64 protein-coding genes and 2 tRNA genes (2 of these 66 running past the window's edge) are annotated in these 55,731 nt (G+C 70.7%); 36 read left to right on the forward strand and 30 right to left on the reverse strand.

The window, feature by feature from the left end:
• Together CLV40_RS10300 and CLV40_RS10305 are read left to right on the forward strand one after the other, a co-directional pair.
• A protein-coding gene (locus CLV40_RS10300) for a nitronate monooxygenase (protein WP_281261652.1) crosses the window boundary here: on the forward strand, positions 1–52 show its 3' portion. It extends 1,001 nt beyond the left edge of the window; only the last 52 of its 1,053 coding nucleotides appear in the window; its start codon lies off the left edge, out of view; it ends in the stop codon at positions 50–52.
• A gap of 229 nt (positions 53–281) precedes the next feature.
• Positions 282–1,277 (forward strand): alpha/beta fold hydrolase, encoded by a 996-nt coding sequence (locus tag CLV40_RS10305; RefSeq protein WP_374065620.1) that lies wholly within the window; start codon positions 282–284, stop codon positions 1,275–1,277.
• Here the strand turns inward: CLV40_RS10305 and CLV40_RS10310 are convergent.
• From CLV40_RS10310 to CLV40_RS10320, 3 genes are read right to left on the reverse strand one after another with little or no spacing between them, the layout of a single operon-like run.
• On the reverse strand, positions 1,268–1,549 hold the full coding sequence (locus CLV40_RS10310) for a barstar family protein (protein ID WP_104478619.1): 282 nt from the start codon (positions 1,547–1,549) through the stop codon (positions 1,268–1,270). The two genes, CLV40_RS10305 and CLV40_RS10310, sit on opposite strands and share 10 nt — an antisense overlap.
• Positions 1,546–1,680 carry a hypothetical protein gene (locus CLV40_RS40235; RefSeq protein WP_281261653.1) on the reverse strand — a complete coding sequence of 45 codons (135 nt, stop codon included), beginning with the start codon at positions 1,678–1,680 and terminating at the stop codon, positions 1,546–1,548. Before CLV40_RS40235 ends, CLV40_RS10310 begins: the two co-directional genes overlap by 4 nt.
• Entirely contained in the window at positions 1,680–1,883 is a 204-nt protein-coding gene (locus CLV40_RS10320; protein ID WP_245931197.1) for a hypothetical protein, read from the reverse strand. Before CLV40_RS10320 ends, CLV40_RS40235 begins: the two co-directional genes overlap by 1 nt.
• A 91-nt stretch (positions 1,884–1,974) precedes the next feature.
• On the opposite strand from CLV40_RS10320, the gene CLV40_RS10325 reads away from it, so the two are divergent.
• Positions 1,975–2,940 carry a zinc-binding dehydrogenase gene (locus tag CLV40_RS10325; protein WP_104478621.1) on the forward strand — a complete coding sequence of 322 codons (966 nt, stop codon included), beginning with the start codon at positions 1,975–1,977 and terminating at the stop codon, positions 2,938–2,940.
• Here CLV40_RS10325 and CLV40_RS10330 read toward each other — a convergent pair.
• Entirely contained in the window at positions 2,930–3,145 is a 216-nt protein-coding gene (locus tag CLV40_RS10330; protein ID WP_104478622.1) for a helix-turn-helix transcriptional regulator, read from the reverse strand. The genes CLV40_RS10325 and CLV40_RS10330 overlap by 11 nt on opposite strands.
• Before the next feature lie 13 nt (positions 3,146–3,158).
• Positions 3,159–3,563: a hypothetical protein gene (locus CLV40_RS10335; protein WP_104478623.1), complete on the reverse strand. Its 405-nt coding sequence runs from the start codon at positions 3,561–3,563 to the stop codon at positions 3,159–3,161.
• A 76-nt stretch (positions 3,564–3,639) separates the two neighbouring features.
• On the opposite strand from CLV40_RS10335, the gene CLV40_RS10340 reads away from it, so the two are divergent.
• Positions 3,640–4,803: an alpha/beta hydrolase family protein gene (locus CLV40_RS10340; protein WP_146107984.1), complete on the forward strand. Its 1,164-nt coding sequence runs from the start codon at positions 3,640–3,642 to the stop codon at positions 4,801–4,803.
• Position 4,804: 1 nt separating this feature from the next.
• Here the strand turns inward: CLV40_RS10340 and CLV40_RS10345 are convergent, their stop codons facing one another.
• From CLV40_RS10345 to CLV40_RS40730, 13 genes are all read right to left on the reverse strand, one after another.
• The gene (locus CLV40_RS10345; RefSeq protein WP_104478624.1) at positions 4,805–5,581 is read right to left on the reverse strand and encodes an enoyl-CoA hydratase-related protein; all 777 of its coding nucleotides are present in this window, start codon (positions 5,579–5,581) and stop codon (positions 4,805–4,807) included.
• Between the two features lie 22 nt (positions 5,582–5,603).
• A complete protein-coding gene (locus CLV40_RS10350; protein WP_104478625.1) occupies positions 5,604–6,158 on the reverse strand; it encodes a DUF4396 domain-containing protein in 555 nt (184 codons plus the stop codon).
• A 78-nt stretch (positions 6,159–6,236) separates the two neighbouring features.
• Entirely contained in the window at positions 6,237–6,860 is a 624-nt protein-coding gene (locus CLV40_RS10355; protein ID WP_104478626.1) for a cyclase, read from the reverse strand.
• Positions 6,861–7,135: 275 nt separating this feature from the next.
• A complete protein-coding gene (locus tag CLV40_RS10360; RefSeq protein ID WP_104478627.1) occupies positions 7,136–7,861 on the reverse strand; it encodes a sirohydrochlorin chelatase in 726 nt (241 codons plus the stop codon).
• On the reverse strand, positions 7,862–8,800 hold the full coding sequence (locus CLV40_RS10365; protein WP_104478628.1) for an ABC transporter permease: 939 nt from the start codon (positions 8,798–8,800) through the stop codon (positions 7,862–7,864). It lies immediately after the preceding gene.
• Positions 8,790–9,566, reverse strand: a complete 777-nt coding sequence (locus tag CLV40_RS10370) for an ABC transporter ATP-binding protein (protein WP_104478629.1) — start codon at positions 9,564–9,566, stop codon at positions 8,790–8,792. Before CLV40_RS10370 ends, CLV40_RS10365 begins: the two co-directional genes overlap by 11 nt.
• Before the next feature lie 32 nt (positions 9,567–9,598).
• Positions 9,599–10,678, reverse strand: coding sequence for an ABC transporter substrate-binding protein (locus tag CLV40_RS10375; protein WP_104478630.1), 1,080 nt, complete (start codon positions 10,676–10,678; stop codon positions 9,599–9,601).
• A 38-nt stretch (positions 10,679–10,716) separates the two neighbouring features.
• Positions 10,717–12,054: a sulfate adenylyltransferase subunit 1 gene (locus tag CLV40_RS10380; RefSeq protein WP_104478631.1), complete on the reverse strand. Its 1,338-nt coding sequence runs from the start codon at positions 12,052–12,054 to the stop codon at positions 10,717–10,719.
• Positions 12,054–13,001: a sulfate adenylyltransferase subunit CysD gene (cysD, locus tag CLV40_RS10385; RefSeq protein WP_245931198.1), complete on the reverse strand. Its 948-nt coding sequence runs from the start codon at positions 12,999–13,001 to the stop codon at positions 12,054–12,056. Before cysD ends, CLV40_RS10380 begins: the two co-directional genes overlap by 1 nt.
• Positions 13,002–13,011: 10 nt before the next feature.
• Entirely contained in the window at positions 13,012–13,698 is a 687-nt protein-coding gene (locus CLV40_RS10390) for a phosphoadenylyl-sulfate reductase (protein ID WP_104478633.1), read from the reverse strand.
• On the reverse strand, positions 13,695–13,853 hold the full coding sequence (locus tag CLV40_RS10395; protein ID WP_104478634.1) for an Insertion element protein: 159 nt from the start codon (positions 13,851–13,853) through the stop codon (positions 13,695–13,697). Before CLV40_RS10395 ends, CLV40_RS10390 begins: the two co-directional genes overlap by 4 nt.
• Positions 13,854–13,890: 37 nt before the next feature.
• Positions 13,891–15,579 carry a nitrite/sulfite reductase gene (locus CLV40_RS10400; RefSeq protein ID WP_104478635.1) on the reverse strand — a complete coding sequence of 563 codons (1,689 nt, stop codon included), beginning with the start codon at positions 15,577–15,579 and terminating at the stop codon, positions 13,891–13,893.
• Between the two features lie 117 nt (positions 15,580–15,696).
• A complete protein-coding gene (locus CLV40_RS40730; protein WP_374066459.1) occupies positions 15,697–15,783 on the reverse strand; it encodes a putative leader peptide in 87 nt (28 codons plus the stop codon).
• Positions 15,784–15,925: 142 nt separating this feature from the next.
• Here CLV40_RS40730 and hemW point away from each other — a divergent pair, with 142 nt between their 5' ends.
• Positions 15,926–17,140 (forward strand): radical SAM family heme chaperone HemW, encoded by a 1,215-nt coding sequence (gene hemW, locus CLV40_RS10405; RefSeq protein ID WP_104478636.1) that lies wholly within the window; start codon positions 15,926–15,928, stop codon positions 17,138–17,140.
• A gap of 603 nt (positions 17,141–17,743) precedes the next feature.
• On the forward strand, positions 17,744–17,947 hold the full coding sequence (locus CLV40_RS40735) for a hypothetical protein (protein WP_374066461.1): 204 nt from the start codon (positions 17,744–17,746) through the stop codon (positions 17,945–17,947).
• 79 nt (positions 17,948–18,026) lie between these two features.
• Here CLV40_RS40735 and CLV40_RS10415 read toward each other — a convergent pair whose 3' ends face one another.
• Positions 18,027–18,650 (reverse strand): TetR/AcrR family transcriptional regulator, encoded by a 624-nt coding sequence (locus CLV40_RS10415; protein ID WP_104478637.1) that lies wholly within the window; start codon positions 18,648–18,650, stop codon positions 18,027–18,029.
• Between the two features lie 75 nt (positions 18,651–18,725).
• On the opposite strand from CLV40_RS10415, the gene CLV40_RS10420 reads away from it, so the two are divergent.
• The 6 genes from CLV40_RS10420 to CLV40_RS10445 all read left to right on the forward strand — a co-directional run bounded on the left by CLV40_RS10420 (position 18,726) and on the right by CLV40_RS10445 (position 24,226).
• Complete coding sequence (locus CLV40_RS10420; RefSeq protein ID WP_104478638.1) at positions 18,726–19,934, forward strand: cytochrome P450; 1,209 nt, start codon at positions 18,726–18,728, stop codon at positions 19,932–19,934.
• Positions 19,935–20,252: 318 nt separating this feature from the next.
• Positions 20,253–20,795, forward strand: coding sequence for a nucleotidyltransferase domain-containing protein (locus CLV40_RS10425; RefSeq protein WP_219823941.1), 543 nt, complete (start codon positions 20,253–20,255; stop codon positions 20,793–20,795).
• Positions 20,796–20,877: 82 nt separating this feature from the next.
• Positions 20,878–21,150 carry a HEAT repeat domain-containing protein gene (locus CLV40_RS10430; RefSeq protein WP_146107985.1) on the forward strand — a complete coding sequence of 91 codons (273 nt, stop codon included), beginning with the start codon at positions 20,878–20,880 and terminating at the stop codon, positions 21,148–21,150.
• A gap of 104 nt (positions 21,151–21,254) precedes the next feature.
• Entirely contained in the window at positions 21,255–22,277 is a 1,023-nt protein-coding gene (hrcA, locus tag CLV40_RS10435) for a heat-inducible transcriptional repressor HrcA (protein WP_104478641.1), read from the forward strand.
• A 63-nt stretch (positions 22,278–22,340) separates the two neighbouring features.
• Positions 22,341–23,495, forward strand: a complete 1,155-nt coding sequence (gene dnaJ / locus CLV40_RS10440; protein ID WP_104478642.1) for a molecular chaperone DnaJ — start codon at positions 22,341–22,343, stop codon at positions 23,493–23,495.
• On the forward strand, positions 23,492–24,226 hold the full coding sequence (locus CLV40_RS10445; protein WP_104478643.1) for a 16S rRNA (uracil(1498)-N(3))-methyltransferase: 735 nt from the start codon (positions 23,492–23,494) through the stop codon (positions 24,224–24,226). The genes dnaJ and CLV40_RS10445 overlap by 4 nt, the downstream gene beginning before the upstream one ends.
• A 364-nt stretch (positions 24,227–24,590) precedes the next feature.
• Here the strand turns inward: CLV40_RS10445 and CLV40_RS10450 are convergent, their stop codons facing one another.
• On the reverse strand, positions 24,591–24,932 hold the full coding sequence (locus CLV40_RS10450) for a histidine triad nucleotide-binding protein (RefSeq protein ID WP_104478644.1): 342 nt from the start codon (positions 24,930–24,932) through the stop codon (positions 24,591–24,593).
• A 122-nt stretch (positions 24,933–25,054) separates the two neighbouring features.
• Here CLV40_RS10450 and CLV40_RS10455 point away from each other — a divergent pair, with 122 nt between their 5' ends.
• From CLV40_RS10455 to CLV40_RS10505, 11 genes are all read left to right on the forward strand, one after another.
• Positions 25,055–26,110, forward strand: coding sequence for a PhoH family protein (locus CLV40_RS10455; protein WP_104478645.1), 1,056 nt, complete (start codon positions 25,055–25,057; stop codon positions 26,108–26,110).
• A 46-nt stretch (positions 26,111–26,156) separates the two neighbouring features.
• Positions 26,157–26,696 (forward strand): rRNA maturation RNase YbeY, encoded by a 540-nt coding sequence (gene ybeY / locus CLV40_RS10460; protein ID WP_104478771.1) that lies wholly within the window; start codon positions 26,157–26,159, stop codon positions 26,694–26,696.
• 6 nt (positions 26,697–26,702) lie between these two features.
• Positions 26,703–28,049 carry a hemolysin family protein gene (locus CLV40_RS10465; RefSeq protein WP_245931199.1) on the forward strand — a complete coding sequence of 449 codons (1,347 nt, stop codon included), beginning with the start codon at positions 26,703–26,705 and terminating at the stop codon, positions 28,047–28,049.
• Complete coding sequence (locus tag CLV40_RS10470) at positions 28,042–28,377, forward strand: cytidine deaminase (RefSeq protein ID WP_104478772.1); 336 nt, start codon at positions 28,042–28,044, stop codon at positions 28,375–28,377. The genes CLV40_RS10465 and CLV40_RS10470 overlap by 8 nt, the downstream gene beginning before the upstream one ends.
• Positions 28,374–28,715, forward strand: a complete 342-nt coding sequence (locus CLV40_RS10475; protein WP_104478646.1) for a hypothetical protein — start codon at positions 28,374–28,376, stop codon at positions 28,713–28,715. Before CLV40_RS10470 ends, CLV40_RS10475 begins: the two co-directional genes overlap by 4 nt.
• Before the next feature lie 4 nt (positions 28,716–28,719).
• Complete coding sequence (era, locus tag CLV40_RS10480; protein WP_104478647.1) at positions 28,720–29,628, forward strand: GTPase Era; 909 nt, start codon at positions 28,720–28,722, stop codon at positions 29,626–29,628.
• A gap of 27 nt (positions 29,629–29,655) precedes the next feature.
• Positions 29,656–30,423: a DNA repair protein RecO gene (gene recO, locus CLV40_RS10485; protein ID WP_104478648.1), complete on the forward strand. Its 768-nt coding sequence runs from the start codon at positions 29,656–29,658 to the stop codon at positions 30,421–30,423.
• 97 nt (positions 30,424–30,520) lie between these two features.
• The gene (locus CLV40_RS10490) at positions 30,521–31,372 is read left to right on the forward strand and encodes an isoprenyl transferase (protein ID WP_104478649.1); all 852 of its coding nucleotides are present in this window, start codon (positions 30,521–30,523) and stop codon (positions 31,370–31,372) included.
• Entirely contained in the window at positions 31,369–31,779 is a 411-nt protein-coding gene (locus CLV40_RS10495) for a hypothetical protein (RefSeq protein ID WP_104478650.1), read from the forward strand. Before CLV40_RS10490 ends, CLV40_RS10495 begins: the two co-directional genes overlap by 4 nt.
• Positions 31,780–32,967: 1,188 nt before the next feature.
• Complete coding sequence (locus tag CLV40_RS10500) at positions 32,968–33,993, forward strand: permease (protein WP_104478651.1); 1,026 nt, start codon at positions 32,968–32,970, stop codon at positions 33,991–33,993.
• Positions 33,990–34,766, forward strand: coding sequence for a TIGR03943 family putative permease subunit (locus CLV40_RS10505; protein WP_104478652.1), 777 nt, complete (start codon positions 33,990–33,992; stop codon positions 34,764–34,766). The genes CLV40_RS10500 and CLV40_RS10505 overlap by 4 nt, the downstream gene beginning before the upstream one ends.
• A gap of 22 nt (positions 34,767–34,788) precedes the next feature.
• On the opposite strand, the gene CLV40_RS10510 is transcribed toward CLV40_RS10505, so the two are convergent.
• The 3 genes from CLV40_RS10510 to CLV40_RS10520 form a co-directional block, all read right to left on the reverse strand.
• Entirely contained in the window at positions 34,789–35,199 is a 411-nt protein-coding gene (locus CLV40_RS10510) for a Fur family transcriptional regulator (RefSeq protein ID WP_104478653.1), read from the reverse strand.
• Positions 35,196–35,555, reverse strand: coding sequence for an ArsR/SmtB family transcription factor (locus CLV40_RS10515; protein ID WP_374066463.1), 360 nt, complete (start codon positions 35,553–35,555; stop codon positions 35,196–35,198). Before CLV40_RS10515 ends, CLV40_RS10510 begins: the two co-directional genes overlap by 4 nt.
• A gap of 991 nt (positions 35,556–36,546) precedes the next feature.
• Positions 36,547–36,801, reverse strand: coding sequence for a hypothetical protein (locus CLV40_RS10520; protein WP_104478655.1), 255 nt, complete (start codon positions 36,799–36,801; stop codon positions 36,547–36,549).
• Between the two features lie 136 nt (positions 36,802–36,937).
• Between CLV40_RS10520 and CLV40_RS10525 the strand changes: the two genes are divergently transcribed.
• Together CLV40_RS10525 and CLV40_RS10530 are read left to right on the forward strand one after the other, a co-directional pair.
• Positions 36,938–37,330 carry an antibiotic biosynthesis monooxygenase gene (locus CLV40_RS10525; RefSeq protein WP_104478656.1) on the forward strand — a complete coding sequence of 131 codons (393 nt, stop codon included), beginning with the start codon at positions 36,938–36,940 and terminating at the stop codon, positions 37,328–37,330.
• 174 nt (positions 37,331–37,504) lie between these two features.
• Complete coding sequence (locus CLV40_RS10530) at positions 37,505–38,890, forward strand: glycine--tRNA ligase (RefSeq protein ID WP_104478657.1); 1,386 nt, start codon at positions 37,505–37,507, stop codon at positions 38,888–38,890.
• 226 nt (positions 38,891–39,116) lie between these two features.
• Here CLV40_RS10530 and CLV40_RS10535 read toward each other — a convergent pair whose 3' ends face one another.
• A complete protein-coding gene (locus tag CLV40_RS10535; RefSeq protein WP_104478658.1) occupies positions 39,117–39,917 on the reverse strand; it encodes a hypothetical protein in 801 nt (266 codons plus the stop codon).
• A gap of 339 nt (positions 39,918–40,256) precedes the next feature.
• On the opposite strand from CLV40_RS10535, the gene CLV40_RS10540 reads away from it, so the two are divergent.
• The 4 genes from CLV40_RS10540 (at position 40,257) to CLV40_RS10555 (ending at position 44,416) form a co-directional block, all read left to right on the forward strand.
• Positions 40,257–40,841 carry a YdcF family protein gene (locus tag CLV40_RS10540; protein ID WP_104478773.1) on the forward strand — a complete coding sequence of 195 codons (585 nt, stop codon included), beginning with the start codon at positions 40,257–40,259 and terminating at the stop codon, positions 40,839–40,841.
• 18 nt (positions 40,842–40,859) lie between these two features.
• Positions 40,860–42,125, forward strand: coding sequence for a deoxyguanosinetriphosphate triphosphohydrolase (locus CLV40_RS10545; protein WP_104478659.1), 1,266 nt, complete (start codon positions 40,860–40,862; stop codon positions 42,123–42,125).
• A 74-nt stretch (positions 42,126–42,199) separates the two neighbouring features.
• Complete coding sequence (locus tag CLV40_RS10550) at positions 42,200–43,279, forward strand: serpin family protein (RefSeq protein WP_245931200.1); 1,080 nt, start codon at positions 42,200–42,202, stop codon at positions 43,277–43,279.
• Positions 43,280–43,843: 564 nt separating this feature from the next.
• Positions 43,844–44,416 carry a carboxymuconolactone decarboxylase family protein gene (locus tag CLV40_RS10555; RefSeq protein ID WP_104478661.1) on the forward strand — a complete coding sequence of 191 codons (573 nt, stop codon included), beginning with the start codon at positions 43,844–43,846 and terminating at the stop codon, positions 44,414–44,416.
• A gap of 621 nt (positions 44,417–45,037) precedes the next feature.
• On the opposite strand, the gene CLV40_RS10565 is transcribed toward CLV40_RS10555, so the two are convergent.
• Complete coding sequence (locus CLV40_RS10565) at positions 45,038–45,970, reverse strand: sigma-70 family RNA polymerase sigma factor (RefSeq protein WP_104478663.1); 933 nt, start codon at positions 45,968–45,970, stop codon at positions 45,038–45,040.
• Between the two features lie 95 nt (positions 45,971–46,065).
• Between CLV40_RS10565 and dnaG the strand changes: the two genes are divergently transcribed.
• From dnaG to CLV40_RS10585, 4 genes are all read left to right on the forward strand, one after another.
• Positions 46,066–47,979: a DNA primase gene (gene dnaG, locus CLV40_RS10570; protein WP_104478774.1), complete on the forward strand. Its 1,914-nt coding sequence runs from the start codon at positions 46,066–46,068 to the stop codon at positions 47,977–47,979.
• Between the two features lie 64 nt (positions 47,980–48,043).
• A complete protein-coding gene (locus CLV40_RS10575) occupies positions 48,044–48,571 on the forward strand; it encodes a hypothetical protein (RefSeq protein ID WP_104478664.1) in 528 nt (175 codons plus the stop codon).
• A gap of 51 nt (positions 48,572–48,622) precedes the next feature.
• Complete coding sequence (locus CLV40_RS10580) at positions 48,623–49,387, forward strand: trans-aconitate 2-methyltransferase (RefSeq protein ID WP_104478665.1); 765 nt, start codon at positions 48,623–48,625, stop codon at positions 49,385–49,387.
• Position 49,388: 1 nt separating this feature from the next.
• On the forward strand, positions 49,389–50,054 hold the full coding sequence (locus tag CLV40_RS10585; RefSeq protein WP_104478666.1) for an MOSC domain-containing protein: 666 nt from the start codon (positions 49,389–49,391) through the stop codon (positions 50,052–50,054).
• A gap of 8 nt (positions 50,055–50,062) precedes the next feature.
• Here CLV40_RS10585 and CLV40_RS37870 read toward each other — a convergent pair whose 3' ends face one another.
• Positions 50,063–50,227 (reverse strand): hypothetical protein, encoded by a 165-nt coding sequence (locus CLV40_RS37870; RefSeq protein ID WP_181043421.1) that lies wholly within the window; start codon positions 50,225–50,227, stop codon positions 50,063–50,065.
• Positions 50,228–50,382: 155 nt separating this feature from the next.
• On the opposite strand from CLV40_RS37870, the gene CLV40_RS10590 reads away from it, so the two are divergent.
• Both CLV40_RS10590 and CLV40_RS10595 read left to right on the forward strand, forming a co-directional pair.
• Positions 50,383–50,455: transfer RNA gene (locus tag CLV40_RS10590), tRNA-Asn, on the forward strand.
• 179 nt (positions 50,456–50,634) lie between these two features.
• Positions 50,635–50,708 (forward strand) — tRNA-Ile (locus CLV40_RS10595).
• Between the two features lie 370 nt (positions 50,709–51,078).
• On the opposite strand, the gene CLV40_RS10600 is transcribed toward CLV40_RS10595, so the two are convergent.
• The 4 genes from CLV40_RS10600 to CLV40_RS10615 form a co-directional block, all read right to left on the reverse strand.
• The gene (locus CLV40_RS10600; protein WP_104478667.1) at positions 51,079–51,666 is read right to left on the reverse strand and encodes a dihydrofolate reductase family protein; all 588 of its coding nucleotides are present in this window, start codon (positions 51,664–51,666) and stop codon (positions 51,079–51,081) included.
• Positions 51,667–51,686: 20 nt separating this feature from the next.
• Positions 51,687–52,484: a metalloregulator ArsR/SmtB family transcription factor gene (locus CLV40_RS10605; protein ID WP_104478668.1), complete on the reverse strand. Its 798-nt coding sequence runs from the start codon at positions 52,482–52,484 to the stop codon at positions 51,687–51,689.
• Positions 52,485–52,926: 442 nt separating this feature from the next.
• Positions 52,927–53,337: a VOC family protein gene (locus CLV40_RS10610; protein ID WP_104478669.1), complete on the reverse strand. Its 411-nt coding sequence runs from the start codon at positions 53,335–53,337 to the stop codon at positions 52,927–52,929.
• A gap of 50 nt (positions 53,338–53,387) precedes the next feature.
• A complete protein-coding gene (locus tag CLV40_RS10615; RefSeq protein ID WP_104478670.1) occupies positions 53,388–54,122 on the reverse strand; it encodes a tyrosine-protein phosphatase in 735 nt (244 codons plus the stop codon).
• A gap of 316 nt (positions 54,123–54,438) precedes the next feature.
• Here CLV40_RS10615 and CLV40_RS10620 point away from each other — a divergent pair, with 316 nt between their 5' ends.
• On the forward strand, positions 54,439–55,731 hold the 5' portion of the coding sequence (locus CLV40_RS10620) for a glycosyl hydrolase family 18 protein (protein WP_245931201.1). The gene runs 789 nt beyond the window's last position; the window shows 1,293 of its 2,082 coding nt (coding positions 1–1,293); it begins with the start codon at positions 54,439–54,441; the stop codon falls past the right edge of the window.

Raw genomic sequence — 55,731 nt, forward strand, 5'->3', positions numbered from 1 at the left:
GGCCCAGGCCCGCACCGCCGCCGCTGCCCTGACGGGTCGCTTGGGCATCTAGCGCTCGCCTCGTCTCGGACATCGCCTCCCGCGCCAAAGCCGCCTGATTCATCGTCGATGAGTTTGCGTGTGCCCGACCTGGGTGACGCCTGGGAGTCGTCGAGGGTGGGAGGGTGGGTTGTGCCCTCGGCCACAGGGTGGGTGGGGGCGGGGTGGGGTTACTTTACTTTGGAGTAGGTAGGGAGGTCGCGGTGGCGGGGTGGGCGGGGGTGCGTGGGGCGGTGGCCAACGTGGCTGAGCGGGTGTTGGTGGGCGGGTTGGCCGATCACCGGCCCATGCCCCGGACGGTCATCGCCGAGGGGCGGACCCGGGCTGTCTACCGCTACCACTCCGACCTGGCCGGTGCGGCGCCGGTGTTGCTCGTGCCGCCGCTGGCTGTGGGTGGGGCGTGTTTCGATCTTCGCCGGGGGTGCAGCCTGGTCGAGCACCTGGTGAACGGTGGGCGTTCGGTCTATTCGGTGGAGTACGGCGAGGTCGGCTTCGACGAGCGGCGGCTCGGGCTGGAGCACTGGATCGACAACGTCATCCCCGCGGCCGTCGACGCCGTGCACCGGGACGCGGACCGTCGCCCCGTCCACCTGGTGGGGTGGTGTCTGGGCGGGATTCTGGCGGCGTTGACCATCGCGCGCGACCGGGGGCTCCCGGTCGCGTCCCTGACGGTGATCGCGAGTCCGTTCGATTTCCGGGCCATACCGCTGATCGCGCCACTACGACCCCTCGACACCCTCACCGGCAACCGACTCTTCCCCGCCTTCTACCGGACCCTCGGCGCCATCCCCGCCCCGGTCGTCAAGCGCGTCTTCCAGGTGTCGGCGCTCGACAAGCACCTCACCAAACCCTTTGCCATCGCCCGGAATCTCGGTGATCGGGACTACCTCGCCCAGGTCGAGGCCGTCGACCGGTTCGCCGCAGGCATGCTCGCGTACCCCGGTCGCGCGGTCGGCCAGATCTACCACAAGTTCTACCGCGCCAACGCCCTCGCCGAAGGCGTCGTCACCGTGGCGGGTAGGCGGATCGAGCTGGCCCGCGTCGACCGGCCCGTCCTCGTGGTCGCCGGGCGCGACGACACCATCGCGCCACCCAAGGCGGTGCGCAAGCTCGTCGACCACGTGGCGGATGCCAGGTTCGCGGTCGCCGGGGGTGGGCACCTGGGCGTCTTGACCGGGCGCGGGGCGCGCCACGAGACCTGGCAGATGATCGACGCGTTCCACCGCGCTCAGGCGTAGGTCACCGAGAACCGGCCGGAGCCCGCCGCCGCGTCCGCCAGCACCTGGCGCACCGCGTCGTGGGCGTCCGCGTCGGTCTCCGCCAAGACCTCGGGGTGGCGCCACTCCAGCACGACGTCCCCGGCGGGCAGCCACGACAGGTCGATGAGGCAGTCGTGGAGCGCGTCCAGGTTGTGGCCGAACCAATCCGGGAAGGACAGGGCGTTCGCGATGGCGGCCAGCGCGTCGTCCCGGGTGCGGACCCGGGTGCCGTCGACGGAGTAGGTGCTCATCGGACCTGGACCAGGGCGGGCGCGGACCGGGGGCCGGGCGGGTCGTCGTCGGAGCCGCGCAGGAGCCAGCCCACCAGGACCAGGATGACCAGGCCGACCAGGGCGACGGTGATGCGTCCGCGCGAGCCCATCAGGACTCGGTCTCCGGGCGCGAACCCAGCGGTGTCTCGTCGCGGGACGTGCCGAAGCGGGCCGACGCGTAGTCCACCACCCGGTCGATCGCCCACGCCACCACCACGCACAGCGGCAGCAGGATCGCCATCACCAGGGTGAACTGCAGCGGGAACGAGAGCTGGATCAGCCACAGCTCCACGTCGTTCCACCACTCGGACACACCACCGAGCCTAGCCCGCCGCGCCCGCCCCGGCCGCAACCTGGGTCACCTTTGTGGGGCGGGACGCGACCCGCGTCACTATGTTCGACCCATGTTCGCCGTCTACGCCTCCGCGCCCAGCCCCGAAGACCCCCTGGCGTCGCTGATCGTCGGCGAACGCCCGGAACCCGAGGTGCCGGATGGCTTCGTCGCGGTGTCCGTGCGCGCGGCCAGCCTCAACATGCACGACCTGTGGACGTTGCGCGGGGTCGGCATCAAGGCCGAGCAGTTCCCCATGACCCTCGGCTGCGACGGCGCGGGCGTGCTGGCCGACGGCACCGAGGTGGTCCTGCACTCGGTCATCGGCGACCCGGCCTGGATCGGTGACGAGACACTGGACCCCAAGCGCACCCTGCTCACCGAGAAGTACCAGGGCACCTTCGCCGACACCGTCGTCGTCCCGGCCCGCAACGCGCTGCCCAAGCCCGCCGGACTGACCTTCGCCGAGGCGGCCTGCATGGGCACGGCCTGGTTGACGGCCTACCGCATGCTGTTCGTCAAATCCGGTCTGCGCCCCGGTCAGACCATGCTGGTGCAGGGCGCGTCCGGTGGCGTCGCCACCGCGTTGATCGCCCTGGGGCGGGCCGCGGGGCTGCGGGTCTGGGTGACCGGTCGCACCGAGCGCAAGCGCGCGCTGGCACTGGAACTCGGCGCCCACGAGTCCTTCGAGTCCGGCACCCGGCTCCCCGAGCGGGTGGACGGCGTCTTCGAGACCGTCGGCGACGCCACCTGGTCGCACTCCATGCGCGCGCTCAAGCCCGGCGGCGTCATCGTCGTCTCCGGCGCCACCAGCGGCCCCAACCCCGGCGCCGACCTGCAACGCCTCTTCTTCCTCCAACTGCGCGTCGTCGGCTCCACCATGGGCACCCGCGATGAGCTGGCCGACCTGCTCCGCTTCTGCGAGACCGCCGGGATCCGCCCCCGCATCGGCGCCGAACTCCCGATGGACCAAGCGCGCGAGGGCTTCGCGCAGATACTGGCGGGTGAGACCGCGGGCAAGATCGTCTTCACCCGCTAGCCGCGCCGCCCGTCCGGTCGGGGTGGAAGATCTCCTCGATCGTCAGGCCGAAGACGTCGGCGATGGTGAACGCCAGCGGCAGGCTGGGGTCGTACCGCTCGGTCTCGATGGCGTTGATCGCCTGCCGGGAGACCTGGCACCGGTCGGCCAGGTCGGCCTGGCTCCACCGGCGGGCTGCGCGCAGTTCGCGTAGCCGGTTCTTCACGGGTGTTCGCCCTTCAGCGGTGGAAGCGGGTGCGCAGGTCCGCGATCGTCAGCCAGACCACCATGCCGCCGATCAGGATCAGCTGGGCGACCTGGCGGAGTTCGACGACGCCCGCGGCGTCGAGCATGGTAGCCACCTGCAGCGCCACCAGGACCGCGGCGAACGCGATCGCCATGCTCTCCAACTGGACCCGGCGCAGGTACTCGTCCGCGCGCCGGAACGCCCGTAACAGCACCCAGGCCACCGCCAGCGAGAACGCGGTGGTGGCCGCGATCCACCAGGCCTTCTGCGCGCTGCCCGGGTCGGGGTCGCTGCCCAGCGCCAAGGCGACCAGGCCCAGGGCGGACACGGGTATGCCATCGATCAGCACGGCGCGGCGGGCCGCGCGTGTCACCTGGTCTTGCCGCTCGTTCGCCATGCGCCGAAGGTAAGACGACCCTTCCATAAAGTCAAGCACACTTGTCTTCATGGAAAGTCTCCCTTACATTTCGATCATGTCGAGACGACTCCTGAGCCGCCGGTCGCTGCTGGCCACCGCCGCCGCGTCCGCCCTCGCCTCCGTGCCGTTGGCCGCCGTGGCGTCCGCGCAGCCGCGCCCCGACGCTCCGGCGCGCCTCACCCTGCCCGCGCCAACGGGTCCGCATCCGCTGGGCACGGTCTCGTCGCACCTGGTCGACCGGTCGCGTGTGGACCCATGGCAGGGGACCGGCTCGGTTCGGGAACTCATGGTTCAGCTCTGGTACCCGGCACTCACCACGCACGGACGCCCGACCGCGCCATGGATGTCACCCGGCACCACCGCCGTTTTCGAGCGGGAGCAAGGCATCCCGCCCGGCGCGCTGTTGTTGCCCACTACGCACGCGCACCTATCCGCGCCGGTGAACCGAGGTCGGTGCGGGAGACCGGTCGTGCTGTACTCGCCGGGTCTGCGCAGCGACCGCAGCCTCGGCACCGCGCTGATCGAAGAACTGGTCAGCCACGGCTACGTCGTAGTGGCCATCGACCACACCTATGACGCCGACGCGGTCGAGTTCCCCGGCGGCCGGGTGGAAACCTTCGCCATCACCGGCGACATCGACGACGCCCTGGTCGCCAAGGCCCTCGCCGTGCGCACCGCGGACACCCGATTCGTGCTGGACCAACTCGCCGCGCTCAACACCGGGCGCCTCGCAGGCGCGTTCGACCTGTCCCGCGTCGGCATGTTCGGCCACTCCCTCGGCGGCGCCACGGCCGCAGCGACGATCCGCGCCGACCGACGCCTACGCGCGGGCGCCAACCTGGACGGCAGCCTCCTGGCACCCGTCACCGCGGGCACCGATCGCCCGTTCCTGCTCTTCGGCAGCGATCCCGGCCCCGGCGGGGAAGACCCGAGCTGGGACCAGTTCTGGGACAGCCAGCACGGCTGGAAACGGGAGTTGGCCCTCGCCGGGTCCACCCACATCTCGTTCACCGACCTGGAAACGCTGTTCCCCCAGGCCGCGCCCATCCTCGGCCTGACGCCCGAGCAGGTGGCGCGAGCGATCGGCACACTCGAACCGCATCGCGCCATCCACGCGCAGCGGGACTACCTGCGCGCGTTCTTCGACCTCCACCTGCGCGGGGTCGACCACCGCCTGTTCCAGCGGCCCCGCTACCCGCAGGTCCGGTTCGTCCGCTGAGTCAGTCCTTGGCGGGAACCCAGTTGGGCTTGCGCTTCTGCGTGAAGGCGGTGATGCCCTCCTGCCCCTCCTCGGACGCGAAGAAGCCCGCCGACAACGACAGCATCTCGGCGAAGTCGGCGGACATGTCGTCCGGGCGGGGGCGGCGGAGCATGTCCTTGGTGGCGGCCAACGCCTTGGGGCCGCCCAAGGTCAGCATGGCGGTGTAGCGGGAGACCTCGGCGTCCAGGCTCTCGGCGGGGACGGCCGAGTTGATCAGGCCGATCTGGACCGCGCGGGCCGCGGAGAACTGCTCGCCCGTCAGGAACAACTCGTGCGCGGCGCGGGGGAGCAGGCGGGGCAGGACGGTGACCGAGATGATCGCCGGGACCACGCCGATGCGGACCTCGGTGAACGCGAACGTCGCCGTGTCCACCGCGACCGCGATGTCCGCCGCCGCGACGATGCCCACGCCGCCCGCGCGGGCCGGGCCCGCGAGCTTGGCGACGACGGGCTTGGGGCTGGTCCAGAGCTGCTCGAGGATCGCCGGGAACTCGTTGACGCCCTGGGCGGACGAGGACGCCCCGCCCGCTTCCTTCAAGTCCATGCCCGCGCAGAAAACCGTGCCGGTGTGGTCGAGGACGAGCACCCGGACGGTGTCGTCGGCGAGCGCGGTAGACAGGTGGTCGCGCAGTTCGGCGCGTAGTTGCGCGGACAGCGCGTTGCGGTTGTGCGGCGAATCCAGCGTGATCCGCGCGACCCCTGCCTCGACCGCGTAGTGCACCAGCTCGTCAGCCATGGACCTCACCCTAGTGGGAGGGTCAGTGGTGGTACTGGTGCACGACCGCGTGACCCTTGCCGCGACCGATGAGCCACTTGTTCACCGGCACGGTCAGCACGAACGCCACGGCCAGCGACAGCGCCAGCGCGACCCAGAACAGCCAGTTGCCCAGACCCGCGTCCATCGCCCCCGGCACGGTGACCATCACCGTGTTGTCCAGGATCTCCATGACCGTGATCGACACCGTGTCGGCGGCCAGCGCCACGCCCAGGGCCTGGCGGAACGGGACGCCCGCGCGCAGCACGGGGCTGATCGTGAGGCTGTAGCCGAAGACGAACGCCAGGGCGATCGACAGCACCACGGTCGGCAGGTTCGACCAGCCCAGCGCGGTACCGATGATCATGCCCAGCACCTCGCCGATGGCGCACCCGGTGAGGCAGTGCAGCGTGGCGCTCGCCGCCTGCCGCCACGGCGACCGGGCGCCGTGCCCGTGGTGGGCGTGTTCCCCGACGTCCCGGTGGGGTGCTTGGTGGGCCGAGTGGTCCTCGGCGGCGCGGGTCTCGGGGTGCGCGTGGTGGTGGGGTCCGTGTTCCATGGCGATGACTATACCCCCTGGGGGTATAAAAACCGCAGGGCGCTCGGCGGGCGCCCTGCGGTCTCGGTCACACGGGGGCTACACCACGGTCGTTGTCGTGAGGACCGGGTTCGGGTCCGGGTAGCAGGACGCGGGCACGTTCACGTCCAAGAGGATCACCCGCACCACGGCCGTCGCGGTCAGGCCGGGGTTGCCGTAGCCGGAGCCGTAGAGGGTCGTCTCGACCGTCCCCGGCGACCCGGCGGTCAGGTTCAGGGTGATGGCGGGCAGTTCGAACGACGCCCCGCCGTTGACGGGACCGGTGGCGGTGAGGGTGACGACGCCGCCCGCCTGGCTCAGCGCGGTCGCGCCCACCCCGGAGCCGCCGGAGAGCGACCCGGAGACGTAGGTCGAGTTCGCCGGGACCGGCACCTTGAACGTCAGGTTCTGCACGCGGCGCAGCGCGTAGGTGCCCACGGTGGCGGGCACGCTCGCCGCCGCCGGGTCGATCGTCACGCTGAACGCGCTGCCCGCCGACACGCTCGCGGGCGCGCTGACGTCGGCGGGCTGGGTGAGGGTGAAGTCGTACGTCGAGCCGAGTGCGGAGGCCTGGCAAGCGAAGTTGATGCCGACCGGCACGGCCGCCGCCACCGGGGCGAGGGCCAGGGCGGGCACGGCGACGAGAGCGGCGATGGTCATGGTGCGACGCGGGGTGCGCTTCATCGGGTTCACCTCGACTGGGCTGTTAGGAGAAACGGGTTCGGCCGCGCGGCGCGCCCATCGTTGCGCCGCGCGGCCGAATCCGTCAAACATTCACCCAGTGGGTCGGTGTCGCGGTGCTATTCGACCGCGACACCCCGGTTAATGGCCCGGCCCGTGTAGGCGACGGTCCGCGCCTGCTCGCCGCCGCGGCACACCCACACGGTCCAGCGGGAACCCGCGCAGCGCGACCGGACCGGCCGTGCGGGTGGTTTCGAACCGGTCCCTAACGCAGCGGCTCAGGCCGACCGCAGCGCGGCGGCCCGCACCTGGTCGTAGCGGTCCAGCACGACCTCCGCCACGGTTGTGCCGAGCGGGGCGGCCACCACCGCGGCACCGGCCAGTTTCCGCACCCGGTCCGGCAGCAGACCGGGGGCCAGGAAGTACGACGCCACCGCGATCCGCCGCGCGCCGCGCGCCCGTAGTGCGGCCACCGCGGACGGCACGTCGGGTTCCGCCGTCGACGCGAACGCCGCCCGCACCCCGCGCCACCCGAGGGTCGACGACCAGCGCTCCGCGATCTCGGCCACTACGGCGTTGGCGGGCGCGTGCGACGAGCCGGTCGCCGCGAGCACGACCCCGACCTCGCGGTCACCCGGCTCCACGCCGACTTCGGCAAGCCGCCGCAGGGCGGCCTCTTCCAGCTTCCGGTCCGGTCCCAGGACATCGGTGACCGTTGTGGACAGCCGAGGTAGCCGCGCGCGGGCCTCGTCCAAGAGCGCCGGTAGGTCTACCCGCGCGTGGTAGGCCCGTCCGAGCAAGAGGGGCGCTACTACGACTTCGCGGTGGCCTTCACGGTGCAAACCGGACAACACGTCGAACACCCGTGGCGCGGACAGGTCCAGGAAAGCGGCCCGCACGTCCAAACCGGGCCGCCGCGCACGGACAGCCGAGACCAGTTCGGCCACCGTGGCGGCCGAACGCGGGTCGCGGCTGCCGTGCGCGACAGCGACAAGGGGAACCACCTACACGGCCCCAGTCAGGCCCCGTGCGCGCAGCACGGTCCGCTCCAACGGGCGGAACACGGCCAGTTCGATGCCCACGCCCACCAGGAAGATCAGGAAGATGCCCGCCAGCACCATCGACATGTCCGACAGCTGCATGCCGTTGTGCAGGTACTGGCCGAGGCCGAAGCCGAGCTGCGGGGACGTGGCGATCAACTCGGCGGCCATCAGCGACCGCCAGGAGAACGCCCACCCCTGCTTGAGCCCGGCCAGGTACCCGGGCAGCGCGGCGGGCAACAGGATGTACCGCGCCGAGTCGAGCCTGCCCGCGCCCAGCACCTTGCCCACCCGGGGGAGGATCGGCGGGATCTGGTCGATGCCCGACACCAGGCCGCTGGCGATCGAGGGGACCGCGCCCAGCAGCACCACGGTGTAGATCGCGCCGTCGGTCAGGCCGAACCACAGCACCGCGGCGGGCACCCAGGCCACCGACGGCAGGCTCTGCAGGCCCGAGATCAGCGGACCGAACGCCGCGCGGATCAGCGGCACCTTGGCCAGCACCAGACCCAGCGGCGTGGCCACCGCGACCGAGATCAGGAACCCGATGACCGCGCGGTGCACCGAGACCCAGAGGAACTCCCAGACGTCGCCGTTGCGCACGACCTTCCAGATCTGCGCCCACACGTCCTGCGGCGCGGGCAGCTGGAACTCCGGCCACAACGCCAGCGACCACAGGACCTGCCAGAGGATCACCGTCAGGATGATGGCGACGATCGGGGAGACGACCGCGCGGACCAGGTTGCGCCGACCGCCCGAGCCGGACGGCGGCGTGTCCAGCGCGTCCAGCCCGGCCTCGACGGCTGAGGAGTCAGCCACCTGCTGGGGGTGTTCCGCGACACCGTTGCGCTCCGGGCCGTGACCCGGTGCGGCGGCACCGTCGTCGAGGACCTCACGCGGCATGGCTGCTGATCACCTCGCGGAGCCGAGCGTTGATCCGGTCCACCGCATCCAACTCGTCCGAGCCGGTGAGCCCGTCGACGTCCCACTCCTGCACGACCCGGCCCGGCTTGGACGACAGCAGCACGACCCGTTGCCCCAGCCGCACGGCCTCGCGCACGTCGTGGGTCACGAACACCACGGCCGTGCCGGTGGCCTGCCACACGCGCAGCAGCTCACCCTGGAGCACGTCGCGGGTGATCGCGTCGAGCGCGGAGAACGGCTCGTCCATCAGCAGCAGCGACGCGGCCTCGCCGCGGTTGCCGTCCAACGCGGACGCCAGCGCGCGGGCCAGCGCGACTCGTTGCCGCATGCCACCCGACAGCTCGTGCGGTCGCTTGTTGCCCACGTCGCCGAGGCGCACCAGGTCCAGCAGCTCGCGGGTGCGCGCCTCGCGCTGCGACTTGCCGACCCTGGCGAGCCGCAGCGGCAGCTCCACGTTGCGCGCGGCGGTCAGCCACGGCATCAGCGCGGCCTCTTGGAACATCACCGCCGGGCGGGTCGTGGACAGCTCGATCTCCCCCGAGGTGGGGGCGTCGAGCCCGGCGATCAGGTTGAGCACGGTGGTCTTGCCGCAGCCGGACGCGCCGAGGAGGCAGACGAACTCGCCTGGCGCGACCCTCAGATCGATCCCGTCGAGGGCGGTGACGGCGCGAGTTCCGCTGCCGAAGGTCTTCCGGACACCGTCGAGCCGCACGGCGGTCTCGGTGGCCTCAAGGGTGGCGGTCATGGGTATCGCCTGCCTTCCTCGGCTCGTCTCCGCTACTTCTTGTCCAGGCCCGCCGCGTCGACCTCGGGCTTGCCCGCGGCCTTGAGCACGGCGTTGAGGTTGGTCACGTCGACGAACCCGGCGAGGTTGGTCTCCTTGTCCGCGACCTTGGCGGTGACCGCGTCCTTGGAGAGCTGCGGGAAGGTGGCGGCCAGCGGGTCGGTGTCCAGCGAGATGGAGGTGAACGCGCGGTCGATCGTCTTCTGCGCCAGCGCCTTGCCGGTCAGCGCCTCCAGCTGCTTGTTCACCGCGGCCTTCGCGTCGGCCTCGTTGGCCTTGGCGTAGTCGTTGGCGGCCAGCAGCCCGCGCAGCAGCGCCTGCACGGTCTGCGGGTGGTCCTGGAGGAACTGGGTGCGGACCAAGAGGACGGTGGTCGGGAACTTCCCATCCTTCCACAGTTCCTTCTCGTCGAGGAAGACCTTGGCGCCCGCTTCCAGCACCAACCGCGACGACCACGGCTCGGGCAGCCACGCGGCCTGCACCTCGCCCTTCTTGAACGCGTCGAGGGTCTGCGCGTTCTCCCGGTTGGTGACCGTCACCTTGCCGAGCAGACCCTTGTCCGCCAGCCACTTCTTCAGCGACACGTCCTGGGTGTTGCCCAGCGCGGGCGTCACCACGACCTTGCCGACGAGGTCCTCGGGCTTGGTGATCTCCGCCGTGGTCACCAGCTGCGCGCCCCCGGACGTGCCACCGGCGACCAGCCGGACGGCCTCACCCTTGGACTTGGCGAAGGCGTTGATCGCCGGGCCGGAGCCGATGAAGCCCGCGTCCAGCGAACCGCCGAGGAACGCGCCCACCTCGGTCGGGCCGTCGTTGAACTTGGTCGGCACCAGCTTGGTGTTGCCCAGTTCCTTGGCGAAGAACCCCTTCTCCAGCCCGATCAGCGCCGAGGTGTGGGTGACGTTCGGGAAGTAGCCCAGGCGCAGCTCGGCGGCGGGGCCCTTGTCTGTGCTCTGCCCCGGGGCAGGCGCCGGGGTGCTGGGCTCGGCGGCGCGCGAGCAGGCCGAGGCCAGCAGGGAGACGGCGATGACGCCTGCGGCTAAGACACGGGACGTTCGGAGCGTGCGCTTCACGACAAGGGCCTTTCCTAAGGGGTTCTACTGGGGGTAGATCAAGGACCGGGGGACACGAGGTCCCCGGACTCGGCGTCGACGTCGCCGCCGAGGCTGTTCGGGTCCACTTCCAGGGCCTGCAGCCCGGCACCGACCAGACCGGCCGCGAGGGTGGCGCCATCCCCCGCGTCGATCACCAGGAAGGCACCGTTGCGCCGGTTGACGGCGTAGTCGTCCACCGGCAACGGCTCGGCCGTGCGCACCCGCACCCGGCCGATCTCGTTGAGGTCCAGGGTCTGGGGGTTGGGCACCGAGGCGAGCTTCTGCTCGTCGAAGCGGGCGCTCAGCTCGGTGACCACGGCCTGCACGGTGCGGGCACCGTGCTTGACCAGCACGCGCGCGCCGGGGCGCAGCGGCTTGTCCGAGAGCCACGCCACGGTCGCGTCGAACTCGTCGACCGGCGCGGGGGCCTCGGACACCGTGGCGATCAGGTCGCCGCGGGTGATGTCGATCTCGTCGTCGAGCAGGAGGGTGACCGAGCGGCCCGCCTCCGCCTCGGCGAGCTCGCCGTCGGGGGTGTCGATCCGGGACACCGTCGTGCGCCTGCCGGAGGGCAGCACCACGACCTCGTCGCCGGGGCGGACCGTGCCCGCCGCCACCTGGCCCGCGTAGCCGCGGTAGTCGGTGTGCTCGGCGGTGTTGGTGCGGATGACGTACTGCACCGGGAACCGGAACGGCGCGTCGTGCGGGTCGGGCTCGACCGGCACCGTCTCCAGGTGCTCCAGCAGCGTCGGGCCGACGTACCACGGGGTGCGCGCGGAACGGTCCACCACGTTGTCGCCCACGAGCGCGGAGACCGGGATGGACAGCACGGAGCCGACCGGGTAGCCCAGCGCGGTGGCGTGGTCGGTGAACTCCTTCGCGATCACCTCGAAGGTGGCCTCGTCGTAGTTCGCCAGGTCGATCTTGTTGACCGCCAGCACCAGCCGCGGCACGCCGAGCAGGGCCAGCACCGCGGCGTGGCGGCGGGTCTGCTCCAGCACGCCCTTGCGCGCGTCGACCAGCAGCACCGCCAGTTGCGCCGTGGACGCCCCGGTGACGGTGTTGCGGGTGTACTGCACGTGGCCGGGGGTGTCGGCGAGCACGAACGAGCGCTTAGGCGTGGCGAAGTAGCGGTAGGCCACATCGATGGTGATGCCCTGCTCGCGCTCGGAGCGCAGCCCGTCGACCAGCAGCGACAGATCCGGAGTGGACAGTCCCTTGTCCACGCTCGCGCGGTGGACCGCGTCGAGGGTGTCGGCGAGCACGGACTTGGTGTCGTAGAGCAGCCTGCCGACGAGCGTGGACTTGCCGTCGTCGACGCTGCCCGCTGTGGCCAGTCGCAACAAATCGGACATCAGAAGTAGCCCTCCCGCTTGCGGTCTTCCATGGCGGCCTCGGACAGCCGGTCGTCCGCGCGGGTCGCGCCGCGCTCGGTCAGCCTGCTCGCCGACACCTCGGCGATGACCTCGTCCAGATCGGCCGCTTCGGACAGCACGGCACCGGTGCACGATCCGTCCCCGACTGTCCGGTATCGGACAGTCAGTTCCTGCACCGGCTCATCCGCGCGCGGACCGAACCAGGGACCTGCCGTCAGCCACATACCGTCGCGCTGGAACACCTCACGGGTGTGCGCGAAGTAGATGGACGGCAGTTCGATCGCCTCGCGCTGGATGTAGCGCCAGACGTCCAGTTCGGTCCAGTTGGACAGCGGGAACACACGAACGTGTTCGCCGGAGCGGTGCCTGCCGTTATAGAGGTTCCACAATTCGGGACGCTGACGACGCGGCTCCCACTGACCGAAGGAATTGCGTAGGCTGAAAATTCTTTCTTTCGCGCGGGCCCGCTCCTCATCGCGGCGCCCGCCACCGAAGACGGCGTCGAACTTGTTGCCCGTGATGGAATCCAGGAGGGGGACGGTCTGAAGAGGATTTCGCGTTCCGTCCGCCCGCTCCTCCAGCCTTCCGTCATCGATGTAGTCCTGGACGCTCGCCACGACCAGGCGGAGGCCGTAGCGCTCCACCGTGCGGTCGCGGAACTCGATGACCTCGTCGAGGTTGTGCCCGGTATCGACGTGCAGTAGCGGAAATGGGACAGGTGCGGGCCAGAACGCCTTGACCGCCAAATGAAGCAGTACAGTGGAGTCCTTGCCGCCGGAGAACAGGATTACCGGTCGGTCGAACTCCCCTGCCACCTCACGGAAGATGTGGATAGCCTCGGACTCCAGGCGCGCCAACGCGTCCAGTGGTTCGGTACCCACTGGACGCGGAGTGGACTGTCGCACGGACTCGGTTGTCTCAGTCATGAATTCGTCCCTACCCGTGCAATCCGCACTCGGTCTTGGCCTGCCCGGCCCAGCGGCCGCTGCGGGCGTCCTGGCCCGGCAGCGGCTTCGCGGTGCACGGCGCGCAGCCGATCGACGGATAACCCTCCTGCACCAACGGGTTCTCCAAGATCCCGTGGTCGGCGATGTACCGGTTGAACTCGTCGTCGGACCACGCCGCGATCGGGTTGACCTTCACCAGCCCGTTGCGGTCGTCCCACTGCACGATGGGGGTGTTGGCGCGCGTGGGCGCGTCGACCCGGCGCACACCCGTGACCCACGCGTCGTAGCGCGCCAGGGTGTCCCGCAGCGGCACCACCTTGCGCAGGAAGCAGCACTTCGTCTGGTCCGTCTGGTTCAGCAGCCCGAACTCGGCCTCCTGGTCGGCCACCGACTGCGCGGCCTCCGCGTTGACGATCCGCACCTCCGGGTAGACCACGGCGACCGCGTCGCGCGTGCCGATGGTCTCCGCGAAGTGGTAGCCGGTCTCCAGGAAGAGCACGTCGATCTCGCGCCTGGCCTGGTACGCCAGGTCGATGAGCACCGCGTCCTGCATGTTCGACGCGACGATGAAGCGGTCGCCGAAGGTCTCGGCGGTCCAGGCCAGCGCCTCCGCCGCGGTGGCTTCCGCCAGCTCGTGCTCGGCTCTCGTCGCTAACTCCTGGTACGTGGTCGTCACTGTGCCGCCTCCCCGGAGAGATTCAGTCCGATGAACTTGACCGTGAAGACCCGGCGGCACGCGGTGCACAGCCAGGCCGCGTGCGGCTCCTCCTGCGGACGCAGGTCCTCGTCACCGCAGTACGGGCAGTAGAACGGGGTCGCTCGCTCGCTCATTCCGCCTCCCGCCCTGGGAAAGTTCCCACCGGCGCGCTCATCGCAGGTCGTTCTCGTCGGCGCGGAGCACCCACTGGGCGAACCGCTCGTCCGCCGCGCGCTGGGCCACGTAGTGGCGCACGACCCGCTCGACGTACTCCGGCAGCTCGTCCGCGGTGACCTTGTGGCCGCGCAGCTTGCGGCCGAAGCCCGCGTCGAGGCCGAGGCCGCCGCCGAGGTGCACCTGGAAGCCCTCGACCTGGTTGCCCGCGTCGTCGGTGACGATCTGGCCCTTGAGCCCGATGTCGGCGGTCTGGATGCGGGCGCAGGAGTTCGGGCAGCCGTTGATGTGCACGGTGATCGGCGCCGTGATGCCGTCGGTGATGTCCTTGAGCCGGGTCTCCAGCTTGTCGACCAGGTCGACCGCGCGGCCCTTGGTCTCGACGATGGCCAGCTTGCAGAACTCGATGCCGGTGCAGGCCATGACCCCGCGCCGCCACGGCGACGGCTTGCTGTGCAGACCCAGCTTCACCAGGTCGGCCTGCAGCGCGGGCACCTCGGACTCGGGCACGTCCAGCACGACGAGCTTCTGCTGCGGGGTGAACCGCACCCGGTTCGAGCCCGCGCGCTCGGCGGCCTTGGCCACCTCGACCAGCGTCGACCCGGACACCCGGCCCGCGATCGGCGCGGCGCCGACGTAGAACTTGCCGTCCCGCTGCCGGTGCGCGCCGACGTGGTCGTACGGCACGGCCGGGACCTCGGGCGCCGGGCCGTCGAGCATCGCGCGCTTGAGGTACTCGGTCTCCATGACCTCGCGGAACTTCGCCGGACCCCAGTCCTTCACCAGGAACTTGATCCGGGCGCGGTGCCGCAGGCGGCGGTAGCCGTAGTCGCGGAAGACGCTGATGACCGCCTCCCACACGTCGGCGACCTCGTCGAGCGGCACCCACGCGCCCAGCCGCTGGCCGATCATCGGGTTGGTCGACAGGCCGCCGCCGACCCACACGTCGAAGCCGGGACCGTGCTCGGGGTGGTTGACGCCGACGAACGCCACGTCGTGGATCTCGTGCGCCACGTCCGGCAGGCCCGACACCGCGGTCTTGAACTTGCGCGGCAGGTTCGAGAACGACGGGTTGCCGATGTAGCGGCGCTTGATCTCGTCGATCGCCGGGGTGCCGTCGATGACCTCGTCCACGGCGATGCCCGCCACCGGCGAACCCAGGATGACGCGCGGGCTGTCGCCGCAGGCCTCCATGGTGGTCATGCCCGCGCCCTCGAGCTTGGCCCACACGGCGGGCATGTCCTCGACCCGGATCCAGTGGTACTGGATGTTCTGCCGGTCGGTGATGTCGGCGGTGTCGCGCGCGTAGGTCTGCGACACCTCGCCGAGCACGGTGAGCTGCTCGGTCGTCACCGCGCCGCCGTCGGTGCGCACGCGGAGCATGAAGAACTCGTCGTCGAGCTCCTCCGGCTCCAGCGTCGCGGTGCGGCCGCCGTCGATCCCCGGCTTGCGCTGGGTGTAGAGGCCGTACCAGCGGAACCGGCCGCGCAGGTCACCCGGGTCGATGCTGTCGAAACCGCCATGCGCGTAGATGTTCTCGATGCGCGCGCGCACGTTGAGCGGGTTGTCGTCCTTCTTCGACCGCTCGTTCGGATTCAGCGGCTCTCGGTAGCCGAGCGCCCATTGGCCCTCGCCCTTGCGCGCGCGTGCGGCGGGACGGGCGGGTGGGGGTGTGGTGGGAGACACCGGTGGTTCCTCCGGGGCCGGGGCGCTCGCGCGCTCCGCAGGGACCCCGGGCGGCGTTGCGGGGGATCACTCAGCGGCGCGCCCGACGCCTGCTGAATGCGAATGAGGCGCGACGGGTCAGCTGGGCTGACGGCACATCGCGCTGGACACGCGCCGAAAATCCACGTGGCGGCGGGCCACCAGGAAGACTTCGGTCGCGGACATGGGCTCAGCGTGCCATGCGTCCACGGTATGGTCCACCGTCAACCGGATGCTGGGACGAGGCTCACTGAGCTTGCGTTGAGCCGCGCTTGAGTGCGCCGTTACTGGTTGTCGGGCTGTTCCGGGCACCTGGGAGGATGGGCGGGTGGCCGCAGCTTTCCCCGAGGGTGAACCCGCTCCGCCCGACGGCGCACTGCCCGCGCGGTCGCTCGCCGGAGTGGGCACGCGGCCGTTCGGCGTCTACGTGCACGTCCCGTTCTGCGCGACCCGCTGCGGGTACTGCGACTTCAACACCTACACCGCGGGCGAACTGGGCACCTCCGCCTCCCCGTCCTCCTGGCTGGAAGGTCTACGGCGCGAGCTGGACTTGGCCGCCCGGGTCCTGGGTGACCCGCCCGCGGCCGAGACGGTGTTCGTCGGCGGCGGCACCCCGTCCCTTCTGGGCGCGGACGGTCTCACCGCCGTGCTGGACTCGGTACGCGGCGTGTTCGGCCTGGCACCGGGCGCGGAGGTGACGACGGAGTCCAACCCCGAATCGACCTCCCCGGAGTTCTTCGACGGCCTCGCCGCCACCGGGTACACGCGCGTGTCGCTGGGCATGCAGTCGGCCGCGCGGCACGTGCTCGCGGTGCTCGACCGCACCCACACCCCGGGCCGCGCGGTTGCGGCGGCCCGGGAGGCGCGGGCGGCGGGACTCGCGCACGTGAACCTCGACCTCATCTACGGGACGCCGGGGGAGCGGCCCGAGGACCTGGCGGCCTCGCTCGACGCGGTGCTGGAAGCCGGGGTCGACCACGTGTCGGCGTACGCGCTGATCGTCGAGGAGGGCACGGCGCTGGCCCGGCGGGTGCGTCGGGGGGAGCTGCCCATGCCGGAGGACGACGTGCTGGCCGACCGGTACGAGCAGGTCGACGCGGCGCTGACCGCGGCCGGGCTGGACTGGTACGAGGTGTCGAACTGGGCGGCGTCGGCGGCGGCCCGGTGCAGGCACAACCTGGGGTACTGGCTGGGCGGGGACTGGTGGGGGGCGGGTCCGGGGGCGCACAGCCACGTGGGCGGGGTGCGCTGGTGGAACGTCAAACACCCGGCCCGCTACGCCGACCTGCTGGCGGAGGGACTCTCACCCGCGTTCGGTCGTGAGGTGCTGACCCCGGAGGACCAGCGGGTGGAACGGATCCTGCTGGAGCTGCGGCTGGCCGGGGGACTGCCGGTCGACGCCTTGACCGACTCCGGTCGAGCCGAGGCGGGGGCCGCCGCCGCTGACGGCCTGCTGGACGACTCGGCCCTGGCCGCGGGCCGCTGCGTGCTGACCCCGCGCGGCCGACTCCTCGCCGACGCCGTCGTCCGCCGCCTCACCTGACCTGTGGGCGCGACTCGGCGCCCACCGCCGCGCCGGTGTGGATCGTGCTCGGCGGAGTTGTCCACATGCGCCGAGGTTGCCCACCGGCCACGGCGACCACTCTTCCGCGAGCCCGAACCCCGATGGCGGCTTATTCACGACCCATGCTGACCGCCCGAAGTGAGATGGCGGCGGCCCGTTTGAGAGAGTTCAGTTGCCGCACCTAGTTCTCAAACAAACGGACCGCCTTTATGTATCAAACCGCCGATCTCGCTCGGGGTCGCATCGAGGAATTATGCTCTCTCGCTCATTGTGCGACCGGAGGGTCGGTTCGTCGGTGGCCACCAATTGTGGGGTTGTATCGCTCGGTGGTGGTGACGTTGGCGCTGCTGCCGTGCTGGTCATGGGCCTCGCGCCCGGAGTTGTCCTCGGGGAACACCGCACGACCGGGCTCAACGTCCAGGTCGTGTGCACGCTGGCGGGCGACTGAGATGGGTATCCGATCCCATGTCGGGATCTCGGAACGACATCGTCGGCCTGAAGGCCTCACGAACTCTCGACGGTCGCGACCCCAGTACCTGACTCGGCCACAAGGGCTACATCGACAGCGGCATCCTGACCCCCATCAGGAAACCTCGAAACAGGAAGCAGTCCGACCGAGAAAGAGAGTTCAACCGATACCACAACTCCATCCGAGTCGTGGTCGAACGCACTGTTGCCCAACTCAAGACCCGGCGCGTTCTCCACACCGACTATCGACGCCCTGTCGACACCTTCACCGAGACCATCTCTGCGGTCGTCAGCCTCTATTCCTATGCCGCTGAATAAGCCTCATAGGCTTGAAATTAGGGCTTCCCCTATAGCGGGGGACCCCTGCGCGGGCGTGCGGAGGGGCTTGGCGGGAGGTCTAGGTCGCCGTCTGCTCGGCGTCGCCGCGCAAGCCGGTGATCATGCGGATGAGGACGTCGCGGTACTCGGCGCGGAGGCGGGTCTGGTCGGTCGGGGCGGCCTCGGCCAGGCCGTGCCCGGCGGCGCCGATCGCGCTGAAGGCTACGTCCGCCAGGGACCTCAGCGGCATCGGCGCCAGCAGGCCGTCCGCCAGCATCTCGCCGAGGATCAGCGTGATCGTCCCGTACGCGTACTTCTGCTCCGTCTGGTGCCACCCGTGCCACCCCATCGCGATCGGTCCCTCCCGCCACACGACCCGGCTGTAGACCGGGTCGAGGCACTGGTCGAGGAACGCGTCGAGGGCGGCCATCGCGCCTGCCCAGCGGTCCGGGGCGGCGCGGTAGGCCGAGCCGATCCGCTCGGTCGACTGGCCCTCCAGCACCTCGAGCACCGCCTCGAACAAGGCCTTCTTGCTGCTGAAGTGGTGGTAGACCGCGCCGCGGGTGGCCTGGATGTCGGCGGCGACGTCCTCCAGCCCGGTCGCCGCGTAGCCGTCGGTGGCGAAGCGCCGGGTGGCCGCAGCGATCAGCGCCGCCCGGGTCGCTTCCGAGTACTGCTCCCGGCGGCTTTTCACGACTGGCACCGGGCAGACCTTACTGGCATACACTGCGTATGTAACCAACGCTGGTTATGTAAACTACGCAGAGTAGGTGACCTTGTGACGGTAGCACCGTTCAACCCGTTCGCTCCCGGCTTCACCGAGAACCCCTACCCCGAGTACGCCCGCCTGCGCGCCGAGGCCCCCGTGCACGAGCACCCGCTCGGGTTCTGGATCGTGAGCGCCTACGCCGAGGTCAACGCCCTCTTGCGCGCGGGGCTCTCGGTAGAGAACCGCCACCTCGCCCCGCACCCGGCCCGTGACGCGATCCGGGAGGCCGTGGGGGACCGCGACCTGCGCGGCGGCGGCCTGTCCATGCTCGACCGCGACGCCCCCGACCACACCCGGCTGCGCCGCCTGGTCACCAAGGTCTTCACCCCGCGCGCGGTGGCCGCGCTGGAACCGGACGTCACCGGCATCGTCGACGCCGCGCTCGACCGGCTGGCCGCGGCGGGCGGCGGCGGCGACCTGGTCGACGAACTCGCCTTCCCGCTGCCCTTCACCGTGATCAACCGGATGCTGGGCATGCCGCCGGGCGAGGCCGACCGGGTCCGCGACCTGACCGGGCTGCTGGTCCGTTCGTTGGAACCGCTGCCCGACCCGGAGCACGCCATCCGCGTCTACGCGGCCGACCAGGAACTGTCCGCCATGGTCGCCGAGGTCATCGAGCACAAGCGCGCCAACCCGGCCGACGACCTGCTGACCGCGCTGATCCGCGCCGAGGAGGACGGCGACGTGCTCAGCGACGACGAGCTGGTCTCCCAGGTCGTGCTGCTCTACGTGGCCGGGCACGAGACCACGGTCAACCTGATCTCCAACGGCGTCGTCGCCCTGCTGCGCCACCCCGACCAGCTGGCCGCCCTGCGCGCCGACCCGGCGCTGATCGGCAACGCCGTCGAGGAACTGCTGCGCTACGACAGCCCGGTGCAGCTGAGCAGGCGCATCACCACCGCGCCGTTCGCCGTCGGCGGCACGGAGATCCCGGCGGGCACCTTCGTCCTGGCCAACCTCGCCGGGGCCAACACCGACGAGCTGTTCTGGGGCCCCGACGCCGCCGACCTGCGGCTCGACCGCGAGAACGCCCGCCACCACGTCTCCTTCGGCGCGGGCCCGCACCACTGCCTGGGCGCCGCGCTCGCCCGCCTCGAGGGCCGCGTCGCCATCGGCAGGCTCGTCGAGCGCTTCCCGGACCTGGCCCTCGCCGGTGACGTGACCTGGAACGGCCGCATCAACCTGCGCGGCGCGGCGAAGGTCCCGGTCTCGGTGTGACCCGGACGCGGGCGCCACTCGGGGGAGCGGCGCCCGCACCGGTCAGCGCCGCGTCAGCGCTGCCGACCCGCTCGGTGATCAACCGGTGGGTTGCGGGGGGCATGCCGTTGACGCAGTGGTCCCGCGGTTCCCGCACGCCGGGCAGGCCGCGCAGGTACGCGCGGGTCTGCTCCAGATCGGCGTGCGACGGCGCCGACCTCGATGGAGGCGGGAATCACCTCCGCACGCGCACACCCGGCCACGCGGTCGAGCACCGGTCCAACCTTCCCACCCGATATCCGCTGGCCACGGCACCCGGCCCGTCGCGATCATCCCCGCGTGGACCTCCAACTCGCGGCCATCGCCGAAGTCGTGGCGCTCGCCGACCGCATCGGTGTCGACGTGTGGTTGCGCGGCGGCTGGGCCATGGACTTCTTCCTCGGCCGCGTCACCCGCCCGCACGTCGACGTCGACTGGTTCGTCCACGTCGACCAGGCACCCCGGCTCGTCGACGCCCTGCTCGCCGCGGGCCACTCCCGGCTGGTCAGCGGCGTCCCCGAGGCGCAGGCCGACCTCGCCCGCGACGGGGTCGAGCACGGCGTCGCCTACTTCGGCACCGATCCGACCGGTGCCCCGGTCGTCCCGGCAGGCCCGTACGCGGGCGAGCGGTGGCCCGCCGACCTGCTCGACGGCCCGCGCGCCACGCTCGGTGGGGTTACCGCCCGGGTGGTCCACCCCCGGGCGCAGGTCGAGATCAAGCGGATGATGCCCGTCTGGGTCCCCGGCCTGCGGAGGCGCCCGAAGGACGCCGGGGACATCGCGCTGCTCCTCGCCGCGCTCGATGGGGGAGTTCGGGACTTTCGGCCCCACTTGACCGAGTGACCGTATCTGGTACGGCCGACGCACCTCTTCTTGGCAGCGCCCGCGTGCCCGGGCGCGACCGCCGACCCGAGGAGTGACCGCGATGCTCGTCACCATGCGAGAGGTCCGCCAACGGCTGACCGGCGCCGACGTCGACTTCGACGCGGCGACCGAACTGGGCCCCGACGCGCTGCCGCACCTGGCCGAGCTGGCCACCACCGACGACACTGTGCTCGCCTGCAAGGCGATCTACCTGGCCAGCCGCATCGGTGGGTCCGGCGGCACCGAGATCATCACCCGGGCGGCGGGCCACGACGACCCGATCGTGCGCATCGCGGCGTCCGCGGCGCTGCGCAACCTGGAGCACGCCCGCTGAGCCGTCCGCACCGCAGGCCGACCAACCGGGGTAAACCGACCGACCGGCTCCGCGCCGCCCTCCGTAAACTTGTTCGCGGGGCTCGTGGACGAGGGAGGTGGCCCGTGGTCAGTTCGGACGAACGCCGGTTCGAGGTGCTGCGCGCGATCGTCGCCGACTACGTCAGCAACCACGAGCCCGTGGCGTCCAAGGCGATCGTGGAGCGGCACAGCCTCGGCGTGTCCAGCGCGACCGTGCGCAACGACATGGCCTCGCTGGAGGAGGACGGCTACATCACCCAGCCGCACACCAGCGCGGGCCGCATCCCCACGGACAAGGGCTACCGGCTCTTCGTCGACCGGCTCAGCGAGGTCAAGCCGCTGAGCACCGCCGAGCGCCGGGCCATCCAGAGCTTCCTCGACGGCGCCATCGACCTCGACGACGTGATGCGCCGCAGCGTCCGGCTGCTCGCCCAGCTGACCCGCCAGGTGGCGGTGATCCAGTACCCGACGCTGACCACCTCGACCGTGCGCCACGTCGAAGTGGTCAGCATCACCCCCGCCCGGCTCATGCTGGTGCTGATCACCGACACCGGTCGGGTCGACCAGCGGATGGCCGACCTCGGCGACGTCATCACCGACGAATCGGTCGCCCGGCTGCGCACCATGCTCAACTCGACGCTGTCGGGCAAGCGGCTCTCCGACGCCGCCGCCAGCGTCGCCGAACTGCCCGAGACCGCCCCCGCCGACCTGCGCGAGGTCATGACCCGGCTGGCCACCGTGCTGGTCGAGTCCCTGGTCGAACACCCCGAGGAGCGGCTGGTGCTCGGCGGCACCGCCAACCTCACCCGCAGCGCCGCGGACTTCCCGCACTCGCTGCGCCAGGTGCTGGAGGCGCTCGAGGAGCAGGTCGTGGTGCTCAAGCTGCTCGCCGCGACCGCGGACCCCGGCATGATCTCGGTGCGCATCGGCGAGGAGAACGAGGCCGAGGAGATGCGCAGCACCTCGGTCGTTTCCATCGGCTACGGCACCCGCGCCGCCCTCCTCGGGGGCATGGGCGTGGTCGGCCCCACCCGGATGGACTACCCCACCAACATCGCCGCGGTACGCGCGGTGGCGAACTACGTCGGCGAGATCCTCGGTCGATAAAGCTGGCCGAGCGAAGGCAACAACGCGTCCCCGGGTCCGCCCGGGGCAGGAGGACTGGACACGGTGGCGAGGGACTACTACGGCACTCTCGGGGTGCGGCAGGACGCGAGCGCTGAGGACATCAAGCGCGCCTACCGCAAGCTCGCGCGCGAACTGCACCCGGACGTGAACCCGGACGAGGCGGCGCAAGCCCGGTTCCGCGAGGTCACCGCGGCCTACGAGGTCCTGTCCGACCCGCAGAAGCGCAAGATCGTGGACATGGGCGGCGACCCGCTGGGCAACGCGGGCGGCGGCGGGGGCGGTCGCGACCCGTTCGGCGGCTTCGGCCTCGGCGACATCATGGACGCCTTCTTCGGCGCCGCGGCGGGCGGCGGCGGGCGCGGCCCGCGCAGCCGCGTGCAGCCCGGCTCCGACGCGCTGCTGCGCATCCAGATGACCCTGGAGGAGTGCGCCACCGGCGTCAGCCGCGACATCGCGGTCGAGACCGCGATCCTCTGCGACGTCTGCCGCGGCAACGGCTGCGCCGCGGGCACCTCCCCGATCACCTGCGACACCTGCGGCGGACGCGGCGAGGTCCAATCCGTGCAGCGGTCGTTCCTCGGCCAGGTCGTCACCGCCCGCGCCTGCGCGGTCTGCCGCGGCCTCGGCGAGGTCATCCCCGACCCCTGCCACCAGTGCGCGGGCGAGGGCCGGGTGCGCGCCCGGCGCACCATCACCGCCAAGATCCCGCCCGGCGTCGCCGACGGCATGCGCGTGCGCCTCTCCGGCCAGGGCGAGGTCGGCGCGGGCGGCGGCCCCGCCGGTGACCTGTACGTCGAGGTCGAGGAACTGCAGCACGCCACCTTCGAACGCGAAGGCGCCGACCTGCACTGCACCCTGCGGATCCCGATGACCACCGCCGCGCTCGGCGCCGTCGTACCGCTGGAAACCCTCGACGGCACCGTCGAACTGGAACTGGAACCCGGCACCCAGCCCGAGACCCAACTGGTCATGTCCGGCCGCGGCCTGCCCCGGCTGCGCTCCACCGGCCGCGTCGACGGGCGCGGCGACCTGCACGTGCACGTCGAGGTCGAGGTCCCGACCCGGCTCGACGCCCGGCAGACCGAACTGCTGCGCGAACTCGCCACCCTGCGCGGCGAAGAGGAGCACACCCTGGCCAGCGCGAACGGTCGCGCGGGCGGGCTGTTCTCCCGGCTGCGCTCCCGCCACACCCGATGACCCTGGCGCTGTTCCTGGTCGACGCGCTGCCCCCGGGCCCGGCGTTCACCCTGGACGGGCCCGAGGGCAGGCACGCGGCGGCCGTCCGCAGGCTGCGCGCGGGCGAGGAACTGCTGGTCTCCGACGGCCGCGGCGCCGTGGCCCGGTGCGCCGTGGTCGCGGCGGGCAAGGACAGCCTCGACCTGACGGTCGCCGAACGGTGGGACGAACCACCGCCGCGGCCCCGGGTGGTCGTCGTCCAGGCACTGGTCAAGGGAGACCGCGGCGAACTCGCGGTCGAACTGGCCACCGAGGCGGGCGCCGACGTGATCGTGCCGTGGCGCGCCGCCCGGTGCGTGGCCCGCTGGGACGACGGCCCGCGCGGCGAGAAAGCCCTGGCGAAATGGCGTGCGACCGCACGTGAAGCCGCCAAGCAGGCCCGCCGCGCCTGGGTCCCCGAGGTACCCGAACCGGTCGGGTTGGCCGAACTGGCCGAACTGGTCCGCGCGAGCGAGTTGGGCGTGGTGTTGGAGGCCGATCGGGCCACCCGGTTGGCCGAACTGGCGCTACCCGAATCGGGTGATCTTGTCCTCGTCGTCGGCCCCGAAGGCGGCGTGGCACCCGAAGAGATCCAAGCCCTTGAACAGGCGGGAGGGCGAGCGGTACGGCTCGGACCCACCGTTCTGCGCACCTCCACCGCCGCGGCGGTCGCACTGGGCGCCCTAGGTGCCCTAACCGCCCGCTGGCGCTGAGTCCGTGCAGGGTTTACCCTTTATCCGCAAAGCGTTTCAGTTATCGCGAAGCGCATTCGCCTGACTACCGCCGGACACCTCCCCCCTCGGTCCGGCGGCGCCGCGCGGGGCGGTGGAGCGACCCCCAGGCTTCACCGCCCGCGCGGCTTCCTCGGCGACTTCGGTGAGCACACCTTCGCCTTTAGCCGCGCCCAATATTGGGGGGCCGAGCCCCCCAAACCCCCCCACGGTGCGATGGGTGGCGGAACCAGCGTGGTCCGGTCGCGGAGCGTGTGGGCGCGGAGCGTGTGGGCGCGGAACGCGTGGGCGCGGAACGCGTGGGCGCGGAACGTGTGGAGCGCGCGGAGCGCGTTGGGGGAGTGGGCTAGCGGCCGAAGGCTGTTAGTTGTTCGCCGCCTAGTACGTGTAGGTGGGCGTGGAAGACGGTTCGGCAGGCGTCGTCGCCGGTGTTGAAGACGAAGCGGTAGCCGGACTCCAGGATTCCCTCGGTTTTTGCTACTTCTGTGCCTGCGAGCAGGACCGATGCCAGTAGGTCGGGGTTGCCTGCCAGGTCTTTGGCGTCCTGGTGGTGTTCTCGGGGGACTACGAGGACGTGAACCTTGGCTTGCGGGTTGATGTCGTGGAAGGCGTAGACCGTGTCGTTCTCGTAGACGGGGGTGGACGGGATCTCCTTGGCCACGATCTTGCAGAAGAGGCAGTCGCTCATGGGTCGCACCCTAGCGAGGAGTTGTGGCTTGGTTTCTCCGGTGCGTTGGGGGTGGTGGGAGGGCTAGCATCGAGGCGTACTGGTGGTGGAGCGCGGGGCGCAGAAGGTAGGGCCGAGAGCACGTGACGGGTACTGCACCTGGGGGTAACGGCCAGTCCACACCTGCCCGTGACGCGCAGTCTCGGTTCGCGGTCCCGGAAGGCGCTGTGTTGGCGTTGTTGGGGTCGCGGGATGAGAACCTGCGGTTGTTGGAGGAGTTGCTCGACGCCGACGTGCATGTTCGTGGCAACGAGGTGACGTTGTCGGGGGCGCCTGCGGACGTGGCGTTCGCGGAGCGGGTGTTCGGGGAGTTGACGACGCTCGCCGGGCGAGGGCAGATCGATCCGAACACCGTTCGGCGTACTGTGGCGATGTTGTCGGCTGGGACCGCCGAGTCGCCCGCCGAGGTGCTCAGCCTGGACATCCTGTCTCGGCGGGGGCGGACTATCCGGCCGAAGACGTTGAACCAGAAGAAGTATGTGGACTCGATCGATGCGAACACGATCGTGTTCGGGATCGGGCCCGCGGGTACGGGTAAGACGTACTTGGCGATGGCGAAGGCCGTGCAGGCGTTGCAGGCCAAGCAGGTTTCTCGGATCATCCTGACGCGGCCCGCGGTGGAGGCAGGGGAGCGGCTCGGGTTCTTGCCTGGGACGCTCTTCGAGAAGATCGACCCGTATTTGCGGCCGCTGTACGACGCGTTGCACGACATGATCGACCCGGAGACGATCCCGCGGTTGATGCAGGCGGGCACGATCGAGGTCGCCCCGCTGGCGTACATGCGTGGGCGGACGCTCAACGACGCGTTCATCATTCTGGACGAGGCGCAGAACACGACGCCCGAACAGATGAAGATGTTCCTCACCCGGTTGGGGTTCGGGTCGAAGATCGTGGTCACCGGTGACACGACGCAGATCGACCTGCCCGGTGGGCAGCGCAGCGGGTTGAAGGTCGTCAAGGACATCCTCGGCGGGGTCGACGACGTGCACTTCGCCGAGCTGAGCAGCGCGGACGTGGTCCGGCACAGCCTGGTCGGGGCCATCGTCGACGCCTACGAGCGGTGGCAGGTGGCGCAGGACGAGGCCGAGGACCCGCGACGCGGGCCCGTGCGGGCCGGTGGCAGGCGGCAAGGCCGCTAGGGCGGCCCTGCGCGACGGTGCGGACGGTGTCGAGGACAATGGTCCGGTGAGTATCGAGATCGCCAACGAGTCGGGGGTGGCGGTCGACGAGGCGTCGATCGTCGCGGCGGCCCGGTTCGCGTTGGACCGGATGAACGTCAGCAAGCTCGCCGAGCTGTCCGTGCTGCTCGTCGAGCTGGACGTGATGGCCGACCTGCACGAGCGGTGGATGGACCTGCCCGGTCCCACCGACGTCATGGCTTTCCCCATGGACGAGCTCGACTCCGCCCGCCGCCCCGACGCGTCGGAGTCCGGGCCCGCCCTGCTCGGCGACATCGTGCTCTGCCCGGCCTTCGCCAAGGACCAGGCGCGCACCGCCGGGCACAGCCTGATCGACGAGCTGCACCTGCTGACCGTGCACGGCGTGCTGCACCTGCTCGGCTACGACCACGCCGAACCCGCCGAGGAACGCGAGATGTTCGCGTTGCAGAAGCGCATCCTCGCCGACTTCCGCACCGCCGCCGCCGACGCCAAGCGCCGCGCCGCGCAGCGCGTCGAGGACGACAAGCTGCTCGGCGCCGTCGGCCTCGCCGACCCCGAGGACTGACCCGCGGTGCCCGCGGACTCGGTCGGCCTGCTCGTCGTCGCCATCCTGCTCGTGCTCGCCGCCGGGGTCTTCGCCGCCGCCGACGCCTCGCTGTCGGCGGTGTCCAAGGCCCGCGTGGAAGGGCTCGTGCGCGCCGGGCGCACCGGGGCCAAGCAGCTGCTGGCCGTGGTCACCGAACGACCCCGGCACATCAACCTGCTGCTCCTGCTGCGGCTGAGCTGCGAACTGGCCGCCACCGTGCTGGTCACCACCGTCTGCGCCCGCGCCATCGAACCCGGCTGGCTGGCCGGCTTGGTCGCCGCGCTGGGCATGATCGTGGTGTCGTACGTCCTCGTCGGCGTCGGACCGCGCACCATCGGCCGCCAGCACCCCTACGGCGTCGGCCTCATCGCCGCGGGCCCGGTGCGGGTGCTCGGCTCGGTGCTCGGCCCGCTGTCGCGGTTCCTGATCCTGGTCGGCAACGCCATCACCCCCGGCCGCGGCTTCCGCGAGGGCCCGTTCTCCTCCGAGGTCGAGCTGCGCGAGCTGGTCGACCTGGCGCAGGAGCGCGGCGTGGTCGACGCCGACGAGCGCGAGATGATCCACTCGGTGTTCGAGCTGCGCGGCACCATCGCCCGCGAGGTCATGGTCCCGCGCACCGAGATGGTGTGGATCGAGCAGACCAAGTCCGTCCGCCAGGCCCTCGCGCTGTCCCTGCGCACCGGCTACACCCGCATCCCGGTGATCGGCGAGAGCGTCGACGACATCGTCGGCGTGGTCAACCTCAAGGACCTCGTGCGGTCCGGGCTCGACCGCGGCACCACCCCCACCTCGGTGGCCGTCGTGATGGTCGCCGCGGCGTTCGTGCCCGACACCAAGCGGCTCGACGACCTGCTGCGCGAGATGCAGGTGTCGAAGAACCACATCGCCATCGCCGTCGACGAGTACGGCGGCACCGCCGGGCTGCTCACCATCGAGGACATCCTCGAGGAGATCGTCGGCGAGATCACCGACGAGTCCGACACCGACGACCGACCCCCGGTCGAGCACCTCGACGACGGCGCCGTGCGGGTCAGCTCCCGGCTGCCGGTGGAGGACCTCGGCGCGCTGTTCGGGCTCCAACTGGAGGGCCAGGACGTGGAGACCGTCGGCGGCCTGCTCGCCCAGCGGCTGGGACGTGTGCCACTGCCGGGTGCGGAAGCGGAGATCACCGGGCTACGGTTCCGGGCCGAGGGCGGCAAGGACAACCGCGGCCGGGTGCGCATCACCTCCGTGGTCGTGCGGCCCGTGGCGACCCCCGGGACCGACGGCGACGGGGAGGACGGCGAACGGGCCGTCGCGGAGCAGTGGGAGAGGAGCGGTGGGCGTGGCTGAGCTCGACCCGGAGGACGCGAAGATCGTCACCCTGGCCCGGTCCAGCCGGGCGCGGACCGGGGCCGCCGAGGGCGCCGCCGTGCGCGACACCGACGGCCGCACCTACACCGCGGCCACCGTCGCGCTGCCGTCGCTCAAGCTGACCGCGTTGCAGGCCGCCGTGGCCGCCGCCGTGGCCAGCGGCGCCGAGGGGCTGGAGGCCGCCGCGGTCGTCACCGGCGCCGACGCCGTCGACGCCGACTCGCTGGCCGCCGTGCGCGACCTGACCGCCGACGCGCCCGTGCTGCGCGCGGACACCGCCGGAACCGTCGTCGACGTGCTCCGGTGAGCCTGCGCGTCACCGTCTGCCGGGACTGCTGCTGCGGCACCGTCCGCAAGCACCCCACGGTCAACCACTACCGCCAGTTGAACCGCCTGCGCGAGATCGCCGCCCGGCACGGCGGCACCGTCCGCGTGGCCGAGTGCCTGGACACCTGCGAGACCTCCAACGTGGTCGTCGTGCAGGCCAGGGGCGCCAAGCCGGTGTACCTGGGTTTCGTGCTCGACGACGCCGTCGTGGACGACATCGACGCCTGGCTGACCGCCGGTGGACCGGGCGTCGCACCGCTGCCGGAGACCCTCGAACTGAACCGCGTGCAAGCACCGGGGACGGCCGGGAGACAATGAGCCGGTGAGCAGCTCCACCGATGGCCACCGTTCCGGGTTCGCCTGCTTCGTCGGCAGGCCCAACGCGGGCAAGTCCACGCTCACCAACGCGCTCGTGGGCAGCAAGGTCGCCATCACCTCGAACAAACCGCAAACCACCCGACACGCGATCCGCGGCATCGTGCACCGCGACGACGCCCAACTGGTGATCGTCGACACCCCGGGCCTGCACCGCCCCCGCACGCTGCTGGGCCAACGCCTCAACGACATCGTCCGGGAGACGTGGTCGGAGGTCGACGTGGTCGGCCTCTGCGTGCCCGCCGACCAGAAGGTCGGGCCCGGCGACCGGTTCATCGCCGCCGAGCTGGCCAAGGTCGCCAAGCGCACCCCGGTCATCGGCATCGTCACCAAGACCGACCTGGTAGGGCCCGAGCAGGTGGCCGAGCAGCTCGTGGCGCTGCAGGACGTCATGGAGTTCGCCGAGCTGGTGCCGGTGTCGGCCGTCGACGGGTTCCAGGTGTCGACCCTGGCCGACCTGCTGGTCACCCGGCTGCCCGAGGGCCCGCAGCTCTACCCGGGCGGCGAGCTGACCGACGAGCCCGAGGCCACCCTGGTCGCCGAGCTGGTCCGCGAGGCCGCGCTGGAGGGCGTGCGCGACGAGCTGCCGCACTCCATCGCGGTCACCATCGAGGAGATGAACCCGCGCGAGGGCCGCGACGACATGATCGACGTCTACGCGGTGCTGTACGTGGAGCGGCCCAGCCAGAAGGGCATCGTGCTCGGGCACCGGGGCGAGCGGCTCAAGCAGGTCGGCTCCGCGGCGCGCAAGCAGATCGAGGGGCTGCTCGGCAGCCGCGTGTACCTCGACCTGCACGTGAAGGTCGCCAAGGACTGGCAGCGCGACCCCAAGCAGCTGCGCCGGCTCGGCTTCTGAGCACCCGTGTCGTGGGACAATGCGCGGATGAGCCTGTACCGCGACACCGGTGTCGTGCTGCGCGTGCAGAAGCTCGGTGAGGCCGACCGGATCATCACCCTGATCACCCAGAAGCACGGCAAGGTCCGCGCGGTGGCCAAGGGGGTGCGCCGCACGACCTCGCGGCTCGGTGCCCGGGTGGAGCCGTTCGCGCACGTCGACGTGCAGTTCTACACCGGGCGCACGCTTGACGTGATCACCCAGGTGCAGACGCTGGACGCGTTCGGCGCGGGCATCGTGGGCGACTACCAGCGCTACACCGCGGGCTGCGCGATCCTGGAGACCGCGGACCGGATGTCCGCCGAAGAGGGCGAACCCGTCCTCCGGCTCTACCTGCTCGTGGCGGGCGCGCTGCGCGCCTTGGCGGACGGGGAGCGCGACGCGTCCCTCGTGCTCGACGCGTTCCTCTTGCGCGCGTTGGCTTTCGCGGGTTGGTCACCGGCTCTTACCGAATGCGCGCGGTGTGGCGATCCAGGACCCCACCGCGCGTTCAACGTCCACGCGGGTGGGTCGGTGTGCCTGCGGTGCAAGCCACCTGGGTCGGCGAGTCCGCCGTACGAGGTCTTGCACCTGATGGACTCGTTGGCGAATGGTCGGTGGGACAGCGCGGAACGCGCGACCGACTCGACCCGGCGCGAGGCCAGCGGGTTGGTGGCGGCGCTGCTGCAGTGGCACCTGGAACGCCAACTGCGATCGCTTCCCCTGGTCGAGCGACGCCCGTTCGTGGGACGCCAGTCGGCCGGCGAAGCCGAGTAGTCACCGTTGCCCTGGTGGGACGGCGATTTCGGGGGGCGGCGGTCGGGTTAGTAGTGTCGTCGAGTCTTAGGTCCCCGGTGTGTGAAGGAGTTGTGCGGTGCTGCGTAGGCGGCGGACCCAAAGCAGGCGTGACGCCGGGCGGCCGATCTCACCCCCGGAACCGCACCCCTCCGGTGCCCGTCCACCCGCGATCCCGCGGGAACTGGTGCCCCAGCACGTCGCCATCGTCATGGATGGCAACGGCCGGTGGGCCAACCAGCGCGGTCTGACCAGGGTCGAGGGCCACAAGCGCGGCGAGGCCCAGGTCGTCGAGGCGGCCCGCGGCTGCATCGAGATCGGCGTGAAGTGGCTGTCGCTGTACGCCTTCTCCACGGAGAACTGGCGGCGCAGCCCCGAGGAAGTCCGCTTCCTGATGAACTTCTCCCGCGACGTCATCCGCCACCGCACGGTCGAGCTGGACGAGCTGGGCGTGCGCATGCACTGGGCGGGCCGCCGCCCCAAGCTCTGGCGCAGCGTGATCAGCGAGCTGGAGGTGGCCGAGCAGATCACCAAGGACAACGACCTGCTGCACCTGGCCCTGTGCGTCAACTACGGCGGCCGCGCCGAGATCGGCGACGCCGCCCGCGAGATCGCCCGGCTGGCCGCCGCGGGCAAGATCAACCCGGAGAAGGTCGACGAGCGCACGCTGGCCCGGCACATGTACCACCCCGAGATGCCGGACGTGGACCTGTTCATCCGTCCGTCGGGGGAGCAGCGCACGTCCAACTTCCTGCTGTGGCAGTCGGCCTACGCCGAGCTGGTGTTCCAGGACCACCTGTGGCCCGACTTCGACCGGGTCCACCTGTGGGAGGCCATCGAGACCTACGCCCGCCGCGACCGCCGCTTCGGCAAGGCGGCGGACTCCGCGGACGTGGCCGCCCGCCTCAAGGACGAGGAGAACGACGAATGACCGTCGAGCACGCGCTGCTCACCAAGGCCCGCGAGGCCCTGGAGTCCTTCCACGACGTCGCGGTCGACACCGACGGCGCCCTGACCTTCCGCCACGCGGACGTCCCCTGCGCCGTGCAGGCGATGGAGTTGGTGGAGGGCCTCACCGTCCTCACCCTGACGTGCGTGGTCGCGTGGGACCTGCCCGAGGACCCGTCCCTGGCCGTCTCCGCCGCCGAGCGCGCGGGGCAGGGCCTGTTCGGCACGCTGGGCGTCGTCCACACCGAACGCGGGATGGACGTGACCCTCCGCTACACCTTCCCGGCCGACGGCCTCACCGCCGCCGCCCTGGGCACCCTGCTCATGCTCGTGGTCTCCACCGCGTCCCAACTCCGCACGGAACTCCTGGGCCAACCAACCGCCACCTAAGCCTCCTCGCACGACCTGCCTGCTGGGTGACTCCTTCGACCGCGTCACGATCGACCCCGACAACCATCCGCGCACCAGGCCGAACGGGCGTCCACCAGCGCCTCTGACCACGTCGTGTGGAAACTGTCCGACCCGCATCGACCCGGTCCACCCAAGCCGTTCCGCCACATCGTCCCGGCCAGCCCGGGGCTGGGCTGTGGCAATCGGCATTGGTCACCGCCTGCGCGGGCGAGATCCGCCGCGGCCGCTTGGCCGCTGGGCTCTCGCACCTGCTCTGGTGGGCCGGGACCCAAGCCGTTCCGTGGCATTGCCTCGGCCGCCCCGGGGCAGTGCTGTGGCAATCGGCATTGCTCGCCGCCTGCGCGGGCGAGATCCGCCGCGGCCGCTTGGCCGCTGGGCTCTCGCACCCGCTCTGGCGAGCCGGGACCCAAGCCGTTTCGCCGCATCGCCTCGGCCGGCCCGGGGCGGTGCTGTGGCAAGCGGCATTGGTCGCCGCCCGCCCGAGATCGCCGCTACCGCATCGGCCCCTGGGCTCCGCCTCCGCTCTGGCGGGCCGGTTGCCGTACTGCCGCTGCCGAGGGACTTGGTCTTGCGATTCGCGCACTCCGCGCGTCAGATCGAGCGGGCGGTCTCCCACCGGCTCCTCCGAACCCCCGTTGTGGATCTTGCTCGGCTCGCCGGGGAGCGGACTTGTCCACATAGGCCGGAGTTGTCCACCGGTTCGGCCTGACCACTCCCGTGCGCCCGCCCTCACTTCTACGCTTGAAATTAGGGGTTCCCCCAGGGAGGGGACCCCTCGCGGGCGTTGGAGCATGATCGAATTCGCGGTGCCGCGCCGCGTCTGTCGTGCTGCGGCGACCCGAAGAACGGGACGGGGGCGAGGTCGGTGTGGGCGGAGACGGTGGGGGCGGGTTCGCGCCACCTCTGTGCGATCCAGGTTGGCGGACCCTTGTCCGAGTGCCCCTTCGGGCAGTGTGGGCTTGATCGGATTGGGGACGCTCCGTCACGGCTGGCCGAAGGGGTGCTGGTCGGGTCGGACGTTCCCACGTGTGGGGCGAAGTCGCTGGCAAACATCGGTGAACAAAGTTCAAGGGGCGGGTCCCGCGCGGGTTGGCGGGCTGGCATCATTCGCGGCGTGAGGTATTGGAGCATGCGCGCACAGTCACCAGTTTCCCGGCCGAGGTCGGTGTGAGCGCGCCGCCGGAAGCGCCGGTCGAGGTCGCCGAGCCCGCCGCGGCGCGGAAGTGGCGGATCACCTCGCTGGAGGTGCTGTGCGCCCTCCTGGTCGTCGCGCTGCTCCTGCAGGGACGGTTGACGTCGTGGTTGGACGTGCCCCGGCTGCGGACCGCGTCGACGATCTTCGTCGCGGTGTGCGTGCAGGCGCTGCCGTTCCTCGTGCTCGGTGTGCTCATCAGCGGTGCCATCGCGGCGTTCGTGCCCGGCTCGGTGCTCAACCGGCTGCTGCCCAAGAAGCAGGCGATAGCCGTACCCGTCGCCGGGGTCGCCGGGGTGGCGCTGCCGACGTGCGAGTGCGCGGCCGTGCCGGTCGCGCGGCGGTTGATGCAGCAGGGCGTGCCGACCTCGGTGGCGCTGGCCTTCCTGCTGGCCGCGCCCGCGGTCAACCCCGTGGTGCTGGTCGCCACCAACGTCGCCTTCCCGAACAACCCGGAGATGGTGGTCGCCCGCCTCATCGGCTCGCTGGCCACCGCGATCGTCATGGGCTGGCTGTGGGCCAGGTTCGGCAAGGCGGAGTGGATCATCGAACGCGCCCTGCGCAGGCTGCCGGAACCCGCGGGCCGCACCCGCTGGCGGCTGTTCTTCGAGACCTCCCGCGCCGACCTCGTGGACGCGGGCGGCTTCCTCGTCATCGGCGCCCTGATCGCCGCCGCCCTCAACGTCGCCGTCCCCCGCGAATGGGTCGACACACTGGGGGAGCAGATCGTGCTCGGCGTCGTCGTGATGGCCGTCCTGGCGGTGCTGCTCGCCCTGTGCAGCGAGGCGGACGCGTTCGTAGCGGCGTCCATCGCGGGCATGCCGCTGCTGCCGAAGCTCGTGTTCCTGGTGGTCGGACCCGCGATCGACGTGAAGCTGTTCGCCCTGCAGGCAGGCACCTTCGGCCGCGCGTTCGCCGTCCGCTTCGCCCCGGCGACGTTCGTGGTGGCCGTGGTCTGCGCCGTCGTCCCCGGCGTGATCCTGCTCGGAGGTGCCGGATGAGGCGCGAGACCCAGAACATCCTGCTGATCCTCGCGGGCGGCGCCCTGCTGAAGATCAGCTTTACCGGCGCCTACCTGCTGTACGTGAAGCCCGCCCACCAGCCCTGGCTGATCGGGGGCGGCGCGGTCATGCTCCTGCTGGCCGCCGTCTCCATCGCCCGTGACGTGTTCAAGCGGCCCACCCCGGCCGCCGCCGCGTCCCAGCCGGACGAATCGTCACCCGACACCCACGACCACAGCCACGACGACGAACACGACGGCCACAACCACACGGCGCGCAGCGCCTGGCTCCTGCTCGTCCCGGTCCTGACGATCTTCCTCATCGCCCCACCGGCCCTCGGCGCCGACGCGGTCGCCAATGGCGACAACCGGGCCGCCGTCACCCGTTCCTCCGGCGCCGCCGACAAGATCCTGTTCTCCCCGCTGGCCCCGGGCGACCCGGTCGCGCTGACGATGAGCGACTTCGCCGCGCGCGCCGCCTGGGACTCCGGCAACTCGCTGGACGGCCGGGAGGTCCGGTTGACCGCGTTCATCGTCAACCAGGGCCCGACCACCTACCTGGCCCGGCTGTCCATCGCCTGCTGCGCCGCCGACGTCCTCCCCGTCCGCGTCCGGCTGGACACCCCGCCCGAGCAGGCGCTGGCGAACGACACCTGGGTCGAGGTGACCGGCCACGTCCAGCCCGGCTCGGCCACGGAGGCGACGGAGTACGTCCCCACCCTGATCCCGACCGGCTTCACGCCGATCACCCAACCCGAGAACCCGTACGAGTAGCGGGACCCACGCGCGGGGGCGGTCAGGTGCAGCGCTCGCAGGTCCCGAAGATCTCGACGGTGTGGCTAATCTGGGAAAAACCGTTTTCGGCGGCCACCCGATCGGCCCAGCGTTCGACCGCCGGACCCTCCACCTCCACGGTGTGCCCGCAGGTTCGGCACACCAGGTGGTGATGGTGGTGCCGGGAGCACCGGCGGTAGATCGCCTCGCCGGAATCGGTGCGCAGGACGTCGATCTCACCGGCGTCGGCGAGGGACTGGAGGGTGCGGTAGACCGTGGTCAGACCGATGCCCTCACCGCGTTTGCGCAGTTCCTCGTGCAGCTCCTGGGCGGAGCGGAACTCATCGAGTTGGTCGAGCAGTTGGGCGACGGCCGTCCGTTGGCGCGTGGAGCGCCTGCCGGGCACGGTCGCCGAGGTTCGCTCCGTCGTCACCGGTCGCCTTCCTCAACGTGTGCAACAGCGTCCACGACGATATGCGACAAATGCTCGTCCACAAGCCGGTAGACGACTTCCCGGCCGTGTCGCTCCCCATAGACCACACCCGCCGACTTGAGCACCCGCAGGTGCTGGCTGATCAACGGCTGCGCCACCCCCAGCGCCTCGACCAGCTCGTGCACGCACCGGTCGGCTTCCCGCAGCTCCAACACGATCGCGATCCGCACCGGCGCCGCCAGCGCCCGCAGCAGATCCCCCGCCGCCGTCAGCGTCATGGCGGGCCTGCGATGGGTGGCGGCCGCCACGACGGGCCGATCAGACGAGTGGTCGTGCTGCTCGGCGGCTGCCCGCAGCTCGTGCGACGCGGCTTCCGAGGTCACGATCGACGTCGTCCTCTCCTGTGCCCGACGACCGAAACCGACGGGGTGATGGTTACCGTATTCATCTTAGGCGCTTTCGCAGTTCAGGGTGGCCTCTCCGGCTGTGCACTTCGCACACAAGCCCCGCCAACCCGCCACCGGACACCACCACACCCGACCGGGACGATCACCCCCGAGAGGCACCCACGGCCTCGAGATCACCCCACCGCACCCCGCTCCCGACCACGTGACCAACCAGCCTCGATGCCCGCCTACAGCCCCGAGAGCACCGCCACCACCCACCACCAACCCCCGGCCCGATCTACTCCGACGCCACCCCGCTCGTCCGGTCAGCCGCCCTCAGCGCCGACCACAGCGCCAAGCCGACCACCGGCACCCGACCTCCCACATGACTCCACCGGGCGCCATCCGGCTTGGTCGACCGACCTGGCACCCCGCGCCACCGTGGTCGCCCCCCACCAACCCCCGAGCACGATCCCCCCGACGCCATCCCGCCCGTCCGGTCAGCCGCGTTCAACACCGACCACAGCGCCGAGCCAGCCACCGGCACCCGACCTCACGCACGACTCCACTGGGCGCCATCCGGCTTGGTCGACCGACCTGGCACCGCACCACCGTGATCGCCACCGCTACGAGCACCTCAACCCGATGCCCATCGGCACCGTCCCGCCCCGCTGGCCTCAACCCCACCCACAGCTCTGCGATCGCCAACGCCAACCCGCGCCCGCCCCAACAGACGACTCCGCCCAGCGCTGCCCCGTCCGGTCGCTCGACCGTCCTCGCCAGCAGCTCCACGCCGACCCGCACCCGCGACCCGACCCGCACGACCCGTAAACGCACCTTGTTCAGCCCGTGGTTGTCGCTCGCGGCGCCGAGATGACCGCCGCCACCGGGAGCACCCGACCCCGGGCACGGCTCCGCCAGGGCGCCGTCCCGCCCGCCTGGTCGGCCCGCGGCCACGCCGCTAGAGCACCGAGATCGCCACCGCCACGAGTACCGCGAGCACCAAGGCCCGGCCGAACCGCTGGCCCGGCGCCAGGACGCCCCAGGTCGCGGCGAGCAGCACGGCGACCCCGGCCGCGAGGACGCCGAGCAGCACGGCGCCGACCGGTCCGCGCACCAGCACCCCGGCCGCGAACAACCCGATGACCAGCGCGAACACCGCGACCGGTGGGACCCGCGCCAACGGTCCCCGCCCTGCCAGCAACGGTGTCCTCATCGAGCGCGTCCGCCGCACGGTGTCTCCCGGGTCTCTAGGTCGGTCGATGCCTGCCGCTGGTTCCACCGGCGGTCCGGTCCACCGGGTGAACTACGGTGCAGCATCTTCGCACCCACGACCAGGAAGGCACCCGCGCGTGCTGCTGATCGCCCGGTTCACCGCGACCGACCCCGAAGCCTTCACCGCCCGCGCCAAGCACGCCCTGGAACTGCTGCTGGCGCAGCCCGGCTGCCAGCGCGGCCTGCTGGCCCGCTCCACCGAGTCCGCCACGGCCTGGGTGCTGACCGTGGAGTTCACCTCCGTCTCCGCCTACCGCAAATCCCTGTCTCCCTTCGACGTCCGAACCCACGTCATCCCGCTGCTCGCCGAGGCCGACACCACCGAGCCCGCCGCCTACGAGGTCGTCCTCGAAGGCGAGCCGGGCGGCGAAGGAGCCCCGGGCAGGGTCCAGCAGCACGCCAGCCTCCTGGCCGCCGACGCCGACACCGTCCGCCTCGGCGAGGCCGCCGGTCCCACGACCGCCCGCTAGTCGCGTTCGCGCCACCACCCCTCCGGCGCCCGCCGAGCAGGCGAGCACCCGTCGAGGAACCGGGATCCCGTGGCCGGGGTGTCCCCCGAACGGACCAACGGCAGTCCGCGGACTACCCTTGACGGGCTCGACCCCTGAGTTCTCCCACCCCGAGTTTCATCGCATGGAGGGGCAGTGCCTGCCGACCGGATCGACACCGTCGTGAGCCTCTGCAAGCGCCGTGGTTTCGTCTACCCGTGCGGGGAGATCTACGGCGGCACCAGGTCGGCGTGGGACTACGGGCCGCTCGGCGTCGAGCTCAAGGACAACATCAAGCGGGCCTGGTGGAAGAGCATGGTCCAGGGCCGTGACGACGTCGTCGGGCTCGACTCGTCGGTGATCCTGCCGCGCCAGGTGTGGGCGGCGTCCGGCCACGTGAACGCCTTCCACGACCCCCTCGTCGAGTGCACCTCCTGCCACAAGCGGTTCCGCGCGGACCAGTTGGTCGAGGAGTACGCGGCCCGGACCGGCAAGGACATCGCCGAGGACGACCTCTCCGACGTCCCGTGCCCGAACTGCGGCACCCGCGGCCAGTACACCGAGCCGCGCGAGTTCAACATGATGCTCAAGACCCACCTCGGCCCGGTCGAGACCGAGGAGGGCATGCACTACCTGCGCCCCGAGACGGCCCAGGGCATCTTCATCAACTTCCTGAACGTGCAGACCACCTCCCGCCGCAAGCCGCCCTTCGGCATCGGGCAGATCGGCAAGTCCTTCCGCAACGAGATCACCCCGGGCAACTTCATCTTCCGCACCCGCGAGTTCGAGCAGATGGAGATGGAGTTCTTCGTCGAACCCGGCACCGACGACGAGTGGCACCAGTACTGGATCGACGAGCGCACGCGCTGGTACACCGACCTGGGTATCGCCAAGGACAACCTCCGTGTTTACGAGCACCCGCAGGAGAAGCTCTCGCACTACTCCAAGCGGACGGTGGACATCGAGTACCGCTTCCAGTTCGGCGGGCAGGAGTGGGGCGAGCTGGAGGGCATCGCCAACCGCACCGACTTCGACCTCACCACCCACTCCAACCACTCCGGAGTGGACCTGTCCTACTTCGACCAGGCGACCAACTCGCGGTACCGGCCGTTCGTCATCGAGCCCGCCGCCGGTGTCGGCCGCCCGATGATGGCGTTCCTGCTCGACGCCTACGTCGAGGACGAGGCGCCGAACGCCAAGGGCGGCGTCGACAAGCGGGTCGTGCTCCGACTCGACCGGAGGCTGGCCCCGGTCAAGGCCGCGGTGCTGCCGCTCTCGCGCAACGCCGACCTCTCGCCCAAAGCCCGCGACGTGGCCGCCACGCTGCGCAGGCACTGGAACGTCGACTTCGACGACGCGGGCGCCATCGGCCGCCGGTACCGCAGGCAGGATGAGATCGGCACCCCGTTCTGCGTCACCGTCGACTTCGACTCCCTCAACGACCACGCCGTCACTGTGCGCGAGCGCGACACCATGTCCCAGGAACGCGTGGCCATGGCCCAGCTCGAGTCCTACCTGGCGAGCAGGCTCATCGGCTGCTGAGGCGGTCCGGGCACGCGCGCCGTGGGTCGATGCCCCGCTCCACCGGCAGCTGCGCCCGTCCGAGGCGACTCACCGCGCGCACTGCCTGGGCAGCCCGCGCCAGACGGATCCGCGTGATCCCACGGGGATTCGACCCGTCCAGGCACGAGGCTCGGACGGCTGGCGGTGTTCGTCGCGTTCGGACTCGGGACGCCGACCGGGTGCGGTCGAGCGCTCGGCTGCTGGATCAGGACATGACTACCTCCGGCCTCGGTCGGGTGGTGGCGAGCCGGTAGGCGCCTTTCAGCTCGTCCACCACGGTGTGCGCGTCGCCGCGCAGCCGCGCCGGATCCGTGTGGATGGCCACGATCCCGGCCGCGGTCAGCCTGGCCGCGCGGTTGAGCGCGAGCAGACCGGTGCGCGGCGCCCAGGGCCGGTGGATGTCGGCGTCCCAGGCGAGGGCGACGTCGTCCCACCACGCGTCGACCACCGCGAGGTGCGCGTCGTCGGCCGTGCTCAGCCGAGCGGTCCAGGTGGGCTGCGGCAGCCCGGCCCGGTCCACCACCTCAGCCGCCCGGCCCGCGACCACCGTGCGCACGCCGCGGTCGATCTCGGCGAGCGCACGGCGCAGCAGGGTCGTCCCCCTGCTCCGGCCGCGAGCGAGTTCCTCATGCAGCTCGGCGATGGTGACCCCGCCCCGGTGCACGGCCTCCATCGCGAGCACCCGGACATCACCCGCGCCGGGTGTCCGCCTGCACGCGTCGACGGTCGCCCTGGCCAGTGGTGCGGTCGGGAACCCCTGTCGCCACAGCGGATCGGGCATCCGCGACGTGGTCTCCACCCGGACCGACCCGTCGTGCCGACTCGGGCGGCGGGCGGGCACCACCAGGTGGATGGCGCCGAACGAGGAGATCGGCACGCCGTTGAGCCACATCGCCTCCCGCCCGGTCACCACCGCATCGCCCTGCGTCAGGCGCATGGCCTCGCGCAGCCGCTGGACCCGGCTCGGGCCCGAGTCCGCGAGCACCACGACCTCGGCCGACGGCATGGGCCACGGACCTGGCGGGGCGCTCCCAGTGCTGATCAACGGTTCCGTCTCGATCGCGCCGAGCTGCTGATTCGTTCGCATGGACACGAGGTAACTCCGGTTGGGAAGCGCTGGAAAGCGATGCGGCTCGGCCTGTGGACAACTCGGAGGTATGTGGACAACTCGGAGAGGTCGGTTTCGCGTTCCGCGGCAACCCGCCGCGACCGTGAACGTCCCACCGATCGCGTACAGTCCCCGTCCCGAAGCACCGCGACACCCTTCTGGAAGGATGCGAGCGTGTCATCCCATCCCCGCCCGGTTCGCCGTTTCCTGCGCCGACTTCTCGTCGGTGTCGTGCTGATGGGCGTGCTCGTGGTGGGCGGCACGGCGTTCCGCGTCTGGCAGGTCGCCCGCGTCGACGACCGCGAACACGCCGACGCCGTAGTGGTTCTCGGCGCGGCCCAATACGCGGGCAAGCCGTCCAAGGTCCTCGAAGCCCGGTTACGCCAAGCCAAGACGCTCTTCGACCAAGGTGTAGCCCCTTACGTCGTGACCGGCGGTGGGCGGCGTGCGGGCGATAGGTACACCGAGGCCGAGGCTGGTCGTAAATGGCTCATCGCGCACGGGGTGCCTGCGGATCGCGTAATCGGCGTGGGCGAGGGCAACGACACGTTGGGCACACTCCAGGCCGTCGCCGCCGAGGTGCGCCACCGCGGTTGGGAGACCGCGGTGATCGTCAGCGACCCGTGGCACTCGCTACGCGCCCGCACGATGGCCAAGGACGCGGGCATCGACGCCTGGACCTCGCCGACCCACTCCGGTCCGATCGTGCAGACCCGCGAGACGCAGGCCAAGTACATCCTGCGCGAGACCGCCGCCCTGCTCTACTACCGGTCCACCAACGCCTCCGCCGACGGTATCGCGATTGACGAAGAAGTCGGCTGACCGACGTAGTCTCCCCTTGTGAATCCCGGTTACACCGACCACGACCGCGAGCGCCTCTACGTCGAACCTCCCAAGGGGGCGGTGCTACCGGGCACGTTCAGCGCGTCACGCAGCGCGTTCGACCGGGATCGCGCGCGGGTGCTGCATTCGGCGGCACTACGGCGCCTGGCGGGTAAGACCCAGGTCGTGGGGCCCAATGAGGGCACAGAGGTGCACGGCATCCCGCGAACGCGGTTGACCCACTCGCTGGAAGTAGCCCAAATCGGACGAGGTATTGCCGACGAACTCGGGTGCGACCCGGACATCGTCGACACCGCCGGGCTTGCCCACGACATCGGCCACCCGCCTTTCGGGCACAACGGCGAACGAGCTCTCGACGTCGTCGCCCAGCCGTGCGGCGGGTTTGAGGGCAACGCGCAGACGCTGCGCATCCTGACCCGCCTCGAACCCAAAGTCCTCGGTGACGACGGTTCGCCTCACGGTCTCAACCTGACCCGCGCGTCGCTGGATGCCGCCACGAAGTACCCGTGGCCCCGTCGTCCCGGCACGGTGAAGTTCGGCGTCTACGACGACGATTTGGCGGTCTTCACGTGGATCCGCGAAGAGGTCTCGGGTGACCAGCGCTGCGTCGAGGCGCAGGTGATGGACTGGTCCGACGACGTCGCCTACTCGGTGCACGACGTCGAGGACGGTGTGCGTTCGGGTCGGATCTCGTTATCCGCGCTGGCGGACACCTCGGAACGCGCGGTCGTCGCCCAGTTGGCGGCGAAGCACTTCTCCGTGGAATCGGCCTCGTCGTTGGGGGAAGCCGCGGTAGGGCTGCTGGAACTTCCCGTAGTGGGCGAGTTGGTCGCGCGCGAGTACGACGGCTCGTTGGCCGCGCAGGTAGCGCTCAAGCGGTTGACCAGTGAACTCGTCGGCCGATTCGCCGCCGCCGCGGTGACCGGGACGCGCGCCGAGTACGGCGACGGCCCGCTGGTCCGACACGCCGCGGGGCTCGTCGTGCCGCCGCGCGTCGCCGCCGAGGTCGCGTTGCTCAAGGCCATGGCGGTGCGCTACGTGATGAGCGACCCCGATCGGCTGGCGTTGCAGCAACGCCAGCGGCAGGTCGTCACCGAACTGGTCGCCGCCCTCCTCGACCGCGCGCCCGCTGCTCTCGAACCCGCTTTCCAACCCTCCTGGCTGGCGGCCGAGGACGACGCGCAACGGCTGCGAGTGGTCGTTGACCAGGTCGCTTCCCTCACGGACCAGCAGGCAATGCTCTGGCACAAGGCCTGTGGATAACTTTCTTCGCCGGGTTTGGTGAGCCGGCACACTCGAGGCACGGAAGAGGAATCGGACATCCGTCAGGAGCCACCGTGTCACATCTCGGTTTCACCCTCGACCTGCACCGGGCCGTCGCGTCGGACCCGGCCCAGCAGGTTTGCTGGTCCCCGTTCTCGGTGGCCAGCGCCCTGACCCTGCTCGCCCGCGGGGCCAAGGGAGCCAGTCTCGACGAACTCGCCGTCCTGCTCGGCGAACTCGGTGAGACCGGTGCCGAGTTGGGCGCGGCGGGCTCGCTGGAGCAGCCCCGGCCGGACGAGGAGCAGCCGGTCATCGCGGTGGCGAACACCCTGTGGGCGGACGCCTCCGTACCCATCGAATCCGGTTTCGCCGAGGAGTTGGCGAGCTGGTCCGGCGGCGTGGTGCGCAACGCGCCGTTCCGGGCCGAGCCGGAGAAGGCGCGTCGGGAGATCAACGCCGACGTGGCGGAGACGACGCGGGGGCTGATCCCCGAACTGGTGCCGTTCGGGACCTTCACCGCGGACACGGTGTCCTCTTTGGTCAACGCGCTGTACCTGAAGTGTGCCTGGCACAACAGGTTCACGCCGACCACGCCTTTGCCGTTCGCCACCGCGGGGCGAACGGCGGAGGTGCCCGCGATGTCGCTCAACGAGCGCATCGGGTACGCCCACCGGGACGGGTGGCAGGTCGTCGGCCTGCCCGCGGTCGGGGGAGTGGAAGCGGTGATCCTGCTTCCCGACGAGGAGCTGGCGGAGTCGGAGGCGGCCTTGACGGCGGGTTCGCTCTCCGATCTCCTGTCGGCTCCCGAACCCCGGCAGGTCCAGTTGGCCCTTCCGAAGTTGGAGATCACCACGCGCGCCGACCTCACGGCACCGTTGCGAGAAGTCGGCGTGCGAACGGTGTTCACCGACTCCGCCGACCTCACGGGCATCAGCTCCGAACGGCTGGCCGTGCAGCGCGTGCTGCACGAGTCGGTGCTGAAGGTCGATGAGGACGGGTTCGAGGGCGCCGCGGCCACGGCGGTCGTCATGCGAATGGTGTCGCTGGTCCAGACGGAGGTCGAGGTCGAGGTCAACCGCCCGTTCCTGGTGGTGGTCCGGCACAAGGGGACGGGGGTGATCTATTTCCTCGCGCGCGTTACCGACCCGTCCTGACCGCCGCCAGGCAGGGAGGCCCCGGCTGCCAGGGTGCCCTGGCGGCTGAGACGGTGCCCTGAGGGCATCCGGTTCTTCCAGGCAGTGCCCTGTGGGTCGTTGCCGGGTGCTGATCGGCGGTGAGGTGACCGATCGTGTGTGAGCGGTGAGCGAGTCGACCATGGGTACCGCGGCTCGACGCGCCATGTTCGAGTGGCTGGAGGCGATGACGCGGTCGTCGTCGTGCGAGTCCGGACTCGCACGACGGAGGACTGCTGGCCTTCGGCACATGGCGCATACCGCGCAACACGGTCGGGACTGCTCGGGTGGCCGAACGCCACGCCACGTGTGCCACCTGGTGCCGGGCTGAACTCGTCATCATCCTGCTGGTTGTGATGTCGAGTTATAGGGCGCTGTCTGAGTGCGGGGTGGTGTCCGTGGCGTGGTCCGCTCCGCTGGCGTGTGGCGAAGGCTGCTGTGGCGGGTCTCTCGGCACGGACCCGTGGCTGGCTTGTCACACCTGGCGGGGGTGTGTCGTCCTCGTGGTGAACGGCTGGATCGGGGCCGCGCACACGGGGAGGGCACATGCCAAGGATCACCGGGGTCAGTGCGGGTCAGGCGGGACCGGTGCTGCGGGTCTTGTTCTGGTTCGCCAAGAAGCGGTTCGGCGCCGTGCCGGAACCGTTCGCTGTCACGGCCCATCACCGCGGGTTGCTGCTGGCGTCCGTGAGGCACGAGCTGAGCGTGCAGCGGGCGTCGAAGGCGCTGCCCGCGAACGTCCGGGAACTCGCGGTGTACCGGGTGGCGCAGACGGTCGGCTGCTCGTGGTGCGTCGACTTCGGCACCATGCTGCAACGCCTGGAGGGCCTGGACATCGAGCGCCTCAAGCACATTGAGGAGTACGCCACCGCGGAGGCGTACTCCTACAAGGAACGCCTCGCGATCGCCTACGCCGACGCGATGACGGCGAACCCCATGACGGTCACCGACGAGCAGGTGACCGAGTTGACCACGGCATTCGGCAAGAAGGGAGTGATCGAGCTGACCTACCACATAGCGCTGGAAAACCAGCGCGCGCGGATGAACCACGCACTGGGCATCACCGACCAGGGCTTCACCTCGGGCGCCGCCTGCCGGGTGCCCACCTCCGGCGCCTAGGCCCCGGTCGGCAGCGGCAGGGGTCGGCGCGCGGTCGGCGCTTCACCGGGGCGCGCCGGTCGCGGCTGGCGAAGTCGTGGAAGACGCGGGTTACGGGGCTGGACGCCACGTCCCGGGCTTGGCGTGCTGAGCGTTGTGGCGTCGGTGGTTGCCGCGCGCATGGCGGCGGTCGCCGGATGGGTGCTGCCCACGGGCGCACGAAGACTGTGGCCGTGTGCGCCACCGCGATCCGTGCGGTCACGACGGCTCGGTGGTCTCGGCAGGTGTAGGGCGCCGAGGAGTGCGCGGAGTCCGTGCACGGCGCCGTGGAGGTCGTGGTGCGGACACTGGTGACCGAATCCACCGGGCCGACGGCGCGGTGGGTGCGCTGCGGCATGCTCGCCGTGGGCCGTGGGCCGTGGGCCGTGGGCCGTGGGCCGTGGGCCGTGGGCCGTGGGCCGTGGGCCGTGGGCCGTGGGCCGTGGGCCGTGGGCCGTGGGCCGTGGGCCGTGGGCCGTGGGCCGTGTCTTGCGTGGGCGCGGCATGCGCGTGGCGTGGAGCTTGGCGGCGAGTCGGCGACTCGGTTGTGTCCAGTGTGGACATTGGCGATCGGTGTAGGGGTTGATGGGTGGTGGGGTTGGATCAGGGAGTGGGGAGGTTGAGGCCGGTCAGTTTGTCCGGGTTGGCGATGTCGTAGATGGCGTAGATCAGGCCGTCGCGGATGGCGAAGGTGGCCACTCGGGCGTCGCGGCCGTGGTGGGCTTCGCCTGCGGGGAGCGGGGGTAGGTACGCGCCCAGGTCGCCGTTGACCAGGATGGGTGCGCCGTTGAAGACGAGTTCGTCGTAGCGGCGGCGTAGGCCCAGGTAGAAGCGGGCGATGTTGTCCGGGCCGAGGACGGAGCGGCGGGCGGCGCGGGCCTTGCCGCCGCTGTCGGCGATCAGGGCGGCGTCCGGGTGCAGCAGGGCCACCACCCGGGACAGGTCGCCCGCGGCGATGGCGGCCACGAAGCGCTCCAGGACCTCGCGCTGTTCTTCGAGGGCGATGCGTGGGGGTGGGTCGGCTTGGGCCACGGCTCGGCGGGCGCGGGAGGCGTGTTGACGGGCTGTGGCGTCGGTGCAACCCAGCGTCGCGGCGATTTCGGCGAACGGGAGGTCGAAGGCGTCGTGCAGGACCAGGGCGACGCGTTGTTCCGGGGTCAGGCGGTCCAGGACCACGAGGGCCGCCATCCGGACGCCGTCGTCGCGGACGGCGATGTCCAGGGGGTCCTCGCTCGGTGCCGTGCCGAACGGGGTGACCACCGGTTCGGGGAGCCACGGGCCGACGTAGCGCTCGCGGCGGGCGGTGGCGGAGCGGAGGCGGTCCAGGCACAGGCGGCCGACGACGGTGGTCAGCCAGGCCCGCAGTTCGCGGATCCCCTCGCGGGCTTGTTCGTCCACAGCGGACAGTCGCAGCCAGGCTTCCTGCACCGCGTCCTCGGCGTCGGAGCGGCTGCCGGTCAGCCGGTAGGCGACACCGACCAGGTGGTCTCGGTGCTCGGAGAACCGCTCGGCCAGCGCGGTGTCGGTGACGCTCACCCCGTCATCGTAATGACGCCGCGGCCGCCGCGGGCCGGTCGTCGGGGGTGACGTCGGCGATGCCCGGTCGGGGGCGCCGCATACACTCGACGACTGTGGCTGGACGTATCCGGGAGAGTGACATAGCGCAGGTCCGCGAGCGCAGCCGGATCGACGAGGTCGTGGGCGAGTACGTCCAACTCCGGCGCGCGGGTGGTGGCGCGCTCAAGGGGCTGTGCCCGTTCCACGACGAGAAGACGCCCTCGTTCAACGTCCGCTCCACGCACGGCACGTTCCACTGCTTCGGGTGCGGTGAGGGCGGCGACGTCATCGCCTTCGTGATGAAGCTCGACCACCTGTCCTTCGTCGAGGCCGTGGAGCGGCTCGCCGAGCGGGTCGGGTTGCAGCTGACCTACGAGGGCGGCGGCACGAGCGTGCAGCGCGACCGGGGCACGCGGTCCCGCCTGGTCGACGCGCACAAGGCGGCGGCCGAGTTCTACGCCGAGCAGCTGCGCACCCCCGACGCGGTGAAGGCGCGGGAGTTCCTGGCCGAGCGCGGGTTCGACGAGGCCGTGGCGACCGCTTTCGGCTGCGGGTTCGCGCCCGGTGGCTGGGACAAGCTGACCAAGCACCTGCTCGGGCGTGGCTTCGAGGTGGCCGAGCTGATCAAGGGCGGGTTGGCCAAGGAGGGCAGGCAGGGGCCGATCGACCGGTTCCACCGCAGGCTGCTGTGGCCGATCAAGGACATCGGCGGCGACGTGGTCGGGTTCGGGGCCCGGCGGTTGTTCGACGACGACCAGATCCAGGCCAAGTACCTCAACACCAGCGAGAGCCCGATCTACAAGAAGTCCCAGGTGCTCTTCGGGCTCGACGTGGCCAAGCGGGAGATCGCCAAGCGGCACCAGGTCGTGGTCGTCGAGGGCTACACCGACGTCATGGCGATGCACGTCGCCGGTGTGCCGACGGCCGTCGCCTCGTGCGGGACGGCGTTCGGCGGTGAGCACATCAAGGTGCTGCGCCGGTTCCTAATGGACGACGACACTTTCCGCGGCGAGGTGATCTTCACCTTTGACGGCGATGAGGCGGGCCAGAAGGCGGCTAGAAAGGCCTTCGACGACGGCGAACAGGAGTTCGCCGCGCAGACCTTCATCGCCATCGCCCCTGATGGCATGGATCCGTGTGACTTGCGCCAAGCGAGGGGTGACGTCGCCGTGAGGGACCTTGTCGCGCGCAGACATCCCCTGTTTGCCTTCGCCATCCGCGCTGAGTTGGCCTCCTACGACCTCGACACTGCCGAGGGTCGGCTTGAGGCTCTGCGTCGCACTGCACCGCTGGTTGCCCAGATCAAGGACCATTCACTGCGCGACGAGTACGCCCGCCAGCTTTCGGGCTGGGTTGGCTGGGACGATGCACTAGTCGTGGTGCGCCGAGTGCGGGAGTTGGCAGGTGTCGGGGTTTCCACTAGCAAGCGGCGAGTACGCTCCACCGACCCTGACCAGGCTGCACTCGGTGTAGAAGTAGAGGGACCGCCTCGTCCCAATCCGGAAAACAAGTCGCTGGAGGCCCAGCGCGGTGTGCTCAAGATCGCGCTGCAGGAGCCAGCGCTTGCTGGCCCGGTCTACGACTCGATGCCTGTGGATGCCTTCACTGATCCTGCCTACGCAGCCCTGCACACAGCCGTGCTAACGGCCGGAGGCACCGCGTTAGGGCTGGCCGGCGCAGAGTGGCTAGCAGCAGTCGTCAAGCACTGCGCCTCACCTGTAGTACGCAGGCTCGCTCACGAGCTGGCCGTTGAACCGATTCCGTTGCCGGTGCGCAACCCGTCGATCGAACGATTCGCCTCGGGCGTGTTGGCTGGCCTTCAACTCGAGTTGGTCGCCAGGCAGATTGCCGAGATCAAGTCCCGGCTTCAGCGACTCTCGCCAGTCGAGCACCCCGACGAGGCGCGGGCTCTGTGGGGGGATCTGGTAGCAATGGAAGAGTGGCGCAAGGCGCTGAAGAGCAAGCAGGAATACGGGGGCATAGGTTGACCCCCGCGTCCCGGCGCGTCCCTCGACACGGTGACCCCTGCTCAGGTGGACTTCGGGGGCGGGCATGACCACGTTCCTGTCCCGGCTGTTCGGCGGCCTGCCCAGGGGTTTCGCGGGCGTGCTCGACCGCGCCGAGGGGGTCGCGGCCTGGGCCGAGGTGCGCGGTGGCGGCTACCTGGTCGCGACCTCCTTGGGACTGTGGATCCCCGACGGCGACGGCGCCCGCCGCGTCGGCTGGCACCTGGTGTCGAAGGCGACCTGGGGCGACGGGGTGTTCGTCGTGATCGAGGCCGACGAGATCGACCGGACGGGTGAGGCCGTGGTGCTCGCCGACCGCGCGCCGCGGCGCTTCGTGCTGGCGCAGCCCGGGAAGCTGCCGCTCGCCGTCCACCGGCGGGTGACCAGCTCGATCCGCTCCCGCCACCACCGCGACCTGCCCGGTGGCGGCGCCTGGTTCGTCCAGCGCAAGGTCCCCGGTCGCGACGGCACCGTGTTGCAGGTGCGCCCCGACCCGGGTACCGACGTGGAGTTGGCGCGGTCCATCGCCGAGGACGTGGCAGCGAAGATCAACCAGGGACTCGCGGACGGCTGATGGACGCGTTAAGGTAAACAGTACGTACGTACGGTTTGCTTGGAGGCGTCGATGTGGGACCCCGCGAAGTACCTGAGCTTCAGCGACCACCGGGCCAGGCCGTTCTTCGACCTGCTCGGCCGGGTGCGCGCCGAGAGCCCGCGCGCCGTGGTCGACCTGGGCTGCGGCCCGGGCAACCTGACCATCACCATGTCGCAGCGCTGGCCCAACACCCGGCTCACGGCGATCGACACCTCGGCGGAGATGGTCGCCGCCGCCCGGACGCGCGGCGTCGCCGCCGAGGTCGCCGACCTGCGCGAGTGGGTGCCCGACGAGGACGTCGAGGTGGTGATCAGCAACGCGGCCCTGCAGTGGGTGCCCGGGCACCCCGAGCTGCTGAGCCGGTGGGCGCGGGCGCTGCCGTCCGGCGCCTGGCTCGGCGTGCAGGTGCCGGGCAACTTCAACGCCCCCTCCCACGCCCTGCTGCGTGAGCTGGTGGCCGAGCCCGAGTGGTTCGACCGGCTGGAGCCGGTGCGGCTGCGCGAGGAGGACGCGACGCTCCCGCCGGAGGGCTACGCCGAACTGCTCACCGAAGCGGGCTGCGAGGTCGACGCCTGGGAGACCACCTACCTGCAGCGCCTCGACGGTCCGGACGCGGTGCTCGAGTGGATCACCGGCACGGCCCTGCGCCCGATCCGCGCGACCCTGGCCGACGACGACTGGCAGGAGTTCCGCACGGCCCTGGCGCCGCGGCTGGCCGAGGCGTACCCGCGGCGGCCGGACGGCACGACCTGGTTCCCGTTCCGCCGGGTCTTCTTCGTCGCCCGGATCCGCTGACGTGCGCGTCGGAATCCTGGCCCGCTACCCCGTGAAGTCGCTGCGGGGCGAATCGGTCGAGGTGCTGGAGGTCGACGGCCGGGGCGCGGTGGACGACCGCCGGTGGGCCCTCCGCGCGGCGAACGGGAAGCTCGGGTCCGGGAAGAGCACCAACCGGTTCACCCGCTTACCGCGCCTGCTGGACATGTGGTCCAAACGCGTCTGGGGCGTGCACACCGTCGTCGGGTTACCCGACGGCCGCGAGTACGCCACGGTCGACGAGAAGGTGCACGAGGCCGTGTCCGAGGTGGTCGGGCAGCCGGTGACCGTCGTCGAGGAAGGCGAGGTCCCGCACCTCGACGCGGGACCCGTCCACCTGGTCACCACCGCCTCGCTGCGGTGGCTGGGCGCGGAATGGGAGCGCGCCCGGCCCAACATCGTGATCGATGTCGACGGCGAGGACCGGGTCGAGGACGAGTGGATCGGCAGGCGGCTGACCGTCGGCACCGCCGAACTGGAGATCACCCGTCCGGTGATCCGGTGCGTGATGCTCGACCACGCCCAAGGCGAGTTGCCCGCCGTCGACCTGTTGCGGAACCTCGCCCCGCAGGACATGACCTTCGGCGTGTACGCCACCGTCCGCCGACCGGGTGTCATGGGAACGGGGGACGTGGTGCGGTTCGGGTGACGCGGGTGCTAGCCCTTGCCGCCGATCTTGGCCCGGGCGATGCCCGCGGCGCCCTGGACCGCCGGGTGGTCGACGATCCGCCGGTACGTGCGCAGGATCTGCTCGTACCGCCCGCGCCCCGCCTTCGCCCCGAGCACGTACCCCACCCCGGCACCCACCAGGAATCCGAACACCGGCACCTCCACCCTCGTCGACCCGCGCCGTCGCACCATCCTGCCGCACGCGGGCGATCACCGCTCCGGGCAGCTACGGGGTACCCCGCAAAACCGAGTGGCGGGTATGCGCTAGAGTTACCTCCGTCGGGTTGAACCCCCGGCGGAGGTGCCCTTCCTCCATAGCTCAATTGGCAGAGCATTCGACTGTTAATCGAAGGGTTGCTGGTTCGAGTCCAGCTGGAGGAGCCGAGAAGAACCCCAGGTCGTTGACCTGGGGTTCTTCTCGTTGTGGCGCACGCGGTTACCGCTATGACGGCCCGTAACTCCTGGCGTTCACCCGATCTAGCGACTTCTCGACCAGAGTTGATCAAGTCGCGCCATCCTCGCTCCCCGGACGCACACCCTGGGTAAGATCCTCCGGGTTGGGGGCGGTAGCTCAGCCGGTTAGAGCAGAGGACTCATAATCCTTGGGCCGTGGGTTCGAGTCCCACCCGCCCCACGGACTTGGGCTACCCATGTCCACGGACTGCGTGGACATGGCGTCCGTCATCGATTCTGGGGGCCGAGCCCCCAGACCTCCACGGTGCGAGCTTCTCCCGACCCAGCGTGGGGGAGTGGCGGGGGACCAGCGTGGGGAAGTGGCGGGGGGAACCGGCGCGGGATGGGTGTGCGTTCGCCGGAACCGGGTGGCGAGACTGTCGGGCCGGTGACGGGGTTTGCGGGGTCGGGCGGCGGGTTCGCCGGGCCGGTTGATGTGGGTGCGGGGCTAGTTGGGGTTGTGTGTGGGTGTGGGCGGCGTGAGTGGGCCGTTGCCGGGGGTGGTGTGGTGGTGGGGAGTTTGCGGCTGGGGTGTCTGTTGTGGACGGTTATTACCTGGCACGGTCGTAGGTGGTGGCGATTTCGCCGTGGGGGCCACGGGATAGGTGGATGAGGGTCCACTTGGTACTCGGGAGGTTTGTGGTGAAGAGGGGGGTGCCGCCGCCTGCGATCTCCGGGGTGGTGATCAGGTGCAGGCGGTCGATGAGGTCGGCGGCCAGTAGGGGCTTGAGGACGGTTGGGCTGACGTTGACGAGGATGTCGCCTTCGCCGGTTGTTTTGAGGTCGGTGATGACGTCGGTGGCGGGGGCGTTGACGACGCGGGTGTTGTTCCAGGGGGCCGTGGTCAGGGTTGTGGAGAGGACTAGCTTTTCCACGTCCACCAGCCACTTCGCGTAGGCGCGGTCGCGGGGGTCGGCGGTTTCGTCCGTGGCGACCGACGGCCAGAAGCCCAGGAAGCCCTCCGCGCAGTTGCGGCCCAGGACGGCGGTTGTGGCGCCGTTCCAGATGCGGGTCAAGTGGTCGCGGGCCACGTCGGTGACCGCGTACGGGACGATCGCGCCCAGGTCGCCTGGGCCTGCGGGGCCGTTGTAGCGGCCGTCGAGGGTGATGTTGATGTTGGCGGTCACCTTGCGGGGCATGGCGGTGGTTCCTTTGCGGTTCAGTGGGAAGCGTTGATGGCGTGGACGAGTTGGTCGAGCACCTGGGCCCAGCCGGTGCCGATGCCCGCGATGTAGGGGGCGGACTCGACCGTCGAGTCGGTGATCCGGAGGTCGACGCGGAGTTGGGTGCCCTCCGGGGTGGGGGCGAGGTGGATGTCGTAGTGGCCGGTGAAGGAGACGACCCCGGTTTCGTTGAGGACCGAGAGGGTGAACTCCAGGTGCTCCAGCGGTACCGCGGTGCGGACTCGGCCCTCGGATCGGTATCGGCCGTCGGCGTCGCGGTATTCAAGGACCGCCTGTCCGCCCGGTTTTGGCTCCAGGACGCACTCGGAGACCGTCATGGGGGGTGGGGCCCACCAGGAGCCGAGCAGCGCCGGGTCGACCCAGTGCCGCCACACGACGTCCGGGGGTGCGGCCAGTGCTCGCTCGAAGGAGAAGGTGCGGCCGTCGGCCCATCGGTCCTGGTCCGCTGCCACCGTCTCGACCTCGATGGCGGCCCGGTAGCGCGCGATGACGTCCAGTTCGCCCTGGTGTGCCTCGGCGATCTCGACCAGCGCCCGCACGCGGCTCGCGAAGTCGGCCAGCGGGCCGGGCTCGATGGCGTAGACCCGCCGTTGCCCCAGCGGGTGGACCGCGACCAGGCCGACGCGCGCCAGGGTCTGCAGGTGTTTCGTGGTTTGCGGCTGCCGCAACCCGGTCAGCTCGGCCAACTCGCCGACCGACCGTGGTCGCGTGGCCAGCAGCTCCACGATCTGCCAGCGTGCGGCGTCCCCGAGTGCCGAGGCGATGTCCTCCATGACTAGAAGCATTCCTCATAGTGAATATTCGTGTCAAGGAATACTTCTGGTGATCGACGGGTGACGCTGGGGCCGGGGAGGCTGAGGGCGGGGGCCTTGCGGACGTGGGGTCGACCTCGAGGGTCATCGCGGCCCGGTAGCGGCTGATGCGGGTGCCGAAAGCTGTCCGGCCATTGGCGCGCCGGGAGGAAGCATCGGCGATAGGCGGGGGTTTCCGGGAACGCGTGGACTTCCCTGCGGCCGTAGTGTCGCTCGGGTGTGGCGTAGTGCGCGTCGTTCGTCAGGAGGGTGACGATGTCGCCGCGTTTTCAGGCGGCTGCGTATTTTGTGGTCGTTTGGTGTGTTTTGGCGTCAAGGAAGGAAGGGGGTGGGCCGAGCATGCGGTTGCGGTGCGCGCGCAGCTCGGCCCGCGGTGGGCCGGTGGCCTCCTCGAACGCGCCGTTCAGGAGGCCGAGCCCAGGATGTTGACCATCCACTGGATGCCGAACCGGTCGGTGACCTGGCCGAACTCGTCGCCCCACATCTGCTTCTCCAGCGGCACCGTGATCTGGCCGCCGTCGCTGAGCTTCGCCCAGTAGCCGAGCAGCTTGTCGCGCTCGTCGCCGCTGAGGCTGATGGTGATGTTGGTGCCCGGCTGGTGGGTCATGCCCGGCGCCAGGTCGGAACCCATCAGCGTGAAGCCGTCCTCGGCCTCCAGCATGCCGTGCATGATGTTGTCGGCGATGCTCTCGTCGCCGCCGAACGCGCCGAAGGTGTTGAGCGCCAGTTCGCCGCCGAACACGCCCTGGTAGCACTCCAGCGCCTCGCGCGCGTTGCCGGAGAAGTTGATGTAGGGGTTGAGCCGCTTCGCCATCGTGATCCACTCCTGGGGGACGGTCTGTGTGACGGCGGCATCGTCGCAGATCAGGCGGGGGGCGACAACGTGAGCCGGGTGCGCAGGCGGTCCACCACGGACGGTGCCAGACCCACCGGTCCGAGCACGTAGTCCGCGACCGAGCCGTGCTCGGCCAGCAGGTCCGCGAGGAACAAGCGCATGGTCTCCGCGGGCGCGTGGCCGTACCAGTGCCACGCGGGCGGGCGACCTTCGTTCTCCGCTCGCCAGTCGGCCACCAGCCGTTCGGTCGCCAGCCCGGTCAGCGCGAAGTCGGCGACGACGTCGGACTCCGACACCCCGACCAGCGCCAGCACCAGCGCCGCCAGCACCCCCGTGCGGTCCTTGCCCGACGCGCAGTGGAACACCGCGGTCCCCGGCTCGGCCAGCGCGGTCAGCGCGGCCCGCAGTTCCACCACCCCGTCCTCGGCGTACTCCAGGTAGCGGTCCGCCAGGTACCGGCCGGGGTCGACCGCGGAGTCGAGACCGGTCTGGTCGAACGCGCGGTGCTCGATCGGCAGGTGGTGGTACACCAGACCGGGCAGCGCGGGCACCCGCCCGCGCGCGGCGATCTCGTAGTCGTGCCGCAGGTCGATCACCGTCCGCACGTCGAGTTCCCGGAATCGGTCCAGGTCGGTCCCGGCGAGCTTGCCGAGCGAGTCCGAGCGGTACAGCAGACCCCAGCGGACCGCGCCGCCGTCCGCGGTCGGGTAACCGCCGAGGTCGCGGAAGTTGTGCAGGCGGTCGAAGTCGAGGTGTCTACGCACGGTGCCCGACCCTAGCCGCGCGCCGCCCTGGTACGCCGCCGGATATTTCGGGTGAATTGCCAGGCTCCTCGCCTTTGTATTAACTCTGTTCTCAAGATAACGGTTTTCCTGTTGGGGCAAATGCCCGCTTGGGTCGGTTTCCCGTTTTCCGACCTAGTTCGATGACCGTCTGACGCAACGGTCTTGACATCGGCTTTGGTCTAGTCCAATTTTGGGTAGCACCACCGCGACCGGGGTTGTCCGCCCGGTTGTGACCCCTTTCCCTGCACTGGAGCGCACGATGCGGCTGTCCAGAAAACTGTTTTCCCTACTAACCATGGTCGCCACCGCCGCCACCGTCACCGGCGTCGTGGTCGGCACCTCGGCCGACGCCGCGCAGTCCGCGGCCAAGCCGTTGCCCGCCCGGGTGTTCGCGCCCTACTTCGAGGCCTGGACCGGGGAGAACCCGGCCACGCTCTCGGCCGCGTCCGGCGCGAAGCACCTGACCATGGCCTTCCTGCAGACCGCCAGCCCGGGTTCCTGCACGGCGCTGTGGAACGGCGACACCAGCATGCCGATCGGCCAGGCCACCTTCGGCGCGGCGATCAAGACCATCCAGAACAACGGCGGTGACGTCATCCCGTCGTTCGGCGGCTACACCGCCGACACCACCGGCACCGAGATCGCCGACAGCTGCACCGACGTCAACAAGATCTCGGGCGAGTGGCAGCGGCTGATCACCACCTACGACATCAGCCGGATCGACCTCGACATCGAGGCCGACTCGATCGAGAACACCGCCGGTGTCGACCGCCGCAACAAGGCCATCAAGATCACCAAGGACTGGGCGAAGGCCAACGGCCGCCAGATCCAGTTCTCCTACACGCTGCCCACGACCGTTCAGGGTCTGGCCGACAGCGGTCGGAACCTGCTGCGCAACGCGGTGACCAACGGCGCTGAGATCGACGTCGTCAACATCATGACGTTCGACTACTACGACAACGCCGGCACCCACAACATGGCCAACGACACCAAGACCGCGGGCCAGGCCCTGGTCACCTACCTCGGCCAGCTGTACCCGAGCAAGACCCAGGCGCAGCTGTGGCAGATGGTCGGCATCACCGAGATGATCGGCGTCGACGACTTCGGCCCGGCCGAGACCTTCACCACCGCCGACGCGAACACCGTCCTCGCGTGGGCCAAGGAGAAGAACATCAACACCCTGTCGTTCTGGGCCCTCCAGCGCGACAACGGCAACTGCCCCGGCGGTGCCGCCCGCGACGACTGCTCCGGCATCGCGCAGGACCTGTACTACTTCAGCAAGACCTTCTCGCAGTACACCAGCGGCACGCAGAACCCGACCGACGACTTCTCCCTCGGCGTGAACCCCGCGTCGGTGTCGATCGACCCGGGCAAGTCCGGTACCGCCACGATCACCACCGCGGTCACCGCGGGCAACGCGCAGACCGTCTCGCTGTCGGCCGGTTCGGCCCAGGGCGGCGTCACCCCGACCGTCACCCCCGGTAGCGTCACCGCGGGCGGCTCGGCCACCGTCACCTTCGCCGCCGCGGCCAACGCGACCCCGGGCACCTACACCTTCACCGTGACCGGCTCCGCCGCCTCCGGCAGC

It is taken from the genome of Actinokineospora auranticolor, from assembly GCF_002934265.1.
Lineage (GTDB): Bacteria > Actinomycetota > Actinomycetes > Mycobacteriales > Pseudonocardiaceae > Actinokineospora > Actinokineospora auranticolor.

Bases quoted from the DNA above. Each gene is read 5' to 3' on its own strand.
- CLV40_RS10310 (WP_104478619.1), bottom strand. From the start codon at position 1,549: ATGAGCACCTACTCCGTCGACGGCACCCGGGTCCGCACCCGGGACGAC.
- CLV40_RS40235 (WP_281261653.1), bottom strand. From the start codon at position 1,680: ATGGGCTCGCGCGGACGCATCACCGTCGCCCTGGTCGGCCTGGTCATC.
- CLV40_RS10325 (WP_104478621.1), top strand. From the start codon at position 1,975: ATGTTCGCCGTCTACGCCTCCGCGCCCAGCCCCGAAGACCCCCTGGCG.
- CLV40_RS10335 (WP_104478623.1), bottom strand. From the start codon at position 3,563: ATGGCGAACGAGCGGCAAGACCAGGTGACACGCGCGGCCCGCCGCGCC.
- CLV40_RS10340 (WP_146107984.1), top strand. From the start codon at position 3,640: ATGTCGAGACGACTCCTGAGCCGCCGGTCGCTGCTGGCCACCGCCGCC.
- CLV40_RS10345 (WP_104478624.1), bottom strand. From the start codon at position 5,581: ATGGCTGACGAGCTGGTGCACTACGCGGTCGAGGCAGGGGTCGCGCGG.
- CLV40_RS10350 (WP_104478625.1), bottom strand. From the start codon at position 6,158: ATGGAACACGGACCCCACCACCACGCGCACCCCGAGACCCGCGCCGCC.
- CLV40_RS10355 (WP_104478626.1), bottom strand. From the start codon at position 6,860: ATGAAGCGCACCCCGCGTCGCACCATGACCATCGCCGCTCTCGTCGCC.
- CLV40_RS10365 (WP_104478628.1), bottom strand. From the start codon at position 8,800: ATGCCGCGTGAGGTCCTCGACGACGGTGCCGCCGCACCGGGTCACGGC.
- CLV40_RS10370 (WP_104478629.1), bottom strand. From the start codon at position 9,566: ATGACCGCCACCCTTGAGGCCACCGAGACCGCCGTGCGGCTCGACGGT.
- CLV40_RS10380 (WP_104478631.1), bottom strand. From the start codon at position 12,054: ATGTCCGATTTGTTGCGACTGGCCACAGCGGGCAGCGTCGACGACGGC.
- cysD (WP_245931198.1), bottom strand. From the start codon at position 13,001: ATGACTGAGACAACCGAGTCCGTGCGACAGTCCACTCCGCGTCCAGTG.
- CLV40_RS10395 (WP_104478634.1), bottom strand. From the start codon at position 13,853: ATGAGCGAGCGAGCGACCCCGTTCTACTGCCCGTACTGCGGTGACGAG.
- CLV40_RS40730 (WP_374066459.1), bottom strand. From the start codon at position 15,783: ATGTCCGCGACCGAAGTCTTCCTGGTGGCCCGCCGCCACGTGGATTTT.
- CLV40_RS10430 (WP_146107985.1), top strand. From the start codon at position 20,878: ATGCTCGTCACCATGCGAGAGGTCCGCCAACGGCTGACCGGCGCCGAC.
- CLV40_RS10445 (WP_104478643.1), top strand. From the start codon at position 23,492: ATGACCCTGGCGCTGTTCCTGGTCGACGCGCTGCCCCCGGGCCCGGCG.
- CLV40_RS10450 (WP_104478644.1), bottom strand. From the start codon at position 24,932: ATGAGCGACTGCCTCTTCTGCAAGATCGTGGCCAAGGAGATCCCGTCC.
- recO (WP_104478648.1), top strand. From the start codon at position 29,656: ATGAGCCTGTACCGCGACACCGGTGTCGTGCTGCGCGTGCAGAAGCTC.
- CLV40_RS10495 (WP_104478650.1), top strand. From the start codon at position 31,369: ATGACCGTCGAGCACGCGCTGCTCACCAAGGCCCGCGAGGCCCTGGAG.
- CLV40_RS10505 (WP_104478652.1), top strand. From the start codon at position 33,990: ATGAGGCGCGAGACCCAGAACATCCTGCTGATCCTCGCGGGCGGCGCC.
- CLV40_RS10520 (WP_104478655.1), bottom strand. From the start codon at position 36,801: ATGAGGACACCGTTGCTGGCAGGGCGGGGACCGTTGGCGCGGGTCCCA.
- CLV40_RS10535 (WP_104478658.1), bottom strand. From the start codon at position 39,917: ATGCCGTCGGCCGAGGTCGTGGTGCTCGCGGACTCGGGCCCGAGCCGG.
- CLV40_RS10540 (WP_104478773.1), top strand. From the start codon at position 40,257: ATGGGCGTGCTCGTGGTGGGCGGCACGGCGTTCCGCGTCTGGCAGGTC.
- CLV40_RS10555 (WP_104478661.1), top strand. From the start codon at position 43,844: ATGCCAAGGATCACCGGGGTCAGTGCGGGTCAGGCGGGACCGGTGCTG.
- CLV40_RS10575 (WP_104478664.1), top strand. From the start codon at position 48,044: ATGACCACGTTCCTGTCCCGGCTGTTCGGCGGCCTGCCCAGGGGTTTC.
- CLV40_RS10580 (WP_104478665.1), top strand. From the start codon at position 48,623: ATGTGGGACCCCGCGAAGTACCTGAGCTTCAGCGACCACCGGGCCAGG.
- CLV40_RS10600 (WP_104478667.1), bottom strand. From the start codon at position 51,666: ATGCCCCGCAAGGTGACCGCCAACATCAACATCACCCTCGACGGCCGC.
- CLV40_RS10605 (WP_104478668.1), bottom strand. From the start codon at position 52,484: ATGGAGGACATCGCCTCGGCACTCGGGGACGCCGCACGCTGGCAGATC.
- CLV40_RS10610 (WP_104478669.1), bottom strand. From the start codon at position 53,337: ATGGCGAAGCGGCTCAACCCCTACATCAACTTCTCCGGCAACGCGCGC.